The organism is Streptomyces sp. NPDC002896 (genome assembly GCF_040295225.1).
Taxonomy (GTDB): domain Bacteria; phylum Actinomycetota; class Actinomycetes; order Streptomycetales; family Streptomycetaceae; genus Streptomyces.
Genome location: NZ_JBEOVA010000012.1, coordinates 225739 through 282953 on the forward strand (window position 1 = coordinate 225739; position 57215 = coordinate 282953).

Consider the following 57215-nt stretch of genomic DNA (forward strand, 5'->3'; position numbering starts at 1 on the left):
GCACCACCGCCGGCGACCACGGCGGCGCTTACCAGGAGCGCGATCTTCTTCTTCGGACTGAGCGTCTTCCTGCGCGACATACGTGCCTCCTGTCCCCGGCCGCGGGCGGCGGCCGGATGCGGGTACGTTCGGCATTACGTACGAGTAACCACGCACTCGTGCTCACCGGTCACAGGAGAAACACGAAGACCATGGGATAGGAAGCGTTCGTGTGGGTGGTGATACGGGGACTTACCGCGACAACGCGTCCCGTACCGCCTCCTCGGTCCGCGCCACCACCGCCGTACCGTCGTCGGCCGTGATGATCGGACGCTGGATGAGCTTCGGATGCTCCGCCAGCGCCTTGATCCACCGTTCGCGGCCGGACGCGTCCCGCGGCCAGGCCTCGCGGTCCTTGAGGTTCAGCTCCTTGGCGACCGCCTCCGTGGTGCGGGTGATGTCCCAGGGTTCGAGGCCGAGCCGGCCGAGCACGTCGCGGATCTCGTCCTCGGTCGGTACGTCCTCGAGGTAGCGGCGCACCGTGTAGTCGGCGCCCTCCGCGTCGAGCAGCGTGAGCGCGCTGCGGCACTTCGAGCAGGCCGGATTGATCCAGATCTCCATGCCGCACACGGTACGCGAGCCTCATCGGCACCACTCGGCACAGCGGCCGGACGGCCCGTCAAATCCCCTCTGGCCAGCGGCTTTTGTCAGTGCCGGGCAGTAGAATTGAAGAAGTGTTCGAGGGTGCCCGCCAGGGGCCCCGACGGCGACAGGAGGATGCCCGTGCCCGCTGCCGCACTCATGCAGACGACCCTGCCGATCGACCTGCCGTACGCACCGCTACAGAAGAGGCCGCTGCCCGCCGGACGCCCCCGGGAGTGGTACATCACGCACAACCGCCGGCTCAAGGCGATGCGCCTCGCCATCGCCCTGCTCGACGCGGGGGTCTACATGCCCAACCAGGCGCACAACCACAGGATCCGGAGCACCGCGGAACTCATCGGCATTCACCCGCCGTCGGACACCACGTGCCACATGGTGCGGGCGCTGATGCGGTACAGCCGCTGATCCGACTCTGACGCAGGGCCTCACAAGGTCCCGTGCACCCTGGCGCGCTAGTGCGACGGGGGCACGGGACCTGCCGCGTCACGGCCTGTGATCTCCCGGGAAACGCGCCTAGCCTGGGAGAATGCCTGGGACGCGTGGGGACGGCCTGGTCACCCTGTTCCTCTGCGGCGACGTGATGCTCGGTCGCGGCGTCGACCAGATCCTTCCGTGCCCCGGAGACCCCGCGCTACGGGAGGGCTACATCCGGGACGCCCGCGCCTATGTCGAGCTGGCGGTGGAGCAGAACGGCCCGATTCCCAGTCCGGTCGACTTCTCCTGGCCCTGGGGCGACGCCCTGCCGGTGCTTGAAGAGGCCGGTCCGGACGTCCGGTTGATCAATCTGGAGACCAGCGTCACGCGGGACGGCACGTTCGCACCCGGCAAGGGCGTCCACTACCGGATGAGCCCGGAGAACCTGCCCTGCCTGGCCGCCGCCCGCCCCGACGTGTGCGCCCTGGCCAACAACCACGTACTGGACTTCGGTCGCCGCGGTCTGGAGGAGACGCTCGCCAGCCTCTCGGGCGCGGGGCTGCGGACGGCGGGCGCCGGGCGGGACGCGGCCGAGGCCCGGCGGCCCGCGGTCGTCCCGCGGGCCGGGGGCGGCCGCGCCCTGGTCTTCTCCTTCGGCATGCCGTCCAGCGGCATCCCGCGGAGCTGGGTGGCGGCCGAGGGAAGATCCGGCGTGGACCTGGTGGCCGAGCCGTCGGAAGCCGCCGCGGACGCGATCACCAGCCGCGTACGGCAGGTCAAGCGCCCCGGGGACATCGTGGTCGCGTCGATCCACTGGGGCCCAAACTGGGGCTACGAGGTCCCGGCCCGCGAGGTGCGCTTCGCGCACGCACTGGTCGACGGCGGTGTCGACCTCGTGCACGGGCACTCGTCGCACCACCCCCGCCCGCTGGAGACGTACCGCGGGAAACTCGTGCTCTACGGCTGCGGCGACTTCATCGACGACTACGAGGGCATCAGCGGCTACGAGCGCTACCGGGACGACCTCCGGCTGCTGTTCCTGGTCTCGGTGGAGCCGGACACCGGCCGGGCGTCCGGTGTGCGGATCGTGCCCCTGCAGGCCCGGCAGATGCGGCTGCGGCATACGTCGCGCAAGGACTCGGAGTGGCTGCGGGTGGTACTCGACCGGATCAGCGCGGGCTTCGGCGTACGTGTGGACTGCGAGCCGGACGGGGCGCTCACGCTCCGGTGGTAGACAGCCCCGTCAGGGCACCCCCGGCAGGGCACCGTCCGTCTCACGCCGCCCGTCCGCCGCGCAGGAACTTGCGCAGCCGCCCCAGCGGCCAGGTGTTGATCACGTCGTCCTTCGTGAGCCAGCCGCGCTGTGCCGTACCGACCCCGTAGCGCAGGAACGCCAGGTGGAGGACGGAGTGAGCGTCGGTATCGATCACGAACTTCGCGCCGTACTCCTTGGCGCGCAGGATGTCCTCGTCGCACAGGTCCAGGCGGTCGGGCTGGGCGTTGACCTCCAGCGCGGTGCCGGTGCGGGCGCAGGCGGCGAACACCTCGTCGAGGTCCGCGTCGATGCCCGGCCGTTTGCCGATCAGCCGGGTTGTCGGATGGCCGATGACGTTGACGTGCGGGTTCTCGCAGGCGCGCACGAGGCGGCGGGTCATCTCCTTCCGGCTCAGGTTGAAGTGCGAGTGCACCGAGGCCACGCAGATGTCGAAGCCCGCCAGGAAGTCGTCGGGCCAGTCCAGCTCGCCCTCGGGACCGATGTTGAGCTCGGTGCCGTGCAGCAGCCGCATGCGGTGGTGCTTTCCGTCGAGCTCCCGCACCTGCTCGCGCTGGGCCAGGATCTTCTCGTCGGTCATGCGCTGCATGTACAGGTTGGGGGCGTGGTCGGTGATCGCGTAGTACGCGTAGCCACGCTCGGCGGCGGCCTCGACCATCTCCTCCAGCGGGGCGAGACCGTCGGTGAGATCGGTGTGGGTGTGCAGGTCACCGCGGATGTCCTGCTCGGTTACCAGCTCGGGCAGCTCGCCGCGCAGCCCCGCCTGGACCTCGCCCCGGTCCTCGCGCAGCGTGGGCGGGATCCATGGCAGGCCGAGCCTCGCGTACACGTCCTCCTCGGACCGGGAGGCGACGCTCTTGCCGCTCTCCGTCTCGAACAGGCCGTACTCGGAGAGCTTCAGGCCCTGGCGGACGGCGATCGTGCGGGTGCGAATGTTGTGCGCCTTGGAGCCGGTGAAGTACTGCAGACCGGCGCCCCACGAGTCGGGCGGCAGCACCCGGAGATCGATCTGGAGCCCCTTCGTGGTGCGGATCGAGGTCTTCTTCTCGCCGTGGGCGATGACCTCGGCGGTGGACGGAAGCTCGCTGAGCGCGTCCATGAAGGGGGCCGAGCGACCGGCGGCGACGAGGATGTCGATGTCGCCGATCGTCTCCTTCATCCGGCGCAGGGAACCCGCGTAGGTGCAGCTCTCGCAGCCCGTCACCTGGGAGAGCTGGGCCACGACCTCCTCGGCCTGCTCCATCGCCATGCTCAGCAGGATGCGGTCGCCCGCCTGCTGCAGCAGGGCGATGCCATGCAGGATGTTCTGCTCGGTCTTCTCGCCGAAGCCCTTCAGATCGCGCAGCTTCTCCGCCTGGATGGCGTCGGCCAGCTCGTTGACGGACGAGATGTGCAGGTCCTCGTAGAGCGCCATGGCCTTCTTCGGGCCGAGCGTGGGGATCGTGATGAGCTCCCGTACCCCGGCGGGGATCTTGGCCCGGGTCTCCTCCACCGCCGTGATCCGGCCGGTGCGGAAGTACTCGACGACCTTCTCGGCGATCGACTTGCCCACTCCGGGGATGTCGCGCAGCGCGGCGGCGTCCAGCTGGGAGACGTCTCGGGGGTGGCCGCCGATCGCGCGGGCCGCCTTCTCGTAGACGCGTGCCTTGAACGCGTCTCCGTGTGTGATCGCGATGAGGTCCGCGTACTCCTTGAGGAGCGCCTCGACCTCTTCGTTGGGCCGGGCCACGTATCCAGTCTAAGAGCGGCCGGGCGGAGCGAACTGATGCGCTACGCAGGCCTCGGTGCGGGAGATCTGGACAATAGCGCGGGAATTTTGGCACGGTGAGGGGCGCCAGGCCGGTAATCGAACATACGGCCGATACGCTCTCGGGGGTTCCAGTCATGCCATCCGCCCGCCTCACACCTGACGCCGCCGCCTTCTACGCCGCACAGAGCGTGTTCTCCGACCCGGGCGCGCTCGCCCCGCTCTACGCCGATCTGCCGGCCGATCCGCGGCAACTCGCCCGTATCGCCCGCGATCTGACGATCCATCGGGTCGAGGGGGAGCTCTACCGCTACGACATCCCGCAGGACCGCCTGCACAACGACGCCGAGAACCGCTACATCGACGACATCCTCCGCATCATCACCGAACGGAACGACGCCCCGCTGACGCAGCGGCGCGAGCTCGGCGACCGCTTCGTCGGCATCTGCCGCGACTTCACGCTGCTGCACTGCTCGTTCCTGCGCCACGCGGGCATCCCGGCGCGGCTGCGGTCCGGGTTCGCCGACTACTTCGGCTCCGACGGCTTCCACTTCGACCATGTGGTCACCGAGTACTGGGACGAAGAGCGGGGGTGGCTGCTCGCCGACGCGGAGCTGACGGACCCGCTGGTCACGGACACCTTCAAGATCGAATTCGATCCCATGGACGTGCCCCGCGACCGTTTCCTCGTCGCGGGCTCGGCATGGCGGTCGATCCGCGCGGGCGAGGCGGACCCGAAGACGTTCGGACTCCACCTCCCGGACGGGCCGCTGGTCGGGGAGTGGTTCGTGGCGGGCAACATCCGGCTCGACCTCGCGGCGCTGAACAAGGTCGAGACGCTGCTGTGGGACGTCTGGGGGGTGGGCGCCGGCGGCGACGGGGACATGACGGACGAGATCCGCGAGCTGTACGACCAGGCCTCTCTGGTGGCGTGCGACGACGTGCCGTTCGACGCGGCGCGGAAGCTGTTCGCGGAGCACGACGGGCTGCGGACACCGAAGACGGTGCTGTCGCTTGCACCCTTCAACGGGCCCAGCCAGGTGACGTTGAGGTGACACGAGGCGCGGCCTGAGGCCCGGCCCGCCGCCGGTGCGTGGAACCTGCGCCCTGACGGGGGCAGTGGCCGGGGGCGCGCGGCGGGCAGTGGCCGGGCTGGTGGGTGGCGGGCACCGGCCGGGCAGGTGGGTCGCCGGAGCAGTAGCGGCCGAGCAGGAGGGTGGCCGGCGACGGGCAGTGGCCGAAGCCGAGCCGCGGCGCACCCGGCACCCGCGGCCGCCGCTCGGCTCCCGGCCCCGTCTGCCGCTACGAGGCGGCGCGCGCCGACAGCGCGTACGCCGTCACCGGGTCCCCCGCGAGCAGCGCATGGTCGGCGTCCGCGATGAGCCGGGCCCATCCGTCCGGGGTGCCGCCGGCCACCACATGGGCCTGGGCCGCGTCATGGGCGCGGGCGACGATCTCGTCGACCCGCTCGCATCGCCGTTGGAGCGGTCGGCATCGAGCGCCGCGGCGCTCGCGACCGGGCCGTTTCGGGCTGCGACAGACCAGTGTCAACGAGCCGGTGGAGACGGCGTCTTGCGGCTCCCTCGCCGGTCCCGCAAGCCGCGAGGGCCGCCGTCGAGCTGGTCGGCCAGGCACGCCAGGTACAGCGCCATGGTGGCGCGGTGCTCGCGCAGGGAGCGGCCGGTGATCTGCTCGATCTTGGCCATCCGGTAGACGACGGTGTTGCGGTGGATGTGCAGGGCCGCCGACGCCCGTACGAGATTGAACCCGCTCTCGCACCAGGCGATGACCGTGTCGCGCAGCACCGGCCAGTCGGACTGGGCGCGCAGACCCGCGGCGGTGAGGTCCAGCAGGCGGCTGCGGGCCGGCTGGCCCACGCCCGCGAGGACCTGGTGGACCCGCAGATCCGTGATGAGGTGCACGGGGGAGGCCCCCGCCGCCTGGCCGGAAGAGCCGCAGGTGACGCGGACGCCCAGGCGGAGCGCGTCGCAGGCGTCCTGGTACGAGGCGCGCAGGCCGCCGACGGAGGCGGCCGGTTCGCCGATGCCCGCGCGGGCGGTCAGGCCGTCCTGGGCGGCGATGACGTCGGTGATCCGACGGCAGTCGGCCACCAGGCTCGCCATCGCGCCCTCCGGTTGCCGGGCAGGAAGCCGGTGCAGCACGCCGATCCAGCCGGGAGCCGTGCTCGCGACGATGTCCTGGGGATCGGCGAACACCTCGCGTACGGTGCGGATCAGCTCTGAGCGGATCAGCGCCATGTCCCGCGTGGGGCCGGACGGGACGGGGGCGATGCGGGCAGGGCCGACCCGGGTGGGACCGACCCGGGTGGGACCGGCCTCTGCAGGGCCGCCCTGGCGGCGGGTGTCGCCGCCCGCATCGGGCACGGTCACCTCGAAGGCCACCGCGACCCGCTGCAGACGCAGGTCGAAGCCCAGCTCGGCGGCCCGGAACACCAGGAAGTCGCCCTCCACGACCTGCGGGTCGTACGAGGCGATGTCGGCGAGGAGCTTCTCGGCCGCCCGCTCGGCCAGCAGCCGGGAGCGCAGCATCACCGACTCGCGCAGCAGGATCTCCGTCTGGCGCTTCACCAGCAGCCCGAAGCGCCGCACCTGCGCGGGCGTACCGGTGATGCCGACCGTTCCCACCGCCTGCCCGTCCGTGACCAGCGGGAGTGTCACTCCAGGGCGTACGCCCTTGAGCTGCTGGGCCTGCGACGCGTTGTGCGTGGCGGGCTCCTGAGTGCGTATCACCTCGACGGACGCCTCGTGGAAGGAGCCGACCCGGCCGGCGTCGCCGCTGCCGATGACCATGCCGTCCGCATCGGTGATCAGGACGTTGAAGCCGATGACCGCGGAGGTGTCCCTGGCGATCTCCTGCGCCAGTGACGGGCTCAGCGCCGGTGACGGGCTCTGCATGGGCGTTTCTCCCGTCGAGGGGACACCGAGTGGGACGAACCGTACAGCCGACAGCGGGTTCTCAGCCACAGATTCGTACGAAGTGACCGATGACGGGCAACGGGTCCGTCCCTAGCGTTTGGGCACTGGCAACCCGCCGCCAGCACAGCGCGGTGACCGGCGGGTCTCTCCACCCCCGACTGCGGATTCCTGCATCCCCGACAGTGGATCCGCGACAGCGGGTTCCCCAGCCCTGATACGGAAGGCCCCAGCCGATGACCCGTGTGCGTTCGTTCGTCGCGGCCTTGTCCGCGATGCTCCTCCTCCCGGCGGCCGCCGCCTGCAGCTCGGGCGGCGGTGACGACCCGAAGAACGTGTCCGCGAAGACCGCCGCGCTGGGCACGCTCACCCCCGGCGTGCTGAAGGTGGCCGTGCAGCCGTACGCGCCCTACACCAGCGTCCAGGGCGACAAGATCGTCGGCCTTGACGGCGACATCCTCCAGTACGCGGCCGACAGGCTGGGCCTGCGGATCAAGCCCCAGGTGACGGACTTCGCGGGCATGCTCGCCGGGGTGCAGTCCCGCCGCGTCGACATCACCATCGGCGGTATCGCCTGGACCGCCGACCGGCAGAAGCAGGGCCTGTTCACCGATCCGCCGTACTACTCGCCGCCCGCGATGGCCGTCCGCTCCGGGAAGACGTACAAGACCGTCGACGACCTGAAGGGCCTGGATCTGGGCACCGTCGAGGGATACGTCTGGGTCAAGTCGATCCAGGCCGTGCCCGGCGCCAAGCTGCACGCCTACCCCGACGCCAACGGGGTCTTCGACGACCTCGGGGCGGGCCGCATCGCCGTCGGCTTCCTGGACCCGCTGATCATCATCGCGGCGCAGAAGGAACGCCCGGACCTGAAGATCGAAACCCAGTACATGACGCCTCCGAGCGCCGAACAGGTCAAGGCCAAGCCCGCCTACCAGTACTTCCAGCCGTACCAGACCGGCTTCTACCTGCCCAAGAAGGCCACCAAGCTCGAGAAGGCCATCTCCGCGCAGATCGACGCGATGTACGAGAACGGCGAGCTGGCGAAGCTCGTGAAGAAGTGGGGCGGTGACCCGGAGCAGTTCCTCAAGCCCGCCGCCGACGTCGCCACCTCGCGTCGGGGCGTGGACCGCCCCGACGACTGGACACCGCCGTCCATCGAGCAGTGAGAGGTTACGGAATGTCCGGTCTCTTCCAAGTCCCCTGGTCCGACTACCAGTCCGACCTGCTCGACGCCCTCGGCCGCACCGTCGCGTACACGGTCGTGAGCTTCGCCGGGGCGGTGGTCCTCGGCCTCGTCGTGGCGCTGCTGCGGCTGAGCAGGACCTGGCCGGCGCGCGCCATCGCCGCCGCCTACACCGAGGTGTTCAAGAACGTCCCGCTCCTCGCCATCATCTTCCTCACCTACTTCGGCCTGGCCTCGGTCGGCGTCCGGCTGGACGTCTTCACGGCCGGCTGCCTCAGCCTCGTCGTCTTCTACGCCGCGTACCTGTCGGAGATCTTCCGCTCCGCGATCAGCGGCGTGCACGCCGGGCAGACCGAGGCGGGCGAGGCCCTCGGGATCGGCAGGACGGGCATCTTCGGCCACATCGTCCTACCGCAGGCCCTCCGGCTGGCGCTCCCCGGCACCAACACCATGTTGGTCGACCTGCTGAAATCCACCTCGCTGCTCGTCACCGTCTCGGCGGCCGAGCTGATGTCCGAGGGCCGGCTGATCACCTCGGCCACCTTCCGCGCCCTCGAGGTGTATCTCGTCATCTCCGCCGTCTACTTCGCCCTCTGCTATCCCCTCTCGCAGCTCCTGCTGCTCCTCGAACGGAAGGTACGGGCGGGCGTCCCCCTGTCCCCGTGGCGGCGGCGCCGCCTGCGGGCGGCCCGCGCCCTGCTCGCCGCGGAGCCCACGGCGGGTGCCATCGTGAAGGAGGCGTCGGCATGACCGAGCCGGTCACCGCACCGAAGACCATCACGCCGGCGCCCCCGGAGGCCGTCGTACGGATCACCGGGCTGAGCAAGTCCTTCGACGGCCGGCTGGTCCTCGACGACGTACATCTGGATGTGCCCCGCGGCCGCATCGTCAGCATCATCGGGCAGAGCGGCGGCGGGAAGTCGACCCTGATGCGCTGCGTCAACCTGCTGGAACGCCCCGACCGGGGCACGGTCGAGATCGCCGGCGAGGTGGTCCACAGCGGCCGCCGCACGGTCTGCCGCGACCTGCCCCGGCTGCGCCGCACCGTCGGCATGGTCTTCCAGCGGTTCAACCTGTTCCCGCACCTCACGGCCGTGGAGAACGTCGTACTGGCGCAGCGCAAGGCGGGCGTCCCCGAACAGGAGGCGCTGGAGCGGGCCGTGACGCTGCTGCGCCGCGTCGGCGTCGCCCACCGGGCCCTCGCCCAGCCCGACCAGCTCTCCGGCGGCGAACAGCAACGCGTCGCCATCGCCCGGGCCCTCGCCCTCAAGCCGGAGGTGCTCCTCTTCGACGAGCCCACGTCGTCCCTGGACCCGGAGGCCACCCGGGAGGTGCTGAGCGTGATGCGCGAACTCGCCGCGGACGGCATGACGATGCTGCTCGTCACCCATGAACTGCCGTTCGCCCGCGAGGTGTCCGACCACGTCGTCTTCGTCGACGGCGGCCGGATCGTGGAGGAGGGCGGCCCGGACGAGGTCCTCGGCACCCCGAGTCAGGCCCGGACACAGGAGTTCCTGGCCTCGTACGGATCGACCGGCGTCCCCGGGTCCACGTCATGACGGCCGAGGTGGGTACGGCGGGAGCGATACGCGACGCACCCGTCGTGGTCGTCGGAGGCGGCGTCGTCGGCCTGTGCACGGCGTACTACCTGTCCGCGGCCGGCGTACCGGTGGAGGTAGTCGAACGGCGTGGCGTGGGTTCCGGTGTGTCCCGGGGCAACGCGGGATGGGTGTGCCTGAGCCACTCCACCCCCGTACCGGCCCCGGGCGTCCTGCGCTACGCCCTGCGGTCGCTGGGCCGCCCGGACTCACCGCTCTATCTCCGACCGCTGCCAGACCCGGCCTTCGTACGCTGGTTGTGGCGTTTCTGGCGCAGCAGCACACCCTCGGCGTTCCGGCGGGGCTACGCGGCCATCGCGGAACTGAACCGCACCACCTTCGACCTCTTCGACGGACTGCGCGAGGCCGGGGTCGACACGACGCTGAGCCGCCCGGGCATGGTGCACGCGTTCCTGTCGCCGGCCGAGGCACGTCACCACCTCGCGGTCCAGCGCGAGATGGCGGACGGCCGCTACGAACTCCCGGACGACGTCACCACGGGCGCCGAGGCCCACCTGTTGGACGCGGCACTGTCGCCGGCGGTACGGGCGGCCTATCTCGTCCGCGGCGAGGGGGTGGTCGACCCGGAGGCGTTCGCGCGTGCGCTGGGCGATGCGCTCACGGCCTCCGGAGTGAAGATCCACGAGAACGCGGAGGCCACCGGGATCCGTTCGCTCGGGGGACGGGTCACCGCCGTGCGCACGGCGCAGGGCGAGATCCCCTGCGCGGCCGTCGTCATCGCGGCCGGAATGCGCTCCCCGGCCCTCCTGCACTCCCTGGGGCACCGCCTGCCCCTCCAGGCGGGCAAGGGCTACAGCTTCTCCGTGGACCTCGACCCGGTACCGGAGCACACCCTGTACTTCGGCGAGCGCAGGGCCGTCGCCTCACCGATCGGCGGCACCACCCGGATCGCCGGAACGATGGAACTGAGCGGCAACAACAACCGCCTCGACTGGCGCCGCATCGTCGCCGTCGCCCGCGCGAGCCGCCACTACCTGCGCCGCTGGTTCGACGACCCCGACGACCTGGTCACCCTGATCCGCGACCCCTGGGTCGGCGGCCGCCCCTTCCTCCCGGACGGCCTCCCCCTGATCGACCGCGTCCCGGGCCACACCAACGCCTACGCGGCCACGGGCCACGGCATGCTCGGCGTCACGCTGGGCCCGGTGACCGGGCACCAGCTCGCGCAGTACGTGGTCACCGGGCGCCGCCCCGAGTCCCTGGAACGGTTCCGGTTCGACCGGTTGCGGAGCTGAGGGGTGAGCTCCCGGATGCCTCCGACTCCCCTTCCACCTCATCTGCAACGGGCGCCTTGCGGATGACAAGGGAGAGCAGCGCCGCCACCGCGCACAGTACGCCGATGGCCACCCACACCATGTCGTAGGTGCCGACCAGGTCGCGCGTGACACCGGCCGCGAACGCGACGAGGGCAGCACCCACCTGATGGGCGGCGTTGACCCAGCCGAAGACGATGGCGCTGTCCTCGTCGTAGAACTCGCGGCACAGCGCGACGATCGGAGGCACCGTCGCCAGGTCGAGGAGCCCGAACAGCACGACGAACCCCACCATCGAGGCCTGCACGGTCGGGGCCATCATCACCGGCAGGAACAGCAACAGCAGACCGCGTAGGGCGAAGTAGGCGGCGAGGAGGCGCCGTGCGTCGTAGCGGTCGGTGAGCCAGCCCGAGGCGACGGTGCCGCCGACGTTGAAGACGCCGATGACGGCGAGCAGCGAGGCTGCGACGGTCGTCGGCATGCCGTGGTCGTGCGCGGCGGGCGTGAAGTGCGTCCACATGATGCCGTTGGTCGAGGCGCCGCAGATCGCGAACGCCCCGGCCATCAGCCAGAACGGTACGGTCCCGGCGGAGTCGCGCAGCACACACAGCGCCCGTCGTGCCGCACCCGGCACCGGCGGGGGCTTGGGCGTGAACTCTTCGGCGCCGTAGGCCTTCAGGCTCACGTCCGCCGGGTGGTCGCGCAGCAGCAGCCATACGAGCGGGCTCACCACCAGGGCACCCAGGGCCAGGGATACGTTGGCGGGGCGCCACGCGTACGTGTCGACCACCCACGCCAGCAACGGCAGGAAGACCATCTGACCCAGGACGCTGGCCGAGGCGAGGACGCCGGTGACCAGGCCGCGCCGCCGTACGAACCAGCGGTTGGTGACCGTTGCCGCGAAGGCCATCGCCATGGAGCCCGTGCCGAGGCCGACGAGCAGGCCCCAGAAGAGGGTGAGTTGCCAGGCGGCGTTCATGACAGTGGTGAGCAGCGCGCCGGCCGAGATGACCAGGAGCGCACAGGCCACTACTCGGCGGATGCCGAACCGGTCCATCAGGGCCGCGGCGAAGGGCGCGGTCACCCCGTACAGGACCATGTTCACCGAGGAGGCGAAGCCGATCGAGCCGCGCGACCAGTGGAACTCGTCGTGCAGTGGATCGAGCAGCAGTCCTGGCATCGTGGAGAACGCGCCTGCGACGACGATGGTCAGTCCGGCCACGGCGGCGACCCACCAGGCGCGGTGGATGCCGCGCGGGTCGCGGGCGGTGGGGGAGTGCTCGGAACTCAGCGTCATTCGGCAATCCAGTGGGGGTAGGCGCGCGCGTGGCCGGACCGGCTCAGGCGCCTTACCGCCCAGGCGCGTGTCAAACCGCCGTGACCAGAGCTAGTTGTGTTGTTCGGTGTCCAGGGCGGCGCGGAGCCAGTCGTGGGCGGCGCCGAGGGTGGGGGCGTGCGGAGTGGCGAGTTCGGCGGCGAGTTGCCAGTAGCGGTCCATCACGGGGTGGGCGGACCGGTCGAGTCGGAGGCTCAGCCGGCGGCGGAAGGCGGGGGTGTCCTGGGCGCCGTGGGCGCCGGCGTAGGCGGATACGAAACAGTCGAGTGCCTCACCGTCGTGCGGCGCCCGCCCGGTACGCAGGGCCGGCGCGACCAGCTCGTACGCCTCGCCGAGGCCGCCGTAGAGCACGGCCGGGCGGTACTCCGGATCGCGCTCCGGGGGTGGGGGCCGCCAGTCGTGGCCCGGGGGGCAGGGCATCGTGGCGAGGGCGTGCAGCCGGGCGAAGGCCAGTACCTGGGCCGGGGTGGGATCCGCGGGCGGCTGCGGCACGGCGGCGTCGAGGATCCACGAGACCATCCGGGCCGGAAGCCGTACGGGCAGCACGCGCCGCCAGAAGCGGGCCAGTGCGGCCGTGTCCGGCGGGGCGGCGACCGCGCCGATCAGCCGCAGCCGGTCGGCGCGCTCCTCGGCGGTGCAGTCCCGCAGCAGGTGCAGCGCGGCCTCCCGCCAGCGCAGGGCGGCCAGTCGGGAGCCGAGCTCCTTCAACTGCCCGGCGATGACGTCCTCCAGCGCGTCCTCCCGGTCGAGCACCCGGTCGATGTCGCCGACCGCCAGGTCGAGGGTCCGCAGCGAGCGGATCAGGCGGAGCCGGTCGATCGCCTCGGAGCCGTACCGGCGGTGGCCCCCGGCACTGCGGGCGGCCTCGGGCAGCAGGCCGCGATCGGAGTAGAAGCGGACGGTCTTCACGGTGACGCCCGCGCGCTCGGCGAGCTCCCCGATGCTCAACATGCCGTCGTCGGCCACGACTTGAACCTCCCTCAGGGGGAGTTCCTACCGTACCGGCGGGCGCGGACGGCCGATCGGACCGCCTGCGCCGACCGAGACGGGCGATCAGGCCATCCGCGGGGACCGGGATGGCCGAGGAGGCGATCATGGCGGCGTTCGTACTGGTGTCGGGCTGCTTCACCGGCGGCTGGATCTGGCAGGAGGTGGCCGACCGGCTGCGGAAGTCGGGTGCCGAGGTGCACCCGGTGACCCTCACCGGCATGGGGGACCGCCGCGACGAGGCGGTCCCCGGCACGGACCTGGAGACGCACATCGAGGACGTGGTGCGGCTGATCGACGGCGTGGACGCGCCGGAGGTGGTGATCGTCGGCCACGACTACGGCATCCACCCGGTGCTGGGCGCCGCCGACCGCCGCCCGGAGCGGATCACGCGGATCGTGTACCTGGACGCGGGCATGCCGCAGGACGGCGACGCGGCCCTGAAGCTGGTGCCGGACCAGGAGGTCCGGCGGAGGCTGCTCGGCCGGTCCGTGCAGGCCGGGTCCGTGCAGGCCGGAGATGACTGGCAAATCCCCGCGCCCGCCTCCGACGAGTGGCAGCGCTGGGGCAGTACCGCCGGACTCCCGGACGAGGCACTGGCCCGGCTGACCCGCCTCGCCGCCCCACAGCCGGCGGGCACGCTCACCCGACCGCTCAGGCTCTCGGGCGCGGTCGCCGCACTGCCCACCACCGGCGTCCTCTGCACCGGGAGCGGCCTGAACATCGCCCTGATCGAGGACCTGGTCGCGGGCGGCCTGCCGCAGTTCCAGGCCCTCGCCGACCCCGAGGTGGGCTTCTTCGAACTCGCCACCGGGCACTGGCCGATGCTCTCCTGCCCCGACGAGCTGACCGAGGTGCTGATCAGGGCCGCGGCGGGAGAGGGGCACCGGATCACCGCGACCGGCAAGGTGCCCGCGTACCTCCGGCCCTTCGTGCTGGACGTACCGGAGCGACCCCGCGAGCGGGTCGGACGGATCGATCTCTACGTCCCCGACGAGCCCCCCGAGGGCGCCGAGGATGCTGAGGCCGAGGGGCCCCGTCCGGCGGTGGTGTTCGTCCACGGTGGCCCGGTCCCCGCCGACCTCCAACCCACACCGCGGGACTGGCCGGCCTTCATCGGCTACGGCCGGTACGCCGCGAGCCTGGGCGTGTTCGGCGTGACCCTGGACCACCGCCTGCACGATTTCGACGACTACGGTCGCGCCGCCGAGGACATCGCCGAAGCCGTCGAAGTGCTCCGGGCCGATCCGCGCATCGACCAGGAGCGCATCGCGCTGTGGTACTTCTCCGGTGGCGGGCTGCTGCTCGCGGACCAGCTCGCCGAGCCCCCGTCATGGCTGCGGTGCGCGGCGGTGACCTATCCCGTCCTCGCGCCGCTGCCCGCCTGGGGAGCCGTGGATCCCCGCTTCCGCCCGGCCGCCGCGGTGAGCGCCGCGGGACGGCTGCCGATCGTGCTGACCAGGGTCGGCCTGGAGAACGCCGAGATCGCCGCCACGGTCGAGGAGTTCCTGGCCGCCGCCAAGGCGTGCGGGGCCGACGTCGAGGTGATCGACGTGCCGGACGGACACCACGGTTTCGACACGATCGACCACAGCGAGCAGTCCCGCCACGCCGTCGAACGCGCGATGCGGACCGTCCTGGCCCACCTGCACGACTGACCCGACCCGAGCGGCCTCCCGATGGGCCGCCCGGTCGCACCACCCCGCCCTGCCGGACCACGCCGGGGTGCGGCTGCCCCCTATTGGCGAAGTCCGGTTGACGATGGCCGCAAGCTCGCGGCTGACCATGAGCAGGGACGGCAGAGACTGCCGGTGGGTGTCCACGCCTCCTCGCCTGGCTGGACCCGCGCCATGCCCAAGCAGCGGATCTACGGCGAAAACCTACGGCCCCTGTGCGAGGTGTTGGCGCACTTCGCCGAGCACGACTTCGGGGACTCCGAATGGGAGGTCGTCGAGGCGGCCCTGCCGGGAACGGACATCGAGCGTGATGCGTGGTACAGCCACCGGCTGACCGGCCGACGCACGTTCACCGTGCAGATCGCGGCAGTGCCGGATTCGAGAGACGTCTTCGTCGAGACCTACGGGGTGTGCGGTGGCCGCGGAAAGTTCCTCTTCGCAGGGGTGCTGCACGTGCTCCGCAAGTATCGCGTGAGCTGATCTGGGTGGAGTGCTCTTCCTGCCGTTGGAAGAGAAAGCGAAGGCCGCAGCGGAGGATCTGACCCTGTTCCGATCGCGCGGTTCGCCGCAGCGTGGCGTCGGCGGCGGCCCTGGTGCCATTCACAGAAACGGCCGTCGGCCGCGCCTTCCGAGAGCGGAAGAACACGGCCGACGGCCCACAGACGGCCCAGGAGAGCGGAAACCCGCTCTGACCTGCGGCGATCTTAGATGTCGAAGTACAGCTCGAACTCGTGCGGGTGCGGACGCAGCTGGATCGGGGCGATCTCGTTGGCGCGCTTGTAGTCGATCCAGGTCTCGATCAGGTCGGAGGTGAAGACACCGCCGGCCTGCAGGTACTCGTTGTCCTCCTCGAGCGCGTCGAGGACGGCGGGCAGCGAGGTCGGGACCTGCGGGACGCCTGCGTGCTCCTCGGGAGCGAGCTCGTAGAGGTCCTTGTCGATCGGCTCGGCCGGCTCGATCTTGTTCTTGACGCCGTCGAGGCCCGCGAGGAGCAGCGCCGAGAACGCCAGGTACGGGTTCGAGGACGGGTCCGGGGCGCGGAACTCGACGCGCTTGGCCTTCGGGTTCGAGCCCGTGATCGGGATACGCATGGCCGCGGAGCGGTTGCGCTGCGAGTAGACCAGGTTGACCGGGGCCTCGAAGCCGGGGACCAGGCGGTGGTACGAGTTCACCGTCGGGTTGGTGAAGGCCAGCAGCGACGGGGCGTGCTTCAGGATGCCGCCGATGTAGTAGCGGGCGGTGTCCGAGAGGCCCGCGTAGCCCTGCTCGTCGTAGAACAGCGGGTCGCCGCCGTTCCACAGGGACTGGTGGACGTGCATGCCCGAGCCGTTGTCACCGAAGATCGGCTTCGGCATGAACGTCGCGGTCTTGCCGTTGCGCCAGGCGACGTTCTTCACGATGTACTTGAAGAGCATCAGGTCGTCGGCAGCGGCCAGCAGCGTGTTGAACTTGTAGTTGATCTCGGCCTGGCCGGCGGTGCCCACCTCGTGGTGCTGGCGCTCGACCTGCAGACCGGCCTTGTTGAGCTCGAGGGAGATCTCGGCACGCAGGTCGGCGAAGTGGTCGACCGGCGGGGCCGGGAAGTAACCGCCCTTGTAGCGGACCTTGTAACCACGGTTGTCCTCGAGCGCGCCGGTGTTCCAGGCGCCGGCCTCGGAGTCGATGTGGTAGAAGGCCTGGTTCGACTCGGTCGCGAAGCGCACGGAGTCGAAGACGTAGAACTCGGCCTCCGGACCGAAGTACGCGGTGTCCGCGATACCGGTCGACGCGAGGTAGGCCTCGGCCTTCTTCGCCACGTTGCGCGGGTCGCGGCTGTACTGCTCGCCCGTGATCGGGTCGTGGATGAAGAAGTTGATGTTGAGGTGCTTGTCCTTGCGGAACGGGTCCAGGCGAGCCGTGGACAGGTCCGCGCGCAGCGCCATGTCCGACTCGTGGATGGCCTGGAAACCACGGATCGACGAGCCGTCGAACGCAAGCTCCTCGGTCGGGTCGAACGCCTCCACCGGGACCGTGAAGTGCTGCATCACGCCCGGCAGGTCGCAGAACCGGACGTCGATGAACTTGACGTCCTCGTCTGCGATGAACTTCTTGGCCTCGTCGGCGTTCTGGAACATCCAGCTCCTCCTATCCCGGCCCGGACAGGACGCGGGTGTTGTAGCTCGTTCGTGAGCCAGTGCGGTGGCACACGCTGCACCCGACCATAGGGAGGCCGAGTTTCTCTGGCGTGACCCATTTGTTTCGTCGAAGTTAACCGCCCCCGTCGTCTCCTCCCTCTCTACCACCCCGGCCCCCGGAGCGCATATAGGGGCGCAGTACCGTGGACGGGTGAACAACAGGCAAGCAATCGGATCGTGGCTCTCGGGACCGCGCCAGGCGGCCGAGGACATGGGCGTCGACTTCGGTTACCGGGGTGAGCAGCTCGGTCTGCCGAAGGAGGGGCCGGGTTCCGTGGCGCCGCTCGGCCGGCGCGTCGGGGCGATCGTCGTCGACTGGGGGCTGTGCGTGCTGATTGCATCCAGTCTGATCACGGGCAGCTATGACCAGGCCACCAGCTCCTGGGCCCTGCTGATCCTCTTCGTACTCAACGTGCTCACCCTCGGCACCCTCGGCTTCACCCCGGGCAAGCGCTTCTTCCGGCTGCGCGTCGTAGGCGTGGACGGCGGCCGGCTCGGGATCGGCCGGGTCCTGGCTCGCAGCGTCCTGCTGTGCCTGGCGATCCCCGCCCTGATCTGGGACCGCGACAGCCGCGGCCTGCACGACCGCCTGGCCCGCGCCGTCCAGGTCCGGATCTGAGGCTCACGGCGACGACACGGCGCCCGGTCCTACTACGACGATGGGGCGCCCGGAACCACTCGGTTCCGGGCGCCCCATCGTCGTAGTAGGACCGGCGACAGTGTCAGCGCATCTTCGGGCCGCCGCGCGGCATCCGCATGCCCTTGGGCATGGGGCCCTTCGGCAGCGGCATGTTGCTCATCAGGTCGCCCATCGCGCGCAGCCGGTCGTTGGTCGTGGTGACCTGCGGGCCGGTGAGGACGCGGGGGAACTTCAGCAGGGTCGTGCGGAGCTTCTTGAGCGGGACCTCGCCCTCGCCGTCGCCCACGATCACATCGTGCACCGGCACGTCCGCGACGATGCGGGCCATCTTCTTCTTCTCGGCTGCCAGGAGGCCCTTCACACGGTTCGGGTTGCCCTCGGCGACCAGGACGATGCCGGCTTTGCCGACGGCCCGGTGCACGACGTCCTGGCTGCGGTTCATGGCCACCGCCGGGGTCGTCGTCCAGCCGCGGCCGACGTTGTCCAGCACCGCGGCGGCCGCGCCCGGCTGGCCCTCCATCTGCCCGAAGGCGGCACGCTCGGCCCGGCGTCCGAAGACGATCGCCGTCGCAAGGAAGGCGAGCAGGAAGCCCAGGATGCCGAGATAGATGGGATGACCGATCAGAAAGCCGATCGCGAGGAAGACACCGAAGGTGACGATTCCCACAGTCGCGAGAACAAGACCGATCTTCTTGTCGGCCTTGCGGGTCATCTTGTAGGTCAGGGCGATCTGCTTGAGCCGCCCGGGGTTTGCAGCGTCCGCTGCAGTTTCCTTCCTCGCCATGTCCTGAAGTCTACGTGGCCCGGGAAGTGCCTACGACGTGCGGGTTGCCACGGCCTCCTCGAGAACCCGCTGCGCCTCGACCCGGTCCTTGGCGCGGCGCCGGTCCTCGAGCACCGAGGTCCAGGCGTTGCGGCGTGCGGTGCGCTGTCCGCCGCTCATGAGCAGCGACTCGACGGCGCGCAGTGCGTTGGTGAACGACGGAATGGCGGTGGCGCGTACGGGCGCGGCCTGCATGGTGTGGATCCCCCTCGATAGCGGCGTGGAAGCGGGTGCTGAGGGCCCGGGTGTACGGGCGACGGTTGTGCGGTGCACGTTGCGTAGACCCAGCGTCACTGATTGGTGTTACCAGGGCGTGACCGAGCGGTCAAACGCGAATGAAACCCCGATGCGGTGGGGTGAAACGCCGACGCGGCCCCGGCTGTGCCCCTCATCTGCGGGGACTGCCGGGACCGCGTCGAATCGGCCACTACCGGTCGGTAGCCTCTTGTGCTCAGATTCACACAGTCGCCTGACCCAGTGTCGGGCGCCCGTGCCTGCCGTCTGTGCCGGACGGCTTGCGTCAGGCGGTCTGCGTCAGACGGCCTGCGACGCCACGTACGCGCCGCGCTTCTCGATGGCCATCTGGTACAGCCGGCCGGCGCGGTACGAGGAGCGCACCAGCGGGCCGGACATCACGCCGGAGAAGCCGATCTCCTCGGCCTCCTCCTTCAGCTCCACGAACTCCTGCGGCTTGACCCAGCGCTCCACGGGGTGGTGGCGCACGCTCGGGCGCAGGTACTGCGTGATCGTGATGAGCTCGCAGCCCGCGTCGTGCAGCTGCTGCAGCGCATCGCTGATCTCCGCGCGCTCCTCGCCCATGCCGAGGATCAGATTCGACTTGGTGACCAGGCCGGCCTCGCGGGCCTCGGTGATCACCTTCAGGGAGCGCTCGTAACGGAAACCGGGACGGATGCGCTTGAAGATCCGCGGAACGGTCTCGACGTTGTGCGCCAGCACCTCGGGACGGGACGAGAAGACCTCGGCCAGCTGCTCCGGGACCGCGTTGAAGTCGGGGATGAGCAGCTCGACCTTGGTGCGGCCCGCCTCGCGTTCGGCGGTCATGGCGTGAATCTGCCGCACCGTCTCCGCGTACAGCCAGGCGCCGCCGTCCTCCAGGTCGTCGCGCGCGACGCCGGTGATCGTGGCGTAGTTCAGGTCCATCGTGACGACGGACTCGCCGACGCGGCGGGGCTCGTCACGGTCGAGCGCCTGGGGCTTGCCGGTGTCGATCTGGCAGAAGTCGCAGCGCCGCGTGCACTGGTCGCCACCGATGAGGAAGGTCGCCTCGCGGTCTTCCCAGCACTCGTAGATGTTCGGGCAGCCCGCCTCCTGGCAGACCGTGTGCAGGCCCTCGCTCTTCACGAGTTTCTGCAGGGCGTTGTACTCGGGGCCCATCTTCGCCCGGGTCTTGATCCACTCGGGCTTGCGCTCGATGGGGGTCTGGCTGTTGCGGACCTCCAGGCGCAGCATCTTGCGTCCGTCGGGTGTGACTGCGGACACGTCGGGCGCCCCTCTCTCCGTTGCGCGGCTTTCGATTCGTCGGCGCACACCAGCGTACGCCCGTGCTGTGCACGCCCTTGCCTCCGGGCAACCTCCGAGAACGGGGGTGCATTCCCGGGAGCGGGCGTGCCGGCTATGCCGGGGTCCGCTCGATCTCGCGCGGCTTCAGCTCCGCGTTCTGCAGGATGTCGCGCAGATGCTTTTCGGCCACCGGCAGGACGTCCGCGATGGTGATGTCCTGGCCCAGCTCGTTCGCCAGCGAGGCCACGCCCGCGTCGCGGATGCCGCAGGGCACGATGCGGTCGAACCAGGTGTTGTCCGGGTTCACGTTCAGCGCGAAGCCGTGCATGGTCACGCCCTTCGCGACGCGGATGCCGATGGCGGCGACCTTGCGGTCCTCGCGGCGCTGGCCGGCGTTGGACGGGGCGTACTCCGGGCCGTTCAGCCGAGGGTCGAACTCCTCGTCCTGCAGCCGCGGGTCGAAGTCGAGCGAGAGGCCGCCGAGCGACGGGCGCTGCTCCACGGGATCGCCGAGCACCCATACTCCGCTGCGGCCCTCTACCCGAGTGGTCTCCAGGCCGAAGTCCGCGCACGTACGGATCAGGGCCTCCTCGAGGCGGCGCACGTGGGCGACGACGTCGACGGGCCGGGGCAGCTTCACGATCGGGTAGCCCACCAGCTGGCCCGGGCCGTGCCAGGTGATCTTGCCGCCGCGGTCCACGTCGATGACCGGGGTGCCGTCGAGGGGGCGCTCGCTGTCCGCCGTGCGCCGACCGGCCGTGTAGACGGGCGGATGCTCAAGCAGCAGGCAGGTGTCGGGGATCTCGTCCGTGAAACGGGCGGCGTGCACACGGCGCTGCTCGTCCCAGGCGTCCTGGTAGTCGACGGCGTCCGCACCGAATCCCATGCGGACGAACCGCAGTTCATTCACGGCAAGTGCCTCCTAAAACCTTCACCATGCACATAAGCCCCTCCGTCACTGTACGGGCATGCCGGGCACGGGGTCCCGGTCGGTCCTCCGCCGGTCCTCGTACGCCCCCGGCACGCGTCCTCGACCGCCCCTCCGGCCGCTCGCCGTCAGGTCCTCCAGGAAATCCTCACACGATCGGATGAATGCAGGTCGTGGCCGGGAGGAGGGGCCCTGGCGACCGCTAAATTCGCGCCAGTTCCCTCTGCGAGTCATGAGGGTTCCTTGTGTGAAGTCATGAGGGATGTACCGCGGCCCGGAAGGCAGGAGACCGCACAGCAGATGACGGAACGACCTCCGCAGCGCACCGCCAACCGCCAGCTCGCCGCGCTCATAGCAGAGGCAGGATTCTCCAACGCCGGCCTGGCTCGCCGCGTCGACCAGCTCGGTCTCGAGCACGGGCTCGACCTCCGGTACGACAAGACATCGGTGACCCGCTGGCTGCGCGGCCAGCAGCCCCGGGGCACCACGCCCGCGCTGATCGCCGAGGTCTTCACCCGGCGCCTCGGACGGCGGCTGACCGCCCAGGACCTCGGGCTCGACGCGTGTGCGCCGGTCTACGCGGGCCTGGAGTTCGCGGCGACTCCGGAAGAGGCCGTCGACATCGTCAGCGGGCTGTGGCGCAAGGACTCGGGCAGCCACGCGGAGCTCCGCAAGATCGCCTTCACCCCGGCGGGGCTCGTCGTGCCCAGCCGGGACTGGCTGATCGGCCGCGCCGACGACCGCGTGGGCCGCGGCGACCAGCTCCCGGCCGTCGGACGCGTGCCTGCGCAGGGACGGCCCGCGGGACCCCGGCCCGTGCCTTCCGCCGTCGGCCGGGGGAGCGCGGGAGCCGAGCGCGCGTCCGGGCAGAAGGTGAGCAGCGGCGACATCGCGGCGCTGCGCTCTGTCGGCGAGCTGTTCCGCACGCTCGACCACGCCTACGGCGGCGGGCACGCACGGCAGGCACTCGTCCGGTATCTGGAGCACGAGGTCGAGCCGATGCTGCGCGGGACGTACGGCGAGCAGACGGGCCGCCGTCTCTTCGCCGCCGCGGCCGACCTGACCTGCCTCGCCGGCTGGACGTCGTTCGACATCGCGGCGCACGGCCTGGCCCAGCGGTACTTCGTGCAGGCGCTGCGGCTGTCCCAGGCCGCGGGGGACCGGGCGTACGGCTCGTATGTATTGGTCACCATGAGCCGCCAGGCGGTGTATCTCGGCCACGGGCGCGAGGCCGTACAGCTGGCCAGGGTCGCCCAGCAGGGCGTCGGCACGTCCGCCCCGCCCGTCGTACAGGCGCTCCTGCACGCCGTCGAGGCGCGCGGGCACGCCGTGCTCGGGGAGGTACGGGCGTGCACGGCGTCGCTCGCGCGGGCCGAGCGCGCGCTCGACGCGGCGCGCCCCGGGGACGACGTGCCGCAGTGGGCGCGCAGCTTCGACGAGGCGCAGCTCGCGGACGAGTTCGGGCACTGTCACCGCGACCTCCAGCAGTACCGGGCCGCGGTGCAGCACGCCGAGCGCTCGCTGCAGCTGCACCCGCACGGGTTCGCACGCAGCCGTCTGCTCTGCCGCGTGGTCCTGGCCTCCGCCCGGCTCGGCCTCGGCGAACTCGACCAGGCCTGCAGGCTGGGCGCGGAGGCCGCGGGCCAGGCCGCGGAGATGCGGTCGGTACGGGCCGTCGAGTACGTGCGCGACTTCGAGCGGCGCCTCGAGCCGTACCGGGACGCGGCGCCCGTGCGGGGATATCGGGACAAGGTGGCGGCGCTGGGGTAGGCGCGGGCGCCGGGCGGGTTTCGGTGGCCTGTTTCGGGTGCGCTTCGATCAGGCGGCCGTGGACACGGGGTCCGCGGCGTCCGACAGGTCCACACCGAGGTCGCCGGCCAGGACGTGTGCGGCGCGGCGGCCCGAGTGGAGCGCTCCCTGCACCGTGCTCGTGTCCCGGTGATCGCCGCACACGTACAGGCCCGCCAGGAGCCGCACCGGGCGGTGCAGATCGTGCGGGGCCGGCATCGCGGGCACGGCCTCCGGATCGTGGTGGACGGCCAGCGTCTCCCAGCCGGAGGTCGACGTTCCGTACAGGTCGGCCAAGTGCGCGCGCACCAGGGCGTCCAGGCCTGGCGGGGGCGGGCCGAGGACGGTCGACGAGACGAGCGTGCGGCCGGCAGGGGCGCGCGACGGGTCGACCTGGCTGACCACCGCCGTGTACGCGACGGGGCCGCGGCGGTCGGCGTCGAGCAGCAGCTCCGGCTCGGCGAGCGGCGGTTCCGAGGTGGCGTGGTGCACCACCGTCACCGGGTGGAAGGACGGCACGCGCAGCCCCGGCAGCAGCTCGGCTGCGGCGCGGGCGCCGGTCGCCAACAGCACGGAACGGCATGCGAGTTCGCCGTGGTCCGCCGTCCTCACGGAGGTGGTGGACACCTCTGTGACGCGTACACCGGTGCGTACCGTGCCCGGTGGCAGCGCGGCCGCCAGTAGCTCCGGCAGGGCGTCGGCGCCGCCCTCCGGCAGGCACAGGCGGCCGCGGGCGAAGGCGTGCAGCGCCAGGTCCGCGCACCGGCTCGACGTCGTCAGGCCGGGGTCGCTCAGCAGGGCCGAGAGCAGCGGGCGCAGAAAGCCGTCGACGGTGCGGGACGGCAGGCCACGCGTGGCGAGGGCCTGGGCGGCGGGGAGTTCAGGGCGGGTCAGTAACCGCTCCGCCGGGGTGGCGGCGAGGCGCCCCAGGGCCGCGGAGAGCCGGGCCTGGTCGAGGGCGCCGCCGAGTGGGGTTGCCGGGCGTGCGGTGCGGGGAGCGCGAGGGGCGTTTGCGAGCGCACGTGCTGCTATGAGTGCGCTCCTTGCGCCACTCCGTGCGCCGGCCCTTGCGCCCTTTGTGCTGCGGCTCGTCGCCGGCTGTCCGGCGCGGTGATGGCGGCCGTCGCTGTGCACCAGGACCCCGGGTGAGAAGGGGCGGAGCACGAGCGCGTCGAGTCCCGGAGTGCGGGCCAGTTCGGGACACGAGGTGAACAGCAACTGGCCGATCCGGTCGAGTCGGAAGCCGTCGACCTTCTCGGTCGACATTCGGCCGCCCGCGTAAGGGGCGGCCTCCAGGACGACGGTGGTTACACCGGCCCTGGTCAGGTGGTGCGCGGCCGCGAGTCCCGCGACTCCGGCTCCCACGATGACGACGTCCGCAGTCTTCACCGGCTCTAGCACGTGCCCCTCCCCGAGTTGCGCGGCTGGTGGAGACGTCATGCCCCCAACAGCCGTTCGGAATGCAGGAGTTCGCAAGGCGCCCGTGGCACGTCCCGGGGGTCGGCGGGCGTCGCATCGCGCATGCCACGGTGTCGGGTGCAGGGCACGGTGGCGGTGCCCCTCAGACCAGTGGCGCCCCGACGTCAGGTGAGCGCAGAGCGCACCGCGTCCTCGACCCCCGGGAACGCGAAGGCGAACCCGGACTCCAGGAGCCGGGTCGGCAGGACCCGTTGGCTCGTGAGGATCTCGCGGGACATCTCCCCGAGAGCGGCCCGCAGCACCGGCGCAGGTACGGGGAACACGGCCGGCCGGCGCAGAACGCGCGCCATCGCCTCGGTCACCTCACGGTTGGTGACCGGATGCGGCGCCGTCAGATTGACCGGCCCGGACAGTTCCCCGGTGTCCAGCAGATGCCGCAGCGCGGCCACCTCGTCGTGCAGCGCGATGAAACTCCAGTACTGCCGTCCGTCGCCAAGCCGCCCGCCCAGCCCCGCCCTGAAGAGCGGGAACAGCCGGCCCCACGCGCCTCCTTCGCGCGCCACCACCAGGCCGCTGCGCGCGAACACGGTGCGGATGCCCGCCTCTTCGGCGGCCGCCGCGGCCTCCTCCCACTGCACGACCATCGAGGGCAGGAAACCGTCCCCCGGAGGCGCGCTCTCGTCCACCGCACGGTCGCCCGTGTCGCCGTAGAAGCCGATCGCGCTGCCGGACAGGAACACCCGCGGCGGCTCGTCCAGGGAGGCGACCGCGTCGGCGAGCGCCGCCGTGCCGAGGACCCGGCTGTCGCGGATCTCCTGCTTGTACGCCGCCGTCCACCGGTGGTCGCCGATCCCGGCTCCCGCCAGGTTCACCAGGGCGTCGCAGCCCGCAAGGCCCGCCGTGTCCACGTACTGCCGCTTCGGATCCCACTCGACCTCGTCCGGCGCCCGAGGAGGGCGCCGGACGAGCCGTACCACCTCGTGGCCGTCCGCGGTGAGCGAGCGCACCAGCGCCGTACCGATGAGGCCGCTCGAGCCGGCCACGGCAATCCGAGATCGCTGCATGGCCCCATCCTGCCGCCCGATGCCGCGGAGCGGACGGCACCCCCGCCGTACAGTGACCCCCATGCCCGTTCCGTACATACGATTCGCGCTGCCTGACGACGACGAGGCGCTCGGGCGTCTCGACCGTGCGACCTGGTCGACGCTGCATGCGGTCAGGCCCAGGGAACAGCCTCCGTACGAACCCTTCTTCAGCGAACGCTTCGGGCCCCGCGACCATCTCGTCGCCGAGACCGGCGGCCGGATCGTGGGCTACGTCCGGATGGGCTTCGCGATTCCGCTGCCGTCGAACGTGCATGTGCGGCAGATACAGGGGCTCGCCGTCGCCGACGAGGCGCGCGGCCAGGGCGTGGGCCGGGCGCTGATCCGGGCGGCCGTGGACGAGGCCCGCCGCCAAGGCGCCCGCCGCATCACCCTGCGCGTCCTCGGCCACAACACCCCCGCCCGCAAGCTCTACGAGTCGGAGGGCTTCGTGGTCGAGGGGGTGCAGCCGGGCGAGTTCTATCTCGACGGCGAGTACGTGGACGACGTGCTGATGGGGCGGGGCCTCTAGGTCATGGGCCGACCGGAACGGTACGGTCCGGCGTGCGGTCGTGCCCCCGGCGTAGGAGCGTGAAGGAAGCGGCCGGGAAAGCGAGGGGGCGGCCGGAAGGAGTGCGGTGATGAGCGGGGCCGCGTCTCGGCGCCAGGACTACGAGGAGCGCGCCTGGCTGCGCGGGGCGCCGCCGCCCCGCTGGCTCCGCCTACTGCCCCTCGTACTTCTCGTCGCGCTCACCGCCGCCGGTCTCGCCACCTCGCGCAAGTTCGACGTCGGCTTTCTGCTCGCCGCGATCCCGCCGCTGGCCGCGCTCTCGTACGGGCCCGCGGTCACGGCCCTGCTCGGCGGCATCGTCCTCGTCCTGCTTGACGCTCCGCCCATCGACCTCGGTCGACCGGGCGAGATCGACCTGGCGACGGTCGCCTTCATCGCCCTCCTCAGCGTGGTCATCGCCTGGGTGCGCGGCCGCCGCGACGCCCAGCTGATCACGGTGAGCGCGGTCGCCGAGGCGGTCCAGTTCGCCGTGCTGCCGCCGCTGCCCGAGCGCGTGGGGCCCGTGCGCTGCGCGGGCCTGTACCGGGCGGCGCAGCGGGGGACGCTGGTCGGCGGAGACCTCTTCGAGGTGCGTGACGGCCCCTACGGCGTACGGGCGCTGGTGGGCGATGTGCAGGGGCACGGCCTCGCCGCCGTCGGCACCGTCGCGGCCCTGCTCGGCGCCTTCCGCGAGGCCGCGCTCGACCAGCCGCAGCTGGCGGGGGTCGCGAGCCGGCTCGACCGCAGGCTCGTCGTGGACTCTGCCGGGGTGGGGAACACGGAGTTGTTCGCGACGGCCGTGCTGCTGGAGTTCTCGGATGACGCCCGGGCCGTGCGCATCCTCTCCTGCGGCCATCCCCGCCCGCTGCTGCTGCGCGGCCGTACGGCGACCGAGCTGCGGGTGCCGGCCGGACTGCCACTGGGCCTCGGCATCGCAGCCGACCCGCCCGAGGAGCTCACCGTCCCGCTGGAACCGGGCGACCGGCTGTTCGTCGTCACCGACGGGGTCACCGAGTCACGCGACGGATCCGGTGCCTTCTATCCGCTCGCCGACCGGCTGCCCGTACTCAACGAGGACGATCTGGCCATGACGACCGACGTGGTGTGGAAGGACCTGGTCCGGTTCGCCGGGAGCGTCGAGGACGATGCGACGATGCTTGTCTTCGCGCCGGAGCCGGAGCCGGAGCCGGAGCCGGAGCCGGAGCCGGAGCCGGGCCCACGTATGACGGGAGATCCGGGCGATCCGGGTGGTCGAGGCGGTCGCTGAGGCCGGGTCACGTCGGTCACGTGATCGGCCGTGTGGAGTACGCCGCATGTCGCCGGCGGTCCGTGCGGCGGACAGTGTTGGACATGCGTGTTCCTCGCATCGTGCTGTGGTGTGTGCCCGGTGCCGCTGCCTTCGCGCTCCTGGTGGTCTTCGCGATGAGCATCGGCGGGCCCTCCGTATCGCCCGTGCGAACGCAGACGGCACGGCCCCAGACGGCCAAGGGCGCGGTGTGGACCGCCCCGAAACCGCACATCGTGCCCAGGGCGGGCTGGCTGGGCCAGGGCGGCCAGGAGGCGTACAACCGCCCGCCGCCCCGCCTCACCGACCGCGTCGTGGCGGTCTTCGTGCACCACACCGACACACCGAACGACTACGACTGCGCCGACGCGCCGCGCACCGTACGCGACCTGTACACCGGCCAGGCCGGTGCCCGGCACTGGGACGACATCGGCTACAACTTCCTCGTCGACCGCTGCGGCACCATCTACGAGGGCCGCGCGGGCGGCACCGACCGGGCCGTCGTCGGGGCGCACACCCAGGGGTTCAACGAGCGGACGGTGGGGGTCGCCGCGATCGGTACGTTCACCGCAGGTACGGACGTACCGAAGGTCATGACTGATGCCATTGCGGCCATCGCTGCCTGGAAACTCGGGCTTTCCGGCATCGATCCGCGGGGCACGGTGGAGCTGGTGTCCAGCAACAGTCTGAGCAAGTTCCCTGCGGGGGCGCGCGCCCGTTTCCATGCCGTGTCCGGGCATACCGACGGCAACCTGACCGAGTGTCCTGGGGAGGCGCTGATGGCGCAGCTTCCGTCGATTCGCGATGCGGCGGCTCGTATGGAGGGGCGCGGCCCGTAGCCCCACAACGGTGCACGCACAGGCACGGCGTATCGGGCGCACAGGTTTCTCCGAGGCCCGCGGCCTAGCGTCAACGCAACGAACCGGAGGTGGGGATCATGGACACGTACAAGAAGGCCGGCAGCCCCCAGGCGCAGAGGTCCTGGGCGAGCGCGATGCTTCGCAACCCGTGGACGGTGCTCTGCGTCGCCGCGGCCGTCGTCGTGGGGCCGACCGCCGCAACCGCCTCCGCCCTCGACCGGGCCAACGCGGCTCCGCCGCACCACTTCGCCGAGCCGCGCACGACGGGTGCGCCGGACGCAGCGGGCTGGGGCCGGGTCGCGGCGTAGGCGGGAGCCAGGCGCAGGCACGAGTCCGACGACCGGGCCTACGACCCGAACCGCTCCCACAGCTTCGGGTACCGCTCCGCCAGCGCCGCCTTGTTCTCGAAGTCGACCGGCGTGCCCTCGGGCTCCGGCGGCGCCGGTGGGATGCCCAGGTCGGGGGCGACGGTTCCGGTGAGCTCCTCGTACGCCTCGTCCGCCGCGTAGCCGAGCTCCTCGCCGTCCCCGTCGATCTCCTCGTCGAACTCCTCGAGGAGTCCGGCGAGCGAGTCGGGGTCGTGCATCGCGCCTTCGAAGATCTCGCGGCCCTGGCCGATCAGCCAGCAGCGGAAGTAGTCGAAGGCGTCGTCGCTCGCCCCGTCGAGCAGCACCCAGGCGGCGCCCCACAGATCCCAGCGGTACGCGCGGTTGTAGCGGGACTCGAAGTGCCGGGCGAAGTCCAGTACGGATTCCGGGTCGGACTGCAGCAGCCTTTCGACGAGCAACTCGGCGTGGTCCTCGGGGTCGCCCTCGGCGGCCTCGCGGGTGCTGTCCACGATCTCCCAGAACTCCGTCTCGTCCATCACGCCACCAGCATCGGCCCTGGGGATGGGCGATGCACGCGGAGTGGGACGGATGCGACTGTTCCGTTATGTGCGCATTGACCGCCGTGGTCCGTCCGCGACGGGGTAGAGCGCCGCCATACGGGCGGCGGCCTCGGCGAACCGCTCCCGCAGCGACACCGGCTCCAGCACCTCCACCTCCGGCCCCAGGCCGAGGAGTTGGGTGTACGCGACCTCGTCGGACTCGACGGGCAGGGTGATGGTCACCCTGCCCTGCTCGTCCGGCTCACCCGCTGCTTCCAGGGCCTCTCGTGCGGCCGCCGGATCGGTGGCGTACGGGAGCTGCCGTACGCCTGAGGCGGACAGCCGCACGACCACCTGTGTGCGCAGGATCGACCGTGCGAACTGGGCTGCGCGCTCCTCCCAGAAGCGGGGGAGATCGAAGGACTCGTCGCGGTCGAAGCGCCCCTCGGCGGAGGTCACCGCGCTGAACCGGTCGATGCGGTAGACCCGGAACGCACCGGCGGGCGACGGCACCGCGCCGGAGCCGCGATCGCGATCATGGCCGGAGCCGGAGCCGGAGCCGGAGCCGGAGCCGGAGCCGGAGCCGGAGCCGGAGCCGGAGCCGGAGCCGGGATCATGGCCGGACGCGGAGCCGGGATCATGGGCGGAAGCGGCCGCGCGGGCGCACAGATACCAGACACCCGCCTTCAGGACGAGCCCGTACGGCTCCAACTCCCGCTCCACCTCGGCGTCCTGGCGCCGGTAGCGGGCGGTGATCCGGCGGTCGTCCCACACCGCCTCGGCGATCCCGGGCAGCAGCTCGGGCGTCGTCGGCTCCTGGAACCACCCCGGCGCGTCCAGATGGAACCGCTGGGCCGCCGTCCGCGAGGCGTCCCGCAAGGACGGCAGCAGCGCCGCGGACACCTTCAGCCGGGCCGCCGACGCCGCGTCCTCCAGGCCCATCTCGCGCAGGGCTCCCGGTACTCCGGAGAGGAACAGGGCCTCCGCCTCGCCGCGGGCGAGGCCCGTCAGCCGGGTGCGGTAGCCGCCGACGAGCCGGTATCCGCCGGCACGGCCCCGGTCCGCGTAGACCGGGACGCCCGCCTCCGAGAGCGCCTGCGCGTCCCGTGTGACGGTCCGCTCGGACACCTCCAGCTCGCGCGCCAGCTCGGCGGCCGTCATGGTGGGGCGGGACTGGAGCAGCAGCACCATCTTGATGAGGCGGGCGGCACGCATGGCCCCCATCATGCCCGCACAGCAGTGGGCAGCCGCCTCGCGCACGGCGAGACAGCTGCCCACAGATTGTCAGCGGCGGAACTGCTTACAGCCCGTAACGCTCCCGCGCTTCCTTCACCGCCGAGGCCTGCACCTCGCCCCGGCGGGCCAGCTGGGCCAGGGCCGCCGCGACGATCGACTGGGCGTCGACGCCGAAGTGGCGGCGGGCGGCGTCGCGGGTGTCGGAAAGGCCGAAGCCGTCCGCGCCCAGCGAGGAGTAGTCCTGCTCGACCCACTGCGCGATCTGGTCCGGGACCTGGCGCATGTAGTCGCTGACCGCGAGGACCGGGCTCTCGACGCCCGCCAGCGCCTGGCGGACGTACGGGATGCGCTCCTCGCCCTGCAGCAGCGCCTCGTCGGCCTCCAGCGCGTCGCGCCGCAGCTCGCTCCAGGAGGTCGCGGACCACACGTCGGCGGCCACGCCCCACTCCTCCGCGAGCAGCTTCTGCGCCTCGAGCGCCCAGTGGATCGCGGTGCCCGAGCCCAGCAGCTGGATGCGGGGGGCGTTCGCGGGCACGGTGAGCCCGGCGGACTCGGCGGTGTTGAACCGGTACAGGCCGCGCACGATGCCCTCGTCGACGCCCGCGGGCTTCGCGGGCTGCGGCATCGGCTCGTTGTAGACGGTCAGGTAGTAGAAGACGTCCTGGTCCTCGCCCGGCTTTGCCTCGCCGTACATCCGGCGCAGACCCTCCTTGACGATCGCGCCGATCTCGTACGCGAACGCCGGGTCGTACGTCAGTGCCGCAGGGTTGGTCGCTGCGATCACCGGCGAGTGGCCGTCGGCGTGCTGCAGGCCCTCACCCGTGAGCGTCGTACGGCCGGCCGTGGCGCCGACGAGGAAGCCCTTGCCGAGCTGGTCGCCGAGCTGCCACATCTGGTCGGCGGTCCGCTGCCAGCCGAACATCGAGTAGAAGATGTAGAAGGGGATCATCGTCTCGCCGTGCGTCGCGTACGCAGTGGCGGCGGCGATGAAGTCCGCCATGGAACCGGCCTCGGTGATGCCCTCGTTGAGGATCTGGCCGTCCTTGGCCTCCTTGTAGTACATCAGCTGGTCGCGGTCGACCGGCTCGTACGTCTGTCCCTTCGGCGAATAGATGCCGAGGGACGGGAAGAGGCTCTCCATGCCGAAGGTGCGCGCCTCGTCGGGGACGATCGGCACCCAGCGCTTGCCCGTCTCCTTGTCGCGGATCAGGTCCTTGACCAGGCGTACGAACGCCATGGTGGTGGCGACGGACTGGCTGCCGGAGCCCTTGTCGAAGGCTGCGAAGGCCTTGTCGGCGGGGGCGGGCAGCGGCGCGACGGCGTGCAGGCGGCGGGCCGGGGCCGGGCCGCCGAGGGCCGCGCGGCGCTCCTGCAGGTAGCGGACCTCGGGGGAGTCGGCGCCAGGGTGGCCGTAAGGCACCTGGCCGCCCTCGAAGGCGCTGTCCGCGATCGGCAGGCCGAGCAGGTCCCGCATCGTCTTGAACTCGTCCACCGTCAGCTTCTTCATCTGGTGGTTGGCGTTCTTCGACGCGAAGCCCTCACCGAGGGTGAAGCCCTTGACCGTCTGGGCGAGGATGACGGTCGGGGCGCCCTTGTGCCCCAGGGCCGCCTTGTACGCCGCGTACACCTTGCGCGACTCATGACCACCGCGCGACAGGTGGAAACACTCGAGGATCTTGTCGTCGCTCAGCAGCTTCGCCAGCTCGACGAGCGCCGGGTCCTTGCCGAAGAAGTCCTGGCGGATGTAGGCGGCGTCGCGGGTCTGGTACGTCTGCACCTGGGCGTCCGGCACCTCGCGCAGACGGCGGACCAGGGCGCCGGTGGTGTCGAGCTGGAACAGCTCGTCCCAGGCGTTGCCCCACAGCGACTTGACGACGTTCCAGCCGGCGCCGCGGAACTGGGCCTCCAGCTCCTGCACGATCTTGAAGTTGGCGCGGACCGGGCCGTCGAGGCGCTGCAGGTTGCAGTTGATGACGAAGGTCAGGTTGTCCAGGCCCTCGCGGGCGGCCAGCGCGAGTGCGGCCGTCGACTCGGGCTCGTCCATCTCGCCGTCGCCGAGGAACGCCCACACGTGGGACGCGGAGACGTCCTTGATGCCGCGGTTGGTCAGGTAGCGGTTGAAGCGCGCCTGGTAGATCGCGGAGAGCGGGCCGAGGCCCATGGAGACGGTCGGGAACTCCCACAGCCACGGCAGGCGCCGGGGGTGCGGGTACGAGGGCAGGCCGTTGCCGCCGGCCTCGCGGCGGAAGTTGTCGAGCTGCTCCTCGGTCAGGCGGCCGTCGAGGAAGGCGCGGGCGTAGATGCCGGGCGACGCGTGGCCCTGGATGTAGAGCTGGTCGCCGGAGCCGTCACCCTCCTTGCCGCGGAAGAAGTGGTTGAAGCCCGTCTCGTAGAGCCAGGCCGCGGAGGCGAAGGTGGCGATGTGGCCGCCGACGCCGTATTTCGAACCGCGGGTCACCATCGCGGCCGCGTTCCAGCGGTTCCACGCGGTGATCCGGGCCTCCATCTCCTCGTCGCCGTCCACGGTGGGCTCGGCGGCGGTGGGGATGGTGTTGACGTAGTCGGTCTCGAGCAGCTTGGGCAGCGCCAGACCGGCGCCCTCAGCGCGCTCCAGGGTGCGGCGCATCAGGTACGCGGCACGGTGCGGGCCCGCTTCCCTGGCGACGGCGTCCAGGGAGGCCTGCCATTCGGCGGTCTCCTCGGGGTCGCGGTCCGGGAGCTGGTCGAGCTCGCTCGGCTGGATTGCGGTGGGGTCGGTCATTGCGCCGCCTTCCGTAGTCGAAGGGGGTTCCCTTGTCGGTAAGGGTTCGGGGGTGCCCTTGGTCTTTGGCAGGACAGGGCGGAGGGCTCTGGTGAGAGCCCGTCGATGACTGTAAGCCCCTGATCGATGATCGATCAAAGCCCGGGGAGGTATTTCTTGTCTCGATCGCGAAAGTCGGCACGGGGTGCCTTGGCGGCAGGCACCGGGTGCCTGGTTTTCGCAGGTGGCGGCCTACTTCTGAGCGGCAGGCCGCTCCGCTGTGGGCCACCGCCCGGCCCACCGGCTTGAACGGCACCCGACAGCTTCGGGTGCCCGGGGGTAGCAGGGACCCGCCGTCGCGGGGTACGCGGGTAGGCCACGCGGGGCGGGCGACCGCCGGCAGGCGACGGGGCACCGGCCCACGGGCTTGCGGGGCCCCGTGGGCTACGCGCGCGGCGCGCAGCCCAGGACATGGGCCTTTACCAGGTCCGGGATCCGCGGATCCCGGCGGCGGAAGGCCTCGACCAGCGCCTCGTGCTCCTCGGCGTACGACTGCTGCACCGTCCCCAGCCACCGGATGGACAGCGCCGTGAAGACCTCGATGCCCAGCCCCTCCCAGGTGTGCAGCAGCACGGAGTTCCCGGCGGCCCGCACCAGTTCCCGGTGGAACGCGACCGTGTGCCGCACCTGCGCCGTCCCGTCGGAGACGCGGTCCGCGTCGTAGAGGGCTGCGACATGCGGCTCCAGCGCCGAGCAGTCCTCGGCGAGCCGCTCGGCCGCCAGCTCCGCGGCGATCGCCTCGAGGCCGGCCCGCACGGGGTAGCTCTCCTCCAGGTCGGCGGCCGTGAGATTCCGCACGCGGACGCCCTTGTTGGGCGCCGACTCGATCAGCCGAAGGCTCTCCAGCTCGCGCAGCGCCTCCCGTACGGGCGTCTGGCTGACCGCCAGCTCGGTCGCGATGCGACGCTCCACGATGCGCTCGCCCGGCTTCCAGCGCCCGCTCACGATCCCCTCCACGATGTGCTCGCGGATCTGTTCGCGCAGCGAGTGGACGACGGGCGCGGTCATGCGGTGCTCCTTCGGCAGGGTGCCGTCCGGTGCGGGCGACCCCAAGGGCGTTGGCGTCTGGCGACGACTGACGTCTGGTGACGGCTGACGTCTAGACAATACGGCGGCGCCCCCGCCCGGAAATGCTCCGGGCGGGGGCGTTCCCGCAGGTGTGGCGAGGCTTACAGACCTCGACCGGTTTTGACCGGTTCCTACAGACCGAGCTCGACCTCGAACTCGCCGGCCTCCAGGATCGCCTTGACCGCGGTCAGGTAGCGGGCGGCGTCCGCGCCGTCCACCAGACGGTGGTCGTAGGAGAGCGACAGGTACGTCATGTCGCGGACGCCGATGACGGTGCCCTCGGCGGTCTCGATGACGGCCGGACGCTTGACGGTGGCGCCGATGCCCAGGATCGCGACCTGGTTCGGCGGCACGATGACCGTGTCGAACAGCGCACCGCGCGAGCCGGTGTTGCTGATCGTGAAGGTCGCACCGGCGAGGTCGTCCGGCGTGATCTTGTTGGCCCGGACGGCACCGGCCAGCTCCGCGGTCTTCTTCGCGATACCGGCGATGTTCAGGTCGCCCGCACCCTTGATGACCGGCGTCATCAGACCCTTCTCGGAGTCCACGGCGATGCCGATGTTCTCCGAGTCGAAGTACGTGATGGTGCCCTCGTCCTCGTTGATCCGAGCGTTGATGACCGGGTGGGCCTTCAGCGCCTGGGCCGCCGCCTTGACGTAGAACGGCATCGGGGAGAGCTTCACGCCCTCGCGGGTGGCGAAGGAGTCCTTCGCCGCGGCGCGCAGCCGCATCAGCTTGGTGACGTCGACCTCGACGACCGAGGTCAGCTGGGCCTGCGAGTGCAGCGCCTTCATCATGTTGTCGCCGATGACCTTGCGCATGCGGGTCATCTTGACCGTCTGACCGCGCAGCGGGGACACCTCGAGGGCCGGGGCCTTCTTGGCGGCGACCGGAGCGGCGGCGGCCGGAGCCGGGGCAGCGGCGGCGGCCTTCGCGGCCTCGGCGGCGGCGATGACGTCCTGCTTGCGGATGCGGCCGCCGACGCCGGTGCCCTTGACGGTGGACAGGTCCACGCCGTGCTCGGCGGCGAGCTTGCGCACCAGCGGGGTCACGTACGCACCCTCGTCCACGGGCGCCGTCGGAGCCGGGGCGGGGGCCGGGATCACCGGAGCCGGAGCGGCCGGCGCGGGAGCCGGAGCGGCGGGCTGGACCGGAGCCGGGGCGGCAGCGGCCGGGGCGGCTGGAGCAGCCGGTGCCGCGGGGGCAGCAGGCGCAGCCGGGGCCGGAGCCGGAGCCGGAACGGGCGCGGCAACCGGGGCGGCCGGAGCCGGAGCCGGGGCGGCGGCCGGAGCGGCACCCGGGGCGCCGATGACGGCGAGCTTGGCGCCGACCTCGGCGGTCTCGTCCTCGCCGACGACGATCTCGAGGAGAACGCCGGACGTCGGGGCCGGGATCTCGGTGTCGACCTTGTCGGTGGAGACCTCGAGCAGCGGCTCGTCGGCCGCGACCGAGTCGCCGACCTCCTTGAGCCAGCGGGTGACGGTGCCCTCGGTGACCGACTCGCCCAGCGCGGGCAGGACGACGTCGGTGCCCTGGGCGGCGCCGCCGGCCGGAGCGGCCGGAGCGGCGGGGGCGGCCGGAGCCGGGGCGGGGGCCTCGGCGACCGGGGCCGGGGCGGCCGGGGCCGGGGCCTCGGCGGCGGCCGGAGCGGGGGCGGCCGCGGGCGCACCCGTGCCGTCGTCGATGACGGCGAGCTCGGCGCCGACCTCGACCGTCTCGTCCTCGGCGACCTTGATGGAGGCCAGGACACCGGCGGCCGGCGACGGGATCTCGGTGTCGACCTTGTCGGTCGACACCTCGAGCAGCGGCTCGTCGAGCTCGACGCGCTCGCCCTCGGCCTTCAGCCAGCGGGTGACAGTGCCCTCGGTGACGCTCTCGCCGAGCGCCGGAAGGGATACGGAAACCGCCATGGTTTCGGTTGCTCCTTACGAATTGCGGAAGTCTGTGCTCGTCGCGCCCTGATGAGGCGACTGAAGTGACCGAAGGTCAGTCGTGCGAGTGGAGCGGCTTGCCCGCGAGGGCCAGGTGAGCCTCGCCGAGCGCCTCGCTCTGCGTCGGGTGGGCGTGGATGAGCTGCGCGACCTCGGCGGGCAGCGCCTCCCAGTTGTAGACCAGCTGGGCCTCGCCGACCTGCTCGCCCATGCGGTCGCCGACCATGTGGACGCCGACCACGGCACCGTCCTTGACCTGGACGAGCTTGATCTCGCCCGCGGTCTTCAGGATCTTGCTCTTGCCGTTGCCCGCGAGGTTGTACTTCAGAGCGACGACCTTGTCCGCGCCGTAGATCTCCTTGGCCTTGGCCTCGGTGATGCCCACGGAGGCGACCTCGGGGTGGCAGTACGTCACCCGCGGCACACCGTCGTAGTCGATCGGCACGGCCTTGAGGCCGGCCAGCCGCTCCGCCACCAGGATGCCCTCGGCGAAGCCGACGTGCGCGAGCTGCAGGGTCGGGACGAGGTCGCCCACGGCGGAGATGGTGGGGATGTTGGTCTGCATGTACTCGTCGACGAGGACGTAGCCGCGGTCCATCGCGACGCCGACCTCCTCGTAGCCCAGGCCCTGCGAGACCGGGCCGCGGCCGATGGCGACAAGCAGCACCTCGGCCTCGAAGGTCTTGCCGTCGGCGAGGGTCACGCGGACGCCGTCCTGCGTGTACTCGGCCTTCTCGAAGAAGGTGCCGAGGTTGAACTTGATGCCGCGCTTGCGGAAGGCGCGCTCAAGAAGCTTCGAGCTGTTCTCGTCCTCGACCGGGACGAGGTGCTTCAGGCCCTCGACGATCGTCACGTCGGTGCCGAAGGACTTCCACGCCGAGGCGAACTCGACGCCGATGACGCCGCCGCCCAGGATGATCGCGGACTGCGGGACGCGGTCCAGGACCAGCCCGTGGTCCGAGGAGATGATGCGGTTGCCGTCGATCTCCAGACCCGGCAGCGACTTCGGCACGGAGCCGGTCGCCAGCAGGATGTGGCGGCCCTGGATGCGCTGCCCGTTCACGTCCACGGAGGTGGCGGACGACAGGCGGCCCTCACCCTCGATGTAGGTCACCTTGCGGGAGGCGACCAGGCCCTGCAGACCCTTGTAGAGGCCCGAGATCACGTCGTCCTTGTACTTGTGGACGCCCGCGATGTCGATGCCCTCGAAGGTCGCCTTGACACCGAACTGGTCGGCCTCGCGCGCCTGGTCGGCGATCTCGCCGGCGTGCAGCAGGGCCTTGGTCGGGATGCAGCCGCGGTGCAGGCAGGTGCCGCCGAGCTTGTCCTTCTCGATCAGGGCGACGTCAAGGCCCAGCTGAGAGGCGCGCAGAGCCGCGGCGTAACCGCCGCTACCACCGCCGAGGATCACTAGGTCGAAAACGGTGCTGGCGTCGTTCGCCACGTCACGTCCTCCATGCATGTGCGCCGTACGCCGGTCCCCTTCACCGGGGGGCGACCGGCCGGTCGGCTGGTGTTCGGCCGCTCTTTCTTCGGCCCTGTGGTGGGGCCCTGTCCTGCCGAGAACCCATCTTCGCACCCTTCCGGCACAGTCGGGACGCCGGGCCGGTGTGTGAGATGACTCATCCCCGCCTCACTGGGGCGGGGGCAGCTCCGTGAGTACGGCGGGGCGCGCGGCATACGCCGCGCGCCCGGTGCGCGACGTCAGCCGAGGTCGCCCGCCGCGGTGCGCTCCGCAAGCCGCACCAGCGTGCGCACAGCCGACCCCGTGCCGCCCTTCGGCGTGTAGCCGAAGGGACCCTGCTCGTTGAAGGCAGGACCCGCGATGTCGAGGTGCGCCCACGTGATGCCCTCGCCCACGAACTCCTTCAGGAACAGGCCGGCGACCAGGCCGCCGCCCATCCGCTCGCCCATGTTGGCGATGTCGGCGGTCGCGGAGTCCATGCCCTTGCGCAGGTCCGACGGGAGCGGCATCGGCCAGGACGCCTCGCCGGCCTCCTCCGCCGTCTCGTGCACCGCCGTACGGAAGGCGTCGTCGTTGGACATGACGCCGAAGGTGCGGCTGCCGAGCGCCAGCACCATCGCGCCGGTCAGCGTCGCCACATCGATGATCGCGTCGGGCTTCTCCTCGGATGCCTTGGCGAGCGCGTCGGCCAGTACGAGACGGCCCTCGGCGTCGGTGTTGAGCACCTCCACCGTCTTGCCGCTGTACATGCGCAGCACGTCGCCCGGACGGGTGGCGGAGCCGGACGGCATGTTCTCGGCGAGCGCCAGCCAGCCGGTGACGTTGACCTCGAGACCCAGGCGGGCGGCGGCGACGACGGCGGCGAAGACGGCGGCGGCACCGCTCATGTCGCACTTCATCGTCTCGTTGTGGCCGGCCGGCTTGAGCGAGATACCGCCCGAGTCGTAGGTGATGCCCTTGCCGACGTAGGCGAGGTGCTTGTTCGCCTTGGGGTGCGTGTACGAGAGCTTGACCAGGCGCGGCGGGGCGGCGGAGCCGGCGCCGACGCCCAGGATGCCGCCGTACCCGCCCTTGGCGAGCGCCTTCTCGTCGAGCACCTGCACCTTGATGCCGTGCTCCTTGGCCGCGGCCGTGGCGACGGCGGCGAAGGCCTCGGGGTTGAGGTCGTTCGGCGGCGTGTTGATCAGGTCGCGGGCGCGGTTGAGCTCCTCGGTCACGGCGGTGGCGCGCTCGGCCGCCGCCCGGTAGCCCTTGTCGCGGGGCTTGGCGCCGAGCAGCGCGACCTCGGCGAGCGGGGCCTTGCCGTTCTTCGCGTTCCTGCCGTTCTGGCCGTTCTCCTTGTACGCGTCGAAGGCGTACGCGCCGAGCAGGGCGCCCTCGGCGACCGCCGCGACGTTCTCGGCGTCCTCGAGGGGCAGCGCGAACGCGGCCTTCTTCGAACCGGCCAGCGCGCGGGCGGCGGCACCCGCGGCACGGCGCAGGGTCTCCGGGGCGTACGCGTCGCCCTTCTCGCCCTGGTCGCCGTTGTCCGGGACCGCGCCGAGGCCGACCGCCACCACGACCGGCGCCTTGAAACCGGAGGGTGCGGGCAGCTTCGTCACCTCACCCTCGCTGCCGGAGGCGCCGAGGGTCTCCAGGACGGACGCGAGCTTGCCGTCGTACGCCTTGTCGACGGCCTCGGCGCCGGGTGCGACGACCGGGCCCTTCGCGCCCTTTGCGACACCGACGACGATCGCGTCGGCGCGCAGGCCGGACGCGGCCGCGGTGCTGAGAGTCAGAGCAGTCACGGTGGTGATGTCTCGCTTCCGTTGTGTGAGGTCGAGAGGGGTGGTTCGACCGGGCGCGGCGCCAGTTTGTGCCGGGCCGGAAGAGTGCCGGAAGTGAGCCTACGCGCGGGGTCGCCGTTCGCTCATGCCCGCGCGCGTTCATCCGGCTGTCGGGCCTGCGTCATCCACACGACCGATGCCGGTGGGGCCTGAGTGACCCACGGTGCGGGGTGTCCGGTGACCGTGGACGGGTTCACTGTTCCGGCAGCTTCATTTTCGCAGGCCGGCGCCGTAATGGACCGCGGGCCGCGGAATCGGAGGACGTGATCTGCCGGCAGTGCGTTCTCCCGTCGGCCCGGGTCACCCCAAGGCGTACACCAGGAGCGCGGCCGTGGCGGCGGTTTCCGCCAGCGCGCCGAAGACATCACCCGTCACCCCGCCCAGTCGGCGCGTGCAGTGACGCAGCAGCAGTTCGGCGGCCGCGCACGCGACCAGCACTGCGACGGCGCCCCGGACCGCGCCGGGCGCCCCGAGGAGCGCGCCGGACCCCGCGGCCGCGCAGACGACCGCGGCCGCGACGATGAGAGCTCCGCGCGCGGGCACCGTCCCCGCCACCGCGGCGCCCAGCCCCTCCGGGCGGGCCGCGGGGACGCCCATGCGGGCGGCCAGCGTGAGCGCGAGCCGCGCCGCCGTCGCCGAGACGGCGGCCGCGACCGCGCCGCGGGCCCACGAGACGTCGTACGCCTGGAAGAGCACCGCCACCTGGGCGAGCAGCACGAAGACCAGCGTGATGACGCCGAAGGGACCGATGTCCGACTGCTTCATGATCCGCAGCGCGTCCTCGGCGGGCCTGCCGCTGCCCAGCCCGTCCGCGGTGTCCGCGAGCCCGTCGAGATGCAGGCCGCGGGTGAGCACGGCGGGTACGGCGGCGGTGGCCACGGCGGCGAGCAGCGGGCCCGAGCCGAGGAGCAGCAGGACGCCGCCGACGGCCGCGGCGAACAGGCCTATGACCAGGCCGGCGGCGGGGGCGCAGAGCATCCCGGCGCGGGCCGCCTCGCGGTCCCACCGGGGGACGTGGACGGGAAGCGCGGTCAGGGTCCCGAAGGCGAAGCGGAGGCCTGCCGGGCGGGGATCGGAGGTGGGCGGAGTCTCGGGCATTGGCGCAGGTTAACCGGGTGCCGGGCGGCCGGACTGCGCGGGAACCCGGCTAAATTGCACATATGGGGCACTGGTGGTTCCGGAACATCGTCGAGCCCGGCAAGTTGCCGCTGCTGCTCGCGCTGCTCTCGTTCGTGGCGACCTTTCTGGCCGTCCGGGGCATCACGCGGATGATCCGAGCGGGCAAGGGCCCCTTTCGCAACGTCAGTACGGGCGCTGTACACATCCACCACGTCGTCCCCGGCGTCGTACTGACCGTCATCGGCGGCTTCGGCGCCGTGGCCACGGGCGCGCACGACTTCGGCGCCCTGCTGTCGGCGGTGCTCTTCGGCATCGGCGCGGGCCTCGTCCTCGACGAGTTCGCGCTGATCCTCCATCTCGACGACGTCTACTGGAGCGAGAAGGGCCGTATGAGCGTCGAGGTCGTCGTGCTCACGACGGCCCTGGTGGCGCTGGTGCTCGGCGGCTTCCTGCCGTTCGGCGTCAACGACCTGTCGCCCGACGAGCGGCAGAACCGCGCCATCGTCGTCATGAACACCGCCATGAACTTCTTCCTCGCCATCGTCGCTCTCGGCAAGGGCAAGCCCAGGGTGGCGGTGATCGGCACGATCGTGCCGCTGGTCGCGCTGTTCGGTGCGATCCGGCTGGCGCGGCCCGGGTCGCCCTGGGCGAAGCGGTTCTACGCCCGACGGCCCCGCGCCCGTGCGCGGGCCGGCCGGCGCGCCTACCGCCACGACCGCCGCTGGGCGGGTCGCAGCCGCCGAGTCCAGGACTGGCTCGGCGGCAGACCGGACGGGTGACCGCCCGCCAGGGGCACCCGCCGTCGTGGGCTGTGCCCACCTGTTCCGCCCCAGCGGAACGATTGCCCACAGCAGTGACCAGCGCGAGCCCTACTCGGCCTTGCCGTCAACCTCCGGCAGCTCCGCTGCCAGCGCGGCAGCGGCCTGCACGAGCGGCAGCGCCAGCAGCGCCCCCGCCCCCTCGCCGACCGAGACACCGTGGTCCAGAAGCGGCTCGATGGCCATCCGGTCGAGCGCCTTCGCCTGGGCGGGCTCCCCGCTGGCATGTCCCGCGAGCCACCAGTCGGGCGCACGGAACGCGACCCGCTGCGCCACCAGGGCGCACGCCGCCGAGACGACCCCGTCGAGGATCACCGGTGTATGCCGCACGGCGCTCTGCAGCAGGAACCCCGTGGTGGCCGCCAGATCCGCCCCGCCCACCGTGGCCAGCAGTTGCAGCTGGTCGCCGAGCACAGGTCGGGCCCGGCGCAGCGCATCACGTACGGCCGCGCACTTGCGCATCCAGGCCAGGTCGTCGATGTGGCGCCCGCCCCGCCCGGTCACCACGGACGCGTCCGTGCCGCACAGCGCGGCGATCAGCGTCGACGCGGCCGTCGTGCCGCCGACGCTCAGATCACCCAGGACGACCAGGTCCGTGCCGGCGTCCGCCTCCTCGTCGGCCACGGCCATACCCGCGCGGAACGCCGCCTCCGCCTCCTCGAGGCTCAGGGCGTCCTCGACGTCGATACGCCCGGAGCCGCGCCGCACACGGTGGCGTACGACGTCGTCGGGAAGCATGTCCGGGTCGCAGTCCAGCGCCATGTCGACGACCCGTACGGGCACGCCGAGCCGGCGGGCCAGCACCGAGACCGCACTCTCGCCCGCGAGCACGGCCCGCACCAGCTCGGCCGCACTTCCGGCCGGCCGGGCGGAGACACCCAGCTCGGCGATCCCGTGGTCGCCGGCGAACAGCACCACGCGCGGCTGCTCGATCGGCTTGACCGGCACGGTGGACTGCGCGGCCGCCAGCCACTCGCCCAGCTCGTCCAGGCGGCCGAGCGCCCCGGGCGGCACGACCAGCCGCTCCCTGCGCTCCTCGGCATCGCGGCGCACGCCACCGTCGGGGCGCTCGATCAGATCGGTGAAGTCGTCGAGATTCAGCGAGCTCATTCGCCGAACAGTACCGGCAGCGATCGAACGGAGCTGCTGACGGGCTGCCATAGGGCTGGGCGCCGTCCCGTCCGTGGGGCGCGGCCATGGGTTACGCCATGTGCCCCACCCCTCCCGCCACCGTCGTTGCGACCGTGCCGGTGATCCCATACGTTCCGACTCGTACGGAATTGTCGTATTACTCGCTTCACTCGCTCACCCCGGACCGCGGTGATCCACGGAGTAGCCATGCCCTTCATCCAGCAGGCCGTCCAGCAGGCCTCCGTCCGGCAGGCCGTCGCCGAGCGGCGTCCCGCGTGTCTGCGTGAACTCGCCCAGGGCACCGACCGGTTCCACGAGCCGCGCCGCACCGACTGCCCCTGGTGCGGCTCGGAGCGGCTGCGCGTCCGGCTCCGTACGACCGATCTGGTCCAGCACAAGCCCGGCACCTTCGTCCTCGAGGAGTGCCTGGACTGCTCCCACGCCTTCCAGAACCCCCGGCTCACCCCCGAGGGCCGGGCCTTCTACCGCCGGGACGCCCACGACGGCCCCGGCTACGGCGCTGTGGGGCCGGTCTTCGGCGCCCGGAACGACGCGAAGCGCAACCGGGCCATCGCCCGGGCGATGCTGCCGTTCGGCGAGCCCGAGAGCTGGCTCGACGTCGGCACCAGGCACGCCCGTTTCCCGGAGGCCGCCCGGGACGTCCACCCGTACACGGCCTTCGACGGGCTCGACGAAGGCGCGGTCGTCCACGAGGGCGTACGGGCGGGGCGCATCGAGGAGGGCCACCGCGGCTCCCTCACGGAGCTGGCGCCGCGGCTCGCGGGCCGCTACGACGTGCTGAGCATGCTCCACCACCTCGAGCACACCGTCGACCCGCACGAGGAACTCGCCGCCGCCCGCACCGTGTTGCGGCCCGGCGGGCACCTGCTGATCGAGGCGGTCGACCCGGACAGCCGCTACGCGCGGGTGCTGGGCCGGTGGTGGGCGTCGTACGTCCAGCCGCAGCACCTGCATCTGATTCCGCTGGGGAACCTGCTGCGGGGCCTGGAGCGCCTGGGGTACACCGTGGCCGCGGTCGACCGGCGCGACGCCCATGTGCCGCTCGATCTCGGCACGGGGGTTGCACTCGTCCTCGACCACTGTCTGCCGGCGGCCGACCAGCCGTGGCGGACTCGGCCGCCGAGCGACTTGCAGCGGGCCGCGCGGGCCGGCCTGAGCTGGGCTTCCAGCCCGCTCGTCGGCGCGGCACGCGCCGCCGACCACATCCTCGCGCCGCTGACGAGCCGCACCCGTTTCGCCAACGCGTACCGGGTGATTGCCCGCAGGAACGAGGACGGCTGACCGTACGTCGTGGGTTGTGCCCACCCTCTCCCAAGCTCTCGGCTGCGCTCGAGCAGGGGGACCCCCATCGCCCTGGGGGTACCTCCCAGGCCTTTAAGGCACTGGGGGAGGAACGATTGCCCACAACGGGAGCGGCTCGTGCCGCCACAACGGGACGACCCGCAGGCGCTATGCGGCCCCGACCCGCCCACAGGCAGGTGGCGCACCAGGCGACGCACCCGAACGAACCACAGGCGCCGGGGCGCGCAGCGCCCTGAAGATCAGCCGCGCAGCATCAGCGCCTGGCCCGCCACCACCAGCAGTACCTGCTCGCACTCGCCCGCGAAAGCCGCGTTCAGACGGCCCAGTTCGTCGCGGTAGCGGCGGCCCGATGCCGTGGCCGGGACGATCCCCGAGCCCACCTCGTTCGAGACGGCCACGACGGTACGCCGCGTGTGCCGCACCGCGTCCGTCAGCTCCTGCACCCGCTTGCGCAGCGCCCGCTCGCCGCCCCCCGCCCACTCGGCGTCGTCCCACGCGTTCACCGCATCCATGGCATACGTAAGCCACAGCGACAGACAGTCGATGAGCAGCGGCGGCCCGCTCACCTCCAGCAGAGGCACGAGATCGCAGGTCTCGGCGGTCTGCCACGAGCCGGGGCGCCGCTCGCGGTGCGCGGCCACCCGCTCCGCCCACTCGTGGTCCCCGCCCCGGGCGCCGCCCGTCGCCACGTACAGCACATCGGGGAAGGTCTCCAGCCGCCGCTCGGCCTCCACGGACTTGCCCGAGCGCGCCCCGCCCAGCACCAGCGTGCGACGCGGCACGTCAGGCACGTCCTCGTACGAGCCGACCACGAGCGTCGTCCCGTCCGGCACGGCCCGCGCCCCCGCGGCCGCCAGCCTGCGCCGCAACTCCGCACCCGGCGGCACGTCGTGGTCCAGATGGACCGCGATCACGTCGGTCGTGGCGGTGACCGCCCCCACGGCCCGCAGCCGCGCCAGCGCGTCGGGCCGGCCGACCACGTCGGCCACCACCATGTCGTACGGCGCGTGCCCTTCCTCAAGGCCCGCGGGCGCGGCCCCCGGCGGCAGGTACAGCAGCCGCTGCCCGTCGGGGCCCGTCACCGCGTAGCCGGTGCCCGGCGCGTCCATCGCCAACGCATGCACCCGGTGGCCGCTCATCAGCGCCAACTCCCGTCCGTCGGGCACCCGGGCGGGCTGCGGCAGCCCGGCGGGCACCTCGACCGCCGGGCCCTCGTGCGGATGGGAGAGCAGGACCTGGCGTACGCCCCCGAGCATGCGTCCCGCGCGGGCGGCGGCGAACGCGGCGCCCGGTGTGAGATCGAGCAGCAGCGTGCCGTCGACGAGCAGCGCGGTCGCGGCACGCGCCGCCTCGCCGAGCGCGGCCGAGCAGGAGGCGCAGGGGCAGCCGGGGCGCGGCAGGCCCTCGGGGCCTCCGGTGCCGAGCAGAGTCAGTTCCACGGAAAGATCCTCCCGCGCCGCCGCCGCGGCTGCGCGTCCGGCTAGGCTTCAAGCGGCTTCAGCTGCTCCGAAGCAGCTCCGACGCAGCTCGGGAGCAGCTCCGAAGCCGCTTCGGGAGCACCTCTTCTTACCCTCGGGAGGCTGGCATGGCGGCGTGGACGTGGCGTTTCGAGAAGTCGGACGGGACGGAGGTCCAGCCGGCCGTGCAGCCGGAGGAGTTCACCACTCAGGGGGACGCCGAGTCCTGGATCGGCGAGCACTGGAGGGAACTCGCGGACGGCGGGGCGGACCAGGTGACCCTCTTCGAGGACGCGACCCTGATCTACGGCCCGATGAGCCTCCACGCGGAGGAGACCCAGGCCTGACCCACTCCGTGGCCCCGCCGCCGGTGGGTGGTTCGCCACCTGCCGGCGGGTGGGTGCCCTCACGTCGTACCTGTGCCACCCACCTTTAGGGCGGACCGCAGGTCAGCCGCCCCGCACCCCGCAAAGATGAAGCAGCGCCGCCACCCGCCGATAGGGATCCGTACGCCCGGCCCGCTCCTCCGCGGAGAGGAGCGCACCGAAATCGTCAGGGACGACGGCGTCGTCGGCAGCCGTATCCGTGAAGACCCGCACCCCGTACCACGCGTGCAACGGCGCCCCGATCCCCGCCAGCGTCGCGGTGAGCGCGCCCAAGCGGTCGGCACGTACACGCAGCCCGAGCCGGTTCGTATACGCATCGGTGTCGAAGGAGGCCAGCGCCCCGGCCCAGTCGCCGGCCAGCCCCGGCCGCATCGCCAGCGCGTCGGCGTTCCGTACCAGCAATGACAGCAGCCCGCCGGGAGCCAGCATCCGGGCGAGGCCCGCCAGCAGCGGGTCCGGTTCCTCGACGTACATCAGCACGCCGTGGCACAGCACCACGTCGAAACTGCCCGGCAGGAAGTGCACGCCCGTGTCCCGGCCGTCGCCCTCGACCAGCCGCACCCGCTGCCGTATGCCCTCGGGCTCCGCGGCCAGCGCCTCGCGTGCAACGGCGACCATCTTCGGGTCCTGCTCCAGGCCGGTCACCTTGTGCCCGGCGCGGGCCAGCCGCAGCGCCTGCGTGCCCTGGCCCATGCCGACGTCGAGCACCCGAAGGCGCTGACCGACGGGGAAGCGCCCCGCCAGCTGCTCGTCGAGCTGCCGCGCCACCAGTTCCTGACGTACGGCGTTGCGCAGACCGCCGAGCCCCTGCAGCCAGGAGGCCGCCCCCCGCGTGAAAGGCTCTGCGCTCAGGGCCGCTCTCCGCGCTTGACCTGCGGCTTCGGCAGCCGGAGTCGACGCATCTGGAGCGTGCGCATCAGCGCGTATGCGACGGCGCCCCGCTTCGGCTGGTCCGGGAAGCGCGCGTTCAGCTGCTTCTTCAGCCGGATCGCGACGCCGATCGAGTCGACGACGATCAGGATGATCACGAACAGCCACAGCAGCAGGGCGATGTTCTGGAGCGAGGGCACGCGGACCATGCTCAGAACGAGGATGACCACTGCGAGCGGCAGGAACCACTCCGCGATGTTGAATCGCGAGTCCACGAAGTCGCGCGCGAACCGCCGGACCGGACCCTTGTCACGGACGGGCAGATAGCGCTCGTCGCCGCTGGCAAGGGCCTGGCGCTGCCGCTCCATCTGCGTACGGCGCTCGTCGCGCTGCCGCTTCGCGGCCTCTTTGCGCGTCAGCTGGGTGTTGGCGACGCTGCGGCGCTGCGTCTGGGCCTCGCTGCGCTTGGGCGTCGGGCGGCCCTTGGGGGCCTGCGGGTCACGGGTCTGCTTGGAGTCGGTCACCGGCGCCTTGTCGGCGGGGGCCTTCTCTTCCTTGGCACGGCTACGGAACACAAAAGCCAAGGGTACGGGGTGCGCCTGCATGGACCCCAGCCCGGTGGGGAACGATCCGGCAACACCGTACGTCTCTACCGGCAACACCACGCGGCTGTGGCGGGGGCAGATGAGACTCAAAGGGTATTCAAGGTACGCAGCCGAAGGTTTCCGGCAGGCCCCGGGAGCACCACCTACTCCCTGGGCCGGAGGGCAGCCGCCGGCAGTCGTCCTTGGGGATGAGCGCATCGGTCCCCGAACAGTGCGGTAATGGAGGCAGGGCCCGTACTGTGGGTTCTGTTGAAGACCTGGGAGCTGGAGTCCGTCAGAAGGGGGCGCGCGAAGCCCATGAGCGGTGTCATGAAGCGTATGGGGATGATCTTCCGCGCGAAGGCGAACAAGGCCCTGGACCGGGCCGAGGACCCGCGCGAGACCCTGGATTACTCGTACCAGAAGCAGCTTGAGCTGCTGCAGAAGGTGCGCCGCGGCGTCGCCGATGTGGCGACCTCGCGCAAGCGCCTGGAGCTGCAGCTCAACCAGCTCCAGACCCAGTCCACCAAGCTGGAGGACCAGGGCCGCAAGGCGCTGGCGCTGGGCCGCGAGGACCTGGCCCGCGAGGCGCTCTCCCGCCGCGCCGCTCTCCAGCAGCAGGTGACGGACCTGGAGACGCAGCACCAGACCCTCTCGGGCGAGGAGGAGAAGCTCACCCTTGCGGCCCAGCGGCTGCAGGCCAAGGTGGACGCCTTCCGCACGAAGAAGGAGACCATCAAGGCCACCTACACCGCGGCCCAGGCGCAGACCCGGATCGGCGAGGCCTTCTCCGGCATCTCCGAGGAGATGGGCGACGTCGGCCTGGCGATCCAGCGCGCCGAGGACAAGACCGCGCAGCTCCAGGCGAGGGCCGGCGCGATCGACGAGCTGCTGGCCTCCGGCGCCCTCGACGACCCCACGGGCATGGCCAAGGACGACATCCAGGCCGAGCTGGACCGGCTCTCCGGTGGTACGGATGTAGAGCTGGAGCTGCAGCGCATGAAGGCCGAGCTGGCCGGCGGTTCCACCCAGCAGCAGGCGATCGAGGGCGGCACGGCCGGCAGCCAGGGGCAGCAGCAGTCCCAGCAGCAGGACACCCCGCGCTTCGACAAGCAGTAGCCATAAGCCGTAGCCACCCCGCCGGAGTCATCGCTCACGTCCGAGGAGGGCGACATGATCGTACGGATCATGGGGGAGGGGCAGGTGAAGCTGGCCGACAGCCACTTCGCCGAACTGAACAAGCTGGACGAGGCGCTGCTCTCCGAGATGGAGCGCGGCGACGGCCCCGGCTTCCGCGAGACCCTGCACGCGCTCCTGGAAAAGGTGCGCGAACTGGGCACCCCCCTCCCCGACGACTCCCTGGAACCCTCAGAACTGATCCTCCCGTCCCCGGACGCCACCCTGGAGGATGTCCGGGAGCTGCTGAGCGACGGCGGCCTGATCCCGGGCTAGAGGGCCTTAGGCCTTCCCGCTGTGGGCAGGCGTTCCGCTGGGGCGATGGGGGCACCTCCCATGCCCTTAGGCAATGGGAGAGGGTGGGCACAGCCCACGACGCACAGCACCTCGGGTGTGGGTCCAGCCCGCGTGACGGGCATCCGCACCCCACCCGCGACGCGGGCACCCCACCCACGACGTGGGCACCCCAATACGAAAGGGCACCCAAGCCCCCGTTCCGCCGCCCGCCAGGGCCCCGTACCGTGGCTGAACGTGACCACTCCCCAGAGCCCAGGCCCCTGGACCCGGGCAAGGGCCTGGCTCCAGGCCCACCCCCGGGCCTGGGACGCCGCCCTCGCCACCGCCGTCCTCGCCTGCATGATCGTCGGCTCCTTCGCCGACCCCGGCCACCACGGCGGCCCCAGGTGGGGCACCCGCACACCCGACGCCCCCAGCCTCACCCTGATGGTGCTCGGCGCGGCCGCGCTGATCTTCCGCCGGGCGCGCCCCATGATCGTGCTGGCGGTGACCGGCGCCCTGTCCCTCGTGGAGCTGATCACCGGTGACCCTCGCACCCCCGTCGCGATGTGCGCGGTCATCGCGCTCTTCACCGTCGCCGCCCGCACCGACCGGACCACCACCTGGCGGGTCGCCGTGCCCACGATGACGGTGCTGACCGGAGCCGCGATGCTGGCCGGCCCGCTGCCCTGGTACGCGCAGGAGAACATCGCCGTGTTCGCCTGGACCGGTATGGCCGCGGCCGCGGGCGACGCCGTCCGCAGCCGCCGTGACTTCGTGCAGGCCATCCGCGAGCGCGCCGAACGGGCCGAGCGCACCCGCGAGGAGGAGGCCCGGCGCCGGGTCGCGGAGGAGCGGCTGCGGATCGCCCGCGATCTGCACGACGTGGTGGCGCACCACATCGCTCTCGTCAACGTCCAGGCCGGGGTCGCGGCGCACGTCATGGACAAGCGGCCCGACCAGGCCAAGGAGGCCCTCGCCCACGTACGGGAGGCCAGCCGCTCCGCGCTCAACGAACTCCGCGCCACCGTGGGCCTGCTGCGGCAGACCGGAGACCCCGAGGCGCCCACCGAGCCCGCTCCGGGCCTGCACCGCCTCGACGAGCTCGTCGACACGTTCCGGCATGCGGGTCTTCCGGTGGAGGTGGCCCGCGCCGATCAGGACACGACGCTGCCCGCGGCGGTGGACCTCGCCGCGTACCGCGTCATCCAGGAGGCGCTCACCAATGTGCAGAAGCACGCCGGGAGCGGCGCCAAGGCCGAGGTCAGCGTCGTCCGCGTAGGCCCCGACATCGAGGTCACCGTGCTGGACAACGGTCCGGGCAACGACGAGAGGCCCGAGGACGGCGGCGGGCACGGGCTGCTCGGCATGCGGGAGCGGGTCACCGCGCTCGGCGGCAGCTGCACCGCGGGCCCCCGTCACGGGGGCGGCTTCCGCGTCCATGCGATCCTGCCGGTCCGCAACCGTGCGCGCCAGGCCACGCACGAGGCGCAGGCAGCGCCGCCGACAGCGAATCAGACACAGATGCAGACGGGGAACCGCGTATGACCATCCGGGTGCTGCTCGCCGACGACCAGGCGCTGCTGCGCAGCGCCTTCCGCGTACTCGTCGACTCCGAGCCCGACATGGAGGTCGTCGGCGAGGCGTCGGACGGTGCGGAGGCGGTCCGGCTGGCGAAGGAGCAGTCCGCGGACGTCGTGCTGATGGACATCCGCATGCCGGGCACGGACGGCCTCGCCGCCACCCGGCTGATCAGCGCCGACCCGGCTCTCGCGCGGGTGCGGGTGGTCATGCTGACGACGTTCGAGGTCGACGAGTACGTGGTGCAGTCGCTGCGGGCCGGCGCCTCCGGCTTCCTCGGCAAGGGCGCGGAACCCGAGGAGCTGCTCAACGCCATCCGGGTCGCGGCCGGGGGAGAGGCCCTGTTGTCCCCGGCGGCCACGAAGGGGCTGATCGCGACGTTCCTGGCGCAGAGCGACGGTACGCAGGGCGGCGACCCCGTCCACGCCGAACGCCTCGAGGCGCTCACCGGCCGGGAACGCGAGGTACTGGTCCAGGTCGCCGGCGGCCACTCCAACGACGAGATCGCCGAGCGGCTCGAGGTCAGCCCGCTCACCGTCAAGACGCACGTCAACCGAGCCATGGCCAAGCTCGGCGCCCGCGACCGGGCGCAACTCGTCGTTATCGCCTACGAATCGGGACTGGTCCGGCCAAGGGTGACGTGATGTGACATCCGTGGCGCCGAGGGACGTCCAGGTCGCCTAAGGGCGTCCAGGACCGCTGCCAAGGGACGTCCAGGGCGCCGAGGGACGTCCAGGTCGCCCAGGGACCTCCAGGACCGCTGCCCAGGGACGTCCAGGACCGCCGGAACCGCAAGCGTGGGCCCACGGATGTACGGCGCGTACTGCGACCGCAGTATGAGCCGGATAAGGAATCGGGACCTGGGGGCGACGGATCGGGTCTCGCCGGTGCCGCAAGGTGTAGGAGGGCGCTGATCTGCGCCCTCTCCTGCCGCGTAAGCCACAGAAGAGAGACCGTCCCCATGTCCTGGCTGTCCAGGTTCAGCCTCGCCCAACGGGCCCTGATCGGGCTGATGTCGATCATCGCGATCGTCTTCGGTGCCATCGCGATCCCGCAGCTCAAGCAGCAGTTGCTGCCCTCCATCGAACTGCCCATGGTGTCTGTGCTGGCGCCGTACCAGGGCGCGTCTCCCGATGTGGTCGAGAAGCAGGTCGTCGAGCCGCTCGAGAACACCATCAAGGCCGTCGACGGCATCACCGGCATCACCTCCACGGCCAGCGAGGGCAACGCCCTGATCATGGCGTCCTTCGACTACGGCAATGGCACCCAGCAGCTCGTCGCCGATGTCCAGCAGGCCGTGAACCGGGCCCGCACCCAGCTGCCCGACGACGTCGATCCACAGGTCGTCGCCGGGTCCACGGACGACATCCCGACCGTCGTGCTCGCCGTCACCTCCGACAAGGACCAGCAGGCGCTCGCCGACCAACTCGACAGCACCGTCGTACCGGCCCTCGAGGACATCGACGGCGTCGGCCAGGTCACGGTCGACGGTGTCCGGGACCTCCAGGTCACAGTGACGCCGGACGACGCCAAGCTGGCGCGCGCGGGCCTCAGCGCCGCGGTGCTCGGCCAGGCCCTGCAGGCGGGCGGTGCGACGGTCCCGGCCGGCTCGTTCGACGAGGACGGCGCCAACCGCACCGTCCAGGTCGGCGGCGGCTTCACCTCGCTGGCGCAGATCAAGGACCTGATGGTCACGGGCGAGGGCGCCAAGAAGCCCGTACGCCTCGGTGACGTCGCCACCGTGAAGCAGGAGCCGTCCGCGGCGACCTCCATCACGCGCACGAACGGCAAGCCCAGCCTCGCCGTCATGGTCACCATGGACCACGACGGCAGCGCGGTCGCCATCTCGGACGAGGTCAAGGACAAGCTGCCGGACCTGCGCAAGGACCTCGGCTCCGGCGCGACGCTGACCGTCGTCAGCGACCAGGGCCCCGCGGTCTCCAAGTCCATCGAGGGCCTGACCACCGAGGGCGCGCTGGGCCTGGTCTTCGCGGTCCTCGTCATCCTGGTGTTCCTCGCGTCGATCCGCTCGACGCTGGTCACCGCGGTCTCGATCCCGCTGTCGGTGGTGCTCGCGCTCATCGTGCTGTGGACCCGCGACCTGTCCCTCAACATGCTCACGCTCGGCGCGCTGACCATCGCCATCGGCCGCGTCGTCGACGACTCGATCGTCGTCCTGGAGAACATCAAGCGGCACCTCGGCTACGGCGAGGAGCGCCAGGAAGCGATCCTCAAGGCCGTACGCGAGGTCGCGGGCGCCGTCACGTCCTCCACGCTGACCACGGTCGCGGTCTTCCTGCCCATCGGTCTGACCGGCGGCATGGTGGGCGAGCTGTTCGGCTCGTTCTCGCTGACGGTCACGGCGGCGCTGCTCGCGTCGCTGCTGGTGTCGCTGACGGTCGTGCCCGTCCTGTCGTACTGGTTCCTGCGCGCCCCCAAGGACGTGCGGGACGCCGACCCGGAGGAGGCCCGCCGCAAGGCCGAGGAGAAGGAGGCGCGCAGCCGACTGCAGCGCCTCTACGTCCCCGTGCTGCGCTTCGCGACGCGCCGCCGCCTCACCAGCCTCGCCATCGCGATCGTGATCCTCATCGGCACGTTCGGCATGGCGCCCCTGCTGAAGACCAACTTCTTCGACCAGGGCGAGCAAGAAGTCCTCACGGTCAAGCAGGAGTTGAAGCCGGGCACCAGCCTGGCGAAGACCGACGCGTCCGCGAAGAAGATCGAGAAGATGCTCGACGGCGTCGAGGGCGTCGAGGACTACCAGGTCACCGTCGGCTCCTCCGGCTTCATGGCAGCGTTCGGCGGCGGTACGGACACCAACCAGGCGTCGTATCAGATCAAGCTGGCGGACTCGGCCTCGTACGACGACGTCCAGGCCCGGATCGAGGAGGGGCTCGGCAAGCTCTCCGGGATCGGGACGACCACCATCGCGGCGGGCGACGGCTTCGGCAGCCAGGACCTGAGCGTCGTGGTCAAGGCCGCCGACGCGGACGTCCTACGGAAGGCCGCGGACGAGGTCCGCGACGAGGTCGCCAAGCTCGACGATGTCACGGACGTCACCAGCGACCTTTCCCAGTCCGTGCCGCGGATCTCGGTGAAGGCCAACGACAAGGCGGCCGCGGCCGGTTTCAACGACGCGACCCTCGGACAGGTGGTCACCCAGGCGGTGCGCGGCACCACCACCGGCAAGGCGGTCCTGGACGACACCGAGCGCAACATCGTCATCCGGTCGGCGAAGCCCGCGGAGACGCTGTCCGAGCTGAAGAAGCTGCCTGTCGGCCCGGGCGTGAAGCTCGGTGACATCGCGGACATCAAGCTCGTCGACGGCCCGGTCTCGATGACCCGTATCGACGGCCAGCGTGCCGCGACGATTACGGCGAAGCCGACCGGCGACAACACGGGCGCGGTCAGCGCCGACCTCCAGACGAAGATCAACGCGCTCAAGCTGCCTGCCGGCGCCACGGCGTCGATCGGCGGTGTCTCGGAGGACCAGGACGAGGCGTTCGCCTCGCTCGGCCTGGCGATGCTGGCGGCGATCGCGATCGTCTTCATGCTGCTGGTCGCGACGTTCCGGTCGCTCGTCCAGCCGCTGATCCTGCTGGTCTCCATCCCCTTCGCGGCGACCGGCGCGATCGGCCTGCTGATCGCCACGGGCACCCCGATGGGCGTCCCGGCGATGATCGGCATGCTGATGCTCATCGGCATCGTGGTCACCAACGCGATCGTGCTGATCGACCTGATCAACCAGTACCGGGCCCAGGGCTACGGCACGGTCGAGGCGGTCATCGAGGGCGGCCGCCATCGACTCCGCCCGATCCTGATGACCGCCCTGGCGACCATCTTCGCGCTGCTCCCCATGGCGCTGGGCATCACGGGCGAGGGCGGCTTCATCGCCCAGCCGCTCGCGGTAGTGGTGATCGGCGGACTGATCACCTCGACGCTGCTGACCCTGCTGCTGGTCCCGACGCTCTACGCGATGATCGAGCTCCGCAAGGAGCGCAGGGCCAAGAAGAAGGCGGCCAAGCGAGCGAAGAAGGCCGGGGGTCCGGCCGAGCCGACGGTCACGGAGTCCGGCGAACCGGAGCCCGCGCAGGTCTGACGGCTGCATGAGAAAGGGGGCGCCTCTCTGGACGAGGGGCGCCCCTTTTTCGGTTTTTGCATCACGAATCCCGAATGTCTGATCGCTTGACTTCCCATGATCGCGAGGACTACAACCTCCGGCGACGATCAGGCGGCGGTGGTCACGAGTTCACCGTCCACGTAGTGGGGAGATATTTGTGGGTGTGTTCCGAAAGAGAGCCGCAGCTGCGCTTACGGTGCCTGCTGTGGCCGCCGCCATGATGGCCGGCGCACCGGCCGCACAGGCGGACGCGGGGTCCGGCTGCATCATCGGCTCGAGTTGTCTCGTGCTGTTCTACAACAGTTATCAGGGAGGGTCCTCGACCTCCTTCCGGGGAAGCAATGTCGCCGACTTCGCCGGCTACAAGTTTCTGAGCTCCGGGGCCGGACAGGGACAGGCCGTCAAGAACAACGCCGCTTCGGCGACGAACGACAGCGCCTACGCTGCCACGATCTTCTACAACAGCAACTACGGAGGGGCGTGCGACAAGATCGCCGACTACTCGTACACCACGCAGTTGCACAACACGTACAACGAGAACGCCTCTTTCAAGTGGAACTCGTCGAGGACTGACTGCTACGTGTTCTGAGCGGCTCTGGAATCGCTGGTGCAGATTCTGCGGTCCCCGTGCGGGGGTGGGTTCTTCCTGTCTCCGTGCGGGGTCCTCGACTTTTTCTGAGGGGTTTTGGGGTGGGAACAAGGACTCGGTCTGTTTCTTCGGCGCTGTGCAGTCGGTCGGCGGCGGTACTTGCCGGGCTGTCGTCTCTTCTTCTGCTGTCGGGCTGCTCGTCGTCCGCGCAGAACGTCGCAGACGAGGGGGCGGGGTCACGTGCGACCGAGCCGAGAGTGACCGAATCGGCCTCGCCTTCCCCCGGTTCCGCCGCGGCCGTGCCGGAATCCGCCTATACCTTCAGACTCCCCATCGCGAAATACAGCTTCAGCAATGCTGAGCTGGCTGCCATAGAAGCTGCCGAAGGCAAGCTGACAGAAGAATGCATGGCGAGGTTCGGTCTCGATTACAGCGCTGAGCCGCCATCGGTCCGCGAGTATTCTTCGGATCGTCGATACGGCATATCCAGCGGCAAGGACGCAGCGCGCTACGGCTACCACCTGCCTGCGGACGAGTCACCGGAAAGCGGCGCGGAGGGCGGCGACGCGACGACCCGCCTCGTTCTGTACGGCACCGGATCCGGCGGTGAGGCGAAGACCTACCGAGGTATCAGAGTTCCCGAGAACGGCTGTCGCGGTGAAGCGGTGAAAAGCCTGAGGAAGGGGAACGATTATCCCGCCGGGTCGGAAGCCGCCAGGACTGTCGCGAACAGTAGCTTCCAGTCCTCTCTCAAGGATCCCCGGGTGGTGCAGGCCGCGAAGGACTGGTCCGCGTGCATGAAGAGCGCCGGGTACACATACGATTCGCCGCTGGCGGCCATGGGCGACAAGGCCTTTCAAGGCGAAAAGGTCACACGTGGAGAGATATCGACTGCCGAGGCGGACTACTCGTGCAAAACCCGGACCCGGCTCCTCGATGTCTGGTTCCGAGCGGAGAGCGAGATCCAGGACAAGATGATCGCTGATCACAAGGTGGACCTCGGGAAGTTGAACGCCGCCCACATGCGGATGATCAGCGCAGCGCAGAAGGTCATCGAGGAGCGCTGAACCGCGAGTGCGGGCGTGCGGAACGGCGAATCCTCGATGGCGCCATCGAGAAATGCGTGTGGGGCGGGCTTGGGAAGCCCGCCCCACACGCGTATACATGCAGCGATGCTTTACGGAAGCGCCAGCATCCGCTCGAGCGCCAGCTTCGCGAACTGCTCCGTCTCCCGGTCGACCTCGATCCGGTTGACGAGGTTGCCCTCGGCCAGCGACTCCAGGGCCCACACCAGATGCGGCAGGTCGATCCGGTTCATCGTCGAGCAGAAGCACACCGTCTTGTCGAGGAAGACGATCTCCTTGTCCTCGTCGGCGAAGCGGTTGGCCAGGCGGCGGACCAGGTTCAGTTCCGTGCCGATGGCCCACTTGGAACCGGCCGGGGCCGCCTCCAGGGCCTTGATGATGTACTCGGTCGAGCCCACGTAGTCCGCGGCCGCGACGACCTCGTTCTTGCACTCTGGGTGGACCAGGACGTTGACGCCCGGGATGCGCTCGCGCACGTCGTTCACGGAGTCCAGGTTGAACCGCCCGTGCACCGAGCAGTGGCCCCGCCACAGGATCATCTTCGCGTCGCGCAGCTGCTCCGCGGTGAGCCCGCCGTTCGGCTTGTGCGGGTTGTAGACCACGCAGTCCTCGAGCGACATCCCGAGGTCGCGCACGGCGGTGTTGCGGCCCAGGTGCTGGTCCGGCAGGAAGAGGACCTTCTCGCCCTGGGAGAAGGCCCACTCCAGCGCCCGCTTGGCATTGGACGACGTACAGATCGTGCCGCCGTGCTTGCCGGTGAACGCCTTGATGTCGGCCGACGAGTTCATGTACGAGACGGGCACGACCTGCTCGGCGACGCCCGCCTCGGTCAGCACGTCCCAGCACTCCGCGACCTGCTCGGCCGTCGCCATGTCGGCCATGGAGCAGCCGGCCGCGAGGTCCGGCAGCACGACCTTCTGGTCGTCGCTCGTCAGGATGTCGGCGGACTCGGCCATGAAGTGCACACCGCAGAAGACGATGTACTCGGCCTCCGGGCGCGCGGCGGCGTCCCGGGCCAGCTTGAAGGAGTCACCCGTCACGTCCGCGAACTGGATGACCTCGTCGCGCTGGTAGTGGTGGCCGAGCACGAAGACCTTGTCGCCGAGCTTCTCCTTGGCCGCCCGGGCGCGCTCCACCAGATCCGGGTCGGACGGCAGGGGCAGGTCGCCGGGGCATTCGACGCCGCGCTCGCTCCTGGGGTCGGCCTCGCGGCCGAGCAGCAGCAGGGCGAGGGGCGTCGGCTGGACGTCGAGCTCCTGACGGGTTTGGGCGGTGGTCACGACACGCACCCTTTCTTTTCTGCGGCTCGCTTGGATCGGTTGGATCAAGCGGAGATTGCGGGACTTCGCCTTTTCGTCGAAATGACGCTA

Annotated in this window: 52 protein-coding genes (1 of these 52 running past the window's edge); 25 read left to right on the plus strand and 27 right to left on the minus strand. The window is 71.2% G+C overall.

Annotated elements, in window-relative coordinates:
• Both ABT009_RS24325 and ABT009_RS24330 read right to left on the minus strand, forming a co-directional pair.
• Positions 1-80, minus strand: partial view of an SCO2207 family protein gene (locus ABT009_RS24325; RefSeq protein WP_351298586.1) — the 5' end (the start) only. 592 nt of this gene lie to the left of the window's left edge; 80 of the gene's 672 nt are visible here — the first part of the coding sequence; it begins with the start codon at positions 78-80; the stop codon falls past the left edge of the window.
• 151 nt (positions 81-231) lie between these two features.
• Complete coding sequence (locus ABT009_RS24330; RefSeq protein ID WP_351298589.1) at positions 232-600, minus strand: arsenate reductase family protein; 369 nt, start codon at positions 598-600, stop codon at positions 232-234.
• 156 nt (positions 601-756) lie between these two features.
• Here ABT009_RS24330 and ABT009_RS24335 point away from each other — a divergent pair, with 156 nt between their 5' ends.
• Positions 757-1047, plus strand: a complete 291-nt coding sequence (locus tag ABT009_RS24335) for a hypothetical protein (RefSeq protein WP_351298592.1) — start codon at positions 757-759, stop codon at positions 1045-1047.
• A 121-nt stretch (positions 1048-1168) separates the two neighbouring features.
• On the plus strand, positions 1169-2290 hold the full coding sequence (locus ABT009_RS24340) for a CapA family protein (protein ID WP_351298594.1): 1122 nt from the start codon (positions 1169-1171) through the stop codon (positions 2288-2290).
• 40 nt (positions 2291-2330) lie between these two features.
• Here ABT009_RS24340 and polX read toward each other — a convergent pair whose 3' ends face one another.
• Positions 2331-4058: a DNA polymerase/3'-5' exonuclease PolX gene (gene polX / locus ABT009_RS24345; protein WP_351298597.1), complete on the minus strand. Its 1728-nt coding sequence runs from the start codon at positions 4056-4058 to the stop codon at positions 2331-2333.
• A gap of 155 nt (positions 4059-4213) precedes the next feature.
• Here polX and ABT009_RS24350 point away from each other — a divergent pair, with 155 nt between their 5' ends.
• A complete protein-coding gene (locus ABT009_RS24350) occupies positions 4214-5131 on the plus strand; it encodes a transglutaminase-like domain-containing protein (protein WP_351298600.1) in 918 nt (305 codons plus the stop codon).
• Positions 5132-5378: 247 nt separating this feature from the next.
• Here the strand turns inward: ABT009_RS24350 and ABT009_RS24355 are convergent, their stop codons facing one another.
• Positions 5379-5627, minus strand: coding sequence for a hypothetical protein (locus tag ABT009_RS24355; RefSeq protein ID WP_351298603.1), 249 nt, complete (start codon positions 5625-5627; stop codon positions 5379-5381).
• Positions 5624-6991 (minus strand): CdaR family transcriptional regulator, encoded by a 1368-nt coding sequence (locus ABT009_RS24360; protein ID WP_351298606.1) that lies wholly within the window; start codon positions 6989-6991, stop codon positions 5624-5626. Before ABT009_RS24360 ends, ABT009_RS24355 begins: the two co-directional genes overlap by 4 nt.
• Positions 6992-7245: 254 nt before the next feature.
• On the opposite strand from ABT009_RS24360, the gene ABT009_RS24365 reads away from it, so the two are divergent.
• From ABT009_RS24365 to ABT009_RS24380, 4 genes are read left to right on the plus strand one after another with little or no spacing between them, the layout of a single operon-like run.
• On the plus strand, positions 7246-8178 hold the full coding sequence (locus ABT009_RS24365; RefSeq protein ID WP_351298609.1) for a substrate-binding periplasmic protein: 933 nt from the start codon (positions 7246-7248) through the stop codon (positions 8176-8178).
• Positions 8179-8189: 11 nt separating this feature from the next.
• On the plus strand, positions 8190-8945 hold the full coding sequence (locus ABT009_RS24370; protein WP_351298612.1) for an amino acid ABC transporter permease: 756 nt from the start codon (positions 8190-8192) through the stop codon (positions 8943-8945).
• On the plus strand, positions 8942-9754 hold the full coding sequence (locus ABT009_RS24375; protein ID WP_351298615.1) for an amino acid ABC transporter ATP-binding protein: 813 nt from the start codon (positions 8942-8944) through the stop codon (positions 9752-9754). Before ABT009_RS24370 ends, ABT009_RS24375 begins: the two co-directional genes overlap by 4 nt.
• Complete coding sequence (locus ABT009_RS24380) at positions 9751-11049, plus strand: NAD(P)/FAD-dependent oxidoreductase (RefSeq protein ID WP_351298618.1); 1299 nt, start codon at positions 9751-9753, stop codon at positions 11047-11049. Before ABT009_RS24375 ends, ABT009_RS24380 begins: the two co-directional genes overlap by 4 nt.
• Here the strand turns inward: ABT009_RS24380 and ABT009_RS24385 are convergent.
• A complete protein-coding gene (locus tag ABT009_RS24385; RefSeq protein ID WP_351298621.1) occupies positions 10991-12364 on the minus strand; it encodes an MFS transporter in 1374 nt (457 codons plus the stop codon). The two genes, ABT009_RS24380 and ABT009_RS24385, sit on opposite strands and share 59 nt — an antisense overlap.
• A gap of 90 nt (positions 12365-12454) precedes the next feature.
• Complete coding sequence (locus ABT009_RS24390; RefSeq protein WP_351298624.1) at positions 12455-13369, minus strand: MerR family transcriptional regulator; 915 nt, start codon at positions 13367-13369, stop codon at positions 12455-12457.
• 128 nt (positions 13370-13497) lie between these two features.
• Here ABT009_RS24390 and ABT009_RS24395 point away from each other — a divergent pair, with 128 nt between their 5' ends.
• On the plus strand, positions 13498-15048 hold the full coding sequence (locus tag ABT009_RS24395) for an alpha/beta hydrolase (protein ID WP_351298627.1): 1551 nt from the start codon (positions 13498-13500) through the stop codon (positions 15046-15048).
• Between the two features lie 192 nt (positions 15049-15240).
• Positions 15241-15546 carry a hypothetical protein gene (locus ABT009_RS24400; RefSeq protein ID WP_351298628.1) on the plus strand — a complete coding sequence of 102 codons (306 nt, stop codon included), beginning with the start codon at positions 15241-15243 and terminating at the stop codon, positions 15544-15546.
• 224 nt (positions 15547-15770) lie between these two features.
• Here ABT009_RS24400 and glnA read toward each other — a convergent pair whose 3' ends face one another.
• Positions 15771-17180, minus strand: coding sequence for a type I glutamate--ammonia ligase (gene glnA / locus ABT009_RS24405; RefSeq protein WP_351298631.1), 1410 nt, complete (start codon positions 17178-17180; stop codon positions 15771-15773).
• Between the two features lie 211 nt (positions 17181-17391).
• Here glnA and ABT009_RS24410 point away from each other — a divergent pair, with 211 nt between their 5' ends.
• Positions 17392-17859: an RDD family protein gene (locus ABT009_RS24410; protein ID WP_351298634.1), complete on the plus strand. Its 468-nt coding sequence runs from the start codon at positions 17392-17394 to the stop codon at positions 17857-17859.
• 103 nt (positions 17860-17962) lie between these two features.
• On the opposite strand, the gene ABT009_RS24415 is transcribed toward ABT009_RS24410, so the two are convergent.
• The 4 genes from ABT009_RS24415 to lipB form a co-directional block, all read right to left on the minus strand.
• The gene (locus ABT009_RS24415) at positions 17963-18664 is read right to left on the minus strand and encodes a DUF4191 domain-containing protein (protein ID WP_351298637.1); all 702 of its coding nucleotides are present in this window, start codon (positions 18662-18664) and stop codon (positions 17963-17965) included.
• Positions 18665-18694: 30 nt separating this feature from the next.
• Positions 18695-18898 carry an SCO2195 family GlnR-regulated protein gene (locus tag ABT009_RS24420; RefSeq protein ID WP_351298639.1) on the minus strand — a complete coding sequence of 68 codons (204 nt, stop codon included), beginning with the start codon at positions 18896-18898 and terminating at the stop codon, positions 18695-18697.
• A gap of 339 nt (positions 18899-19237) precedes the next feature.
• Positions 19238-20203, minus strand: coding sequence for a lipoyl synthase (lipA, locus tag ABT009_RS24425; RefSeq protein WP_351298642.1), 966 nt, complete (start codon positions 20201-20203; stop codon positions 19238-19240).
• Positions 20204-20336: 133 nt separating this feature from the next.
• Positions 20337-21134, minus strand: coding sequence for a lipoyl(octanoyl) transferase LipB (gene lipB, locus ABT009_RS24430; RefSeq protein ID WP_351298645.1), 798 nt, complete (start codon positions 21132-21134; stop codon positions 20337-20339).
• A gap of 318 nt (positions 21135-21452) precedes the next feature.
• Here lipB and ABT009_RS24435 point away from each other — a divergent pair, with 318 nt between their 5' ends.
• A complete protein-coding gene (locus tag ABT009_RS24435) occupies positions 21453-22922 on the plus strand; it encodes an NsdA family TPR-like regulatory protein (protein WP_351298648.1) in 1470 nt (489 codons plus the stop codon).
• Between the two features lie 48 nt (positions 22923-22970).
• On the opposite strand, the gene ABT009_RS24440 is transcribed toward ABT009_RS24435, so the two are convergent.
• The gene (locus ABT009_RS24440) at positions 22971-24341 is read right to left on the minus strand and encodes an NAD(P)/FAD-dependent oxidoreductase (RefSeq protein WP_351298651.1); all 1371 of its coding nucleotides are present in this window, start codon (positions 24339-24341) and stop codon (positions 22971-22973) included.
• Between the two features lie 182 nt (positions 24342-24523).
• Positions 24524-25423, minus strand: a complete 900-nt coding sequence (locus tag ABT009_RS24445) for a TIGR01777 family oxidoreductase (RefSeq protein WP_351298654.1) — start codon at positions 25421-25423, stop codon at positions 24524-24526.
• Positions 25424-25484: 61 nt separating this feature from the next.
• Here ABT009_RS24445 and ABT009_RS24450 point away from each other — a divergent pair, with 61 nt between their 5' ends.
• The 4 genes from ABT009_RS24450 to ABT009_RS24465 all read left to right on the plus strand — a co-directional run bounded on the left by ABT009_RS24450 (position 25485) and on the right by ABT009_RS24465 (position 28444).
• Positions 25485-25973, plus strand: coding sequence for a GNAT family N-acetyltransferase (locus ABT009_RS24450; protein ID WP_351298657.1), 489 nt, complete (start codon positions 25485-25487; stop codon positions 25971-25973).
• A 109-nt stretch (positions 25974-26082) separates the two neighbouring features.
• Complete coding sequence (locus ABT009_RS24455) at positions 26083-27258, plus strand: PP2C family protein-serine/threonine phosphatase (RefSeq protein ID WP_351298660.1); 1176 nt, start codon at positions 26083-26085, stop codon at positions 27256-27258.
• 83 nt (positions 27259-27341) lie between these two features.
• Positions 27342-28115 (plus strand): peptidoglycan recognition protein family protein, encoded by a 774-nt coding sequence (locus ABT009_RS24460; protein ID WP_351298663.1) that lies wholly within the window; start codon positions 27342-27344, stop codon positions 28113-28115.
• A gap of 98 nt (positions 28116-28213) precedes the next feature.
• The gene (locus tag ABT009_RS24465; protein WP_351298666.1) at positions 28214-28444 is read left to right on the plus strand and encodes a hypothetical protein; all 231 of its coding nucleotides are present in this window, start codon (positions 28214-28216) and stop codon (positions 28442-28444) included.
• Positions 28445-28482: 38 nt separating this feature from the next.
• Here ABT009_RS24465 and ABT009_RS24470 read toward each other — a convergent pair whose 3' ends face one another.
• The 8 genes from ABT009_RS24470 to ABT009_RS24505 all read right to left on the minus strand — a co-directional run bounded on the left by ABT009_RS24470 (position 28483) and on the right by ABT009_RS24505 (position 40428).
• Positions 28483-29001, minus strand: a complete 519-nt coding sequence (locus ABT009_RS24470; RefSeq protein ID WP_351298779.1) for a DUF4240 domain-containing protein — start codon at positions 28999-29001, stop codon at positions 28483-28485.
• Positions 29002-29067: 66 nt separating this feature from the next.
• On the minus strand, positions 29068-30219 hold the full coding sequence (locus ABT009_RS24475) for a helix-turn-helix transcriptional regulator (protein ID WP_351298669.1): 1152 nt from the start codon (positions 30217-30219) through the stop codon (positions 29068-29070).
• A gap of 85 nt (positions 30220-30304) precedes the next feature.
• Positions 30305-33001 (minus strand): pyruvate dehydrogenase (acetyl-transferring), homodimeric type, encoded by a 2697-nt coding sequence (aceE, locus tag ABT009_RS24480; RefSeq protein WP_351298672.1) that lies wholly within the window; start codon positions 32999-33001, stop codon positions 30305-30307.
• 423 nt (positions 33002-33424) lie between these two features.
• Positions 33425-34048 (minus strand): GntR family transcriptional regulator, encoded by a 624-nt coding sequence (locus tag ABT009_RS24485; RefSeq protein WP_351298674.1) that lies wholly within the window; start codon positions 34046-34048, stop codon positions 33425-33427.
• A gap of 191 nt (positions 34049-34239) precedes the next feature.
• On the minus strand, positions 34240-36018 hold the full coding sequence (gene sucB, locus ABT009_RS24490) for a 2-oxoglutarate dehydrogenase, E2 component, dihydrolipoamide succinyltransferase (protein ID WP_351298676.1): 1779 nt from the start codon (positions 36016-36018) through the stop codon (positions 34240-34242).
• Positions 36019-36094: 76 nt separating this feature from the next.
• Complete coding sequence (lpdA, locus tag ABT009_RS24495; protein ID WP_351298678.1) at positions 36095-37483, minus strand: dihydrolipoyl dehydrogenase; 1389 nt, start codon at positions 37481-37483, stop codon at positions 36095-36097.
• Between the two features lie 260 nt (positions 37484-37743).
• The gene (locus ABT009_RS24500) at positions 37744-39291 is read right to left on the minus strand and encodes a leucyl aminopeptidase (protein WP_351298681.1); all 1548 of its coding nucleotides are present in this window, start codon (positions 39289-39291) and stop codon (positions 37744-37746) included.
• A gap of 339 nt (positions 39292-39630) precedes the next feature.
• Complete coding sequence (locus ABT009_RS24505; RefSeq protein ID WP_351298684.1) at positions 39631-40428, minus strand: adenosylcobinamide-GDP ribazoletransferase; 798 nt, start codon at positions 40426-40428, stop codon at positions 39631-39633.
• A 62-nt stretch (positions 40429-40490) separates the two neighbouring features.
• On the opposite strand from ABT009_RS24505, the gene ABT009_RS24510 reads away from it, so the two are divergent.
• Positions 40491-41228 (plus strand): hypothetical protein, encoded by a 738-nt coding sequence (locus ABT009_RS24510; RefSeq protein WP_351298687.1) that lies wholly within the window; start codon positions 40491-40493, stop codon positions 41226-41228.
• 90 nt (positions 41229-41318) lie between these two features.
• Here ABT009_RS24510 and cobT read toward each other — a convergent pair whose 3' ends face one another.
• Complete coding sequence (gene cobT / locus ABT009_RS24515) at positions 41319-42377, minus strand: nicotinate-nucleotide--dimethylbenzimidazole phosphoribosyltransferase (protein WP_351298690.1); 1059 nt, start codon at positions 42375-42377, stop codon at positions 41319-41321.
• A gap of 228 nt (positions 42378-42605) precedes the next feature.
• Here cobT and ABT009_RS24520 point away from each other — a divergent pair, with 228 nt between their 5' ends.
• Positions 42606-43700 carry a class I SAM-dependent methyltransferase gene (locus ABT009_RS24520; protein WP_351298691.1) on the plus strand — a complete coding sequence of 365 codons (1095 nt, stop codon included), beginning with the start codon at positions 42606-42608 and terminating at the stop codon, positions 43698-43700.
• Positions 43701-43960: 260 nt separating this feature from the next.
• Here ABT009_RS24520 and ABT009_RS24525 read toward each other — a convergent pair whose 3' ends face one another.
• A complete protein-coding gene (locus ABT009_RS24525) occupies positions 43961-45160 on the minus strand; it encodes a bifunctional adenosylcobinamide kinase/adenosylcobinamide-phosphate guanylyltransferase (protein WP_351298694.1) in 1200 nt (399 codons plus the stop codon).
• Between the two features lie 146 nt (positions 45161-45306).
• Between ABT009_RS24525 and ABT009_RS24530 the strand changes: the two genes are divergently transcribed.
• Positions 45307-45525 carry a hypothetical protein gene (locus ABT009_RS24530; protein ID WP_067270321.1) on the plus strand — a complete coding sequence of 73 codons (219 nt, stop codon included), beginning with the start codon at positions 45307-45309 and terminating at the stop codon, positions 45523-45525.
• Between the two features lie 102 nt (positions 45526-45627).
• Here ABT009_RS24530 and ABT009_RS24535 read toward each other — a convergent pair whose 3' ends face one another.
• Complete coding sequence (locus ABT009_RS24535) at positions 45628-46332, minus strand: class I SAM-dependent methyltransferase (protein ID WP_351298697.1); 705 nt, start codon at positions 46330-46332, stop codon at positions 45628-45630.
• 80 nt (positions 46333-46412) lie between these two features.
• On the minus strand, positions 46413-47039 hold the full coding sequence (locus ABT009_RS24540) for a DUF3043 domain-containing protein (RefSeq protein ID WP_351298700.1): 627 nt from the start codon (positions 47037-47039) through the stop codon (positions 46413-46415).
• Between the two features lie 297 nt (positions 47040-47336).
• Between ABT009_RS24540 and ABT009_RS24545 the strand changes: the two genes are divergently transcribed.
• The 7 genes from ABT009_RS24545 (at position 47337) to ABT009_RS24575 (ending at position 55827) form a co-directional block, all read left to right on the plus strand.
• The gene (locus ABT009_RS24545; RefSeq protein WP_351298703.1) at positions 47337-48137 is read left to right on the plus strand and encodes a PspA/IM30 family protein; all 801 of its coding nucleotides are present in this window, start codon (positions 47337-47339) and stop codon (positions 48135-48137) included.
• A gap of 54 nt (positions 48138-48191) precedes the next feature.
• Positions 48192-48470, plus strand: coding sequence for a PspA-associated protein PspAA (gene pspAA / locus ABT009_RS24550; protein WP_351298706.1), 279 nt, complete (start codon positions 48192-48194; stop codon positions 48468-48470).
• Positions 48471-48725: 255 nt separating this feature from the next.
• Positions 48726-50018: a sensor histidine kinase gene (locus ABT009_RS24555; protein ID WP_351298709.1), complete on the plus strand. Its 1293-nt coding sequence runs from the start codon at positions 48726-48728 to the stop codon at positions 50016-50018.
• Complete coding sequence (locus tag ABT009_RS24560) at positions 50015-50695, plus strand: response regulator (protein ID WP_351298712.1); 681 nt, start codon at positions 50015-50017, stop codon at positions 50693-50695. The genes ABT009_RS24555 and ABT009_RS24560 overlap by 4 nt, the downstream gene beginning before the upstream one ends.
• Before the next feature lie 317 nt (positions 50696-51012).
• Positions 51013-54150, plus strand: coding sequence for an efflux RND transporter permease subunit (locus tag ABT009_RS24565; protein ID WP_351298715.1), 3138 nt, complete (start codon positions 51013-51015; stop codon positions 54148-54150).
• Positions 54151-54376: 226 nt separating this feature from the next.
• Positions 54377-54760 (plus strand): peptidase inhibitor family I36 protein, encoded by a 384-nt coding sequence (locus ABT009_RS24570; RefSeq protein WP_351298718.1) that lies wholly within the window; start codon positions 54377-54379, stop codon positions 54758-54760.
• Positions 54761-55017: 257 nt separating this feature from the next.
• Positions 55018-55827: a hypothetical protein gene (locus ABT009_RS24575; protein WP_351298720.1), complete on the plus strand. Its 810-nt coding sequence runs from the start codon at positions 55018-55020 to the stop codon at positions 55825-55827.
• Between the two features lie 110 nt (positions 55828-55937).
• Here ABT009_RS24575 and nadA read toward each other — a convergent pair whose 3' ends face one another.
• Complete coding sequence (gene nadA / locus ABT009_RS24580) at positions 55938-57125, minus strand: quinolinate synthase NadA (protein WP_351298722.1); 1188 nt, start codon at positions 57123-57125, stop codon at positions 55938-55940.
• Positions 57126-57215 lie beyond the last annotated feature (90 nt).

Coding starts and splice junctions, on each gene's coding strand:
- ABT009_RS24540 (WP_351298700.1), bottom strand. CDS start 47,039: ATGCAGGCGCACCCCGTACCCTTGGCTTTTGTGTTCCGTAGCCGTGCC.
- ABT009_RS24385 (WP_351298621.1), bottom strand. CDS start 12,364: ATGACGCTGAGTTCCGAGCACTCCCCCACCGCCCGCGACCCGCGCGGC.
- ABT009_RS24400 (WP_351298628.1), top strand. CDS start 15,241: ATGCCCAAGCAGCGGATCTACGGCGAAAACCTACGGCCCCTGTGCGAG.
- ABT009_RS24370 (WP_351298612.1), top strand. CDS start 8,190: ATGTCCGGTCTCTTCCAAGTCCCCTGGTCCGACTACCAGTCCGACCTG.
- ABT009_RS24475 (WP_351298669.1), bottom strand. CDS start 30,219: ATGCGTGCCGCCCGCCTCATCAAGATGGTGCTGCTGCTCCAGTCCCGC.
- ABT009_RS24505 (WP_351298684.1), bottom strand. CDS start 40,428: ATGCCCGAGACTCCGCCCACCTCCGATCCCCGCCCGGCAGGCCTCCGC.
- ABT009_RS24530 (WP_067270321.1), top strand. CDS start 45,307: ATGGCGGCGTGGACGTGGCGTTTCGAGAAGTCGGACGGGACGGAGGTC.
- ABT009_RS24330 (WP_351298589.1), bottom strand. CDS start 600: ATGGAGATCTGGATCAATCCGGCCTGCTCGAAGTGCCGCAGCGCGCTC.
- ABT009_RS24460 (WP_351298663.1), top strand. CDS start 27,342: ATGCGTGTTCCTCGCATCGTGCTGTGGTGTGTGCCCGGTGCCGCTGCC.
- ABT009_RS24510 (WP_351298687.1), top strand. CDS start 40,491: ATGGGGCACTGGTGGTTCCGGAACATCGTCGAGCCCGGCAAGTTGCCG.
- ABT009_RS24375 (WP_351298615.1), top strand. CDS start 8,942: ATGACCGAGCCGGTCACCGCACCGAAGACCATCACGCCGGCGCCCCCG.
- ABT009_RS24360 (WP_351298606.1), bottom strand. CDS start 6,991: ATGCAGAGCCCGTCACCGGCGCTGAGCCCGTCACTGGCGCAGGAGATC.
- ABT009_RS24465 (WP_351298666.1), top strand. CDS start 28,214: ATGGACACGTACAAGAAGGCCGGCAGCCCCCAGGCGCAGAGGTCCTGG.
- ABT009_RS24415 (WP_351298637.1), bottom strand. CDS start 18,664: ATGGCGAGGAAGGAAACTGCAGCGGACGCTGCAAACCCCGGGCGGCTC.
- ABT009_RS24485 (WP_351298674.1), bottom strand. CDS start 34,048: ATGACCGCGCCCGTCGTCCACTCGCTGCGCGAACAGATCCGCGAGCAC.
- ABT009_RS24520 (WP_351298691.1), top strand. CDS start 42,606: ATGCCCTTCATCCAGCAGGCCGTCCAGCAGGCCTCCGTCCGGCAGGCC.
- pspAA (WP_351298706.1), top strand. CDS start 48,192: ATGATCGTACGGATCATGGGGGAGGGGCAGGTGAAGCTGGCCGACAGC.
- ABT009_RS24395 (WP_351298627.1), top strand. CDS start 13,498: ATGGCGGCGTTCGTACTGGTGTCGGGCTGCTTCACCGGCGGCTGGATC.
- ABT009_RS24380 (WP_351298618.1), top strand. CDS start 9,751: ATGACGGCCGAGGTGGGTACGGCGGGAGCGATACGCGACGCACCCGTC.
- aceE (WP_351298672.1), bottom strand. CDS start 33,001: ATGACCGACCCCACCGCAATCCAGCCGAGCGAGCTCGACCAGCTCCCG.
- ABT009_RS24420 (WP_351298639.1), bottom strand. CDS start 18,898: ATGCAGGCCGCGCCCGTACGCGCCACCGCCATTCCGTCGTTCACCAAC.
- ABT009_RS24340 (WP_351298594.1), top strand. CDS start 1,169: ATGCCTGGGACGCGTGGGGACGGCCTGGTCACCCTGTTCCTCTGCGGC.
- ABT009_RS24455 (WP_351298660.1), top strand. CDS start 26,083: ATGAGCGGGGCCGCGTCTCGGCGCCAGGACTACGAGGAGCGCGCCTGG.
- ABT009_RS24365 (WP_351298609.1), top strand. CDS start 7,246: ATGACCCGTGTGCGTTCGTTCGTCGCGGCCTTGTCCGCGATGCTCCTC.
- ABT009_RS24565 (WP_351298715.1), top strand. CDS start 51,013: ATGTCCTGGCTGTCCAGGTTCAGCCTCGCCCAACGGGCCCTGATCGGG.
- ABT009_RS24560 (WP_351298712.1), top strand. CDS start 50,015: ATGACCATCCGGGTGCTGCTCGCCGACGACCAGGCGCTGCTGCGCAGC.
- sucB (WP_351298676.1), bottom strand. CDS start 36,018: ATGGCGGTTTCCGTATCCCTTCCGGCGCTCGGCGAGAGCGTCACCGAG.
- ABT009_RS24435 (WP_351298648.1), top strand. CDS start 21,453: ATGACGGAACGACCTCCGCAGCGCACCGCCAACCGCCAGCTCGCCGCG.
- glnA (WP_351298631.1), bottom strand. CDS start 17,180: ATGTTCCAGAACGCCGACGAGGCCAAGAAGTTCATCGCAGACGAGGAC.
- ABT009_RS24350 (WP_351298600.1), top strand. CDS start 4,214: ATGCCATCCGCCCGCCTCACACCTGACGCCGCCGCCTTCTACGCCGCA.
- ABT009_RS24545 (WP_351298703.1), top strand. CDS start 47,337: ATGAGCGGTGTCATGAAGCGTATGGGGATGATCTTCCGCGCGAAGGCG.
- cobT (WP_351298690.1), bottom strand. CDS start 42,377: ATGAGCTCGCTGAATCTCGACGACTTCACCGATCTGATCGAGCGCCCC.
- ABT009_RS24450 (WP_351298657.1), top strand. CDS start 25,485: ATGCCCGTTCCGTACATACGATTCGCGCTGCCTGACGACGACGAGGCG.
- ABT009_RS24445 (WP_351298654.1), bottom strand. CDS start 25,423: ATGCAGCGATCTCGGATTGCCGTGGCCGGCTCGAGCGGCCTCATCGGT.
- ABT009_RS24470 (WP_351298779.1), bottom strand. CDS start 29,001: ATGGACGAGACGGAGTTCTGGGAGATCGTGGACAGCACCCGCGAGGCC.
- ABT009_RS24335 (WP_351298592.1), top strand. CDS start 757: ATGCCCGTGCCCGCTGCCGCACTCATGCAGACGACCCTGCCGATCGAC.